Consider the following 56,900-nt stretch of genomic DNA (forward strand, 5'->3'; position numbering starts at 1 on the left):
GCGTATAGGTCAGGCACAGGATCTTGGACGGATCGGTGCCGCGCAGCAACAGCCGGATAACGCGCTGGGCGAGTACATGGGTCTTGCCCGATCCGGCATTGGCCGACACCCAGGCGGAATTGCGCGGGTCGGACGCGCTTGCCTGGCTCGCGGCAGTGTCGCTTGGAATGGGGTAGGCCTTTTTCATGCCTCCCCTCCCTCGTCATCGGCGTCGCCGCCGGCGGACCATTCGAGCACGCGGGCGAGATGGTCGTAGTCGCCGTCGGTCTCGCCCTCGCGGAACGGCAGCGCCCGCGACAGATAGCCGGTCGCCGGGTCGGCGTAGTGGATCAGCAGTTTTTCCAGCCGCGCCCACGCTTCTTCGGCGAGATCGGCGGCGGTTCGCGGCTTGCGGTTGTATTCGAGGATGGATTCCTCGAACACTTCGCCATTCGGCCTCAGCCGCACGAAGGCCAGTTGCGACGGCTCGCATGCGCCAAGCTCCTTGAAAGCGCCGCGCCTGAGCAGCGCGCCCTCGAGTGCCAGTTGCGGCGCGAGCAGCGTGTGCGCCTGTGCTTTGGATGGCGAGGAGCCGGTCTTGTAATCGAGGATGTCGGCCATGCCGCCGGCCAGCAGATCGATGCGATCGGCATAGCCGGACAGGGTCACACCGGATCGGCCCACACCGGTCTTTTCGGCGCGTTCCTCGGCGTACCGCCGTGCCACGGCTGCGGCCCGGCCGCGCTCCCATTCGATGATGCCGGCGGCAAGCTTTTCGAAGCGTGGCCACCACACCGCCTCGACATCGGCCGGCAGCGCCGCCTCGGCAAAGCAGGAGCGGCCGGCGGCGATGAGCCCGTCCAGCGCCTCCGGCGCGCGCGGGTCGGCCACCCTCGCCGAGAAGAGGTGCAGAATTGCGTGAAACAACGTGCCACGCTCGGCAGCGCCCGGATCGCGAATGACCGGATCGAGCGGCATCAGGCCGAGTATCCTTCTGGCATAGACCGCATAGGGATCGCGGCGCAGCGTTTCGATCTCGGTGACCGAGAAGTGGTGCGGCCGCGCGGCGAGCGGCGGTTTCGGCTGCGGCCGCGGCGCAAAGTCCTGCTTTTCGCCGGCATCGAGCACACGCGCCCAGGCAAGCAGTTCGTCGCCGCGCCGGCGAAGTGCAGCAGCGTGGTCCTCGCCGACGAATGTAAGGATGCGCTGCAGCCAGCGCGAAGGTACCGACGGTGCATCGCCGGAGCGGCCGGAGCGAGCCAGCACCACTTTTTTGGCGCCCATGGCCATCTGGAAATCATGGGCGGCAAGGCCGATGCGCCGCTCGGGCGGTTCAAGATCGATGCCGGTCTTCATCAGCCGCGACATGAAGCGGTCGCTCTCCGGCTTGCGCGGCCACACGCCTTCGTTGAGCCCGCCGACGACCAGCGTGTCGACATCCTGAAGCCGCGCTTCCAGCACACCCCAGATGGCGATGTTCCTGTCGGTGCCCTGCGCCGGCTTGACCGTCTCGGGCGCGATCAGCGCCTCCATCACGTCAGGCCATTCGTCAGCGGCGAAGGAGAACGACACCGAGGCCGCGACCAGCCCGCGCAAGAGCTCGGCGAGCTTTTCGCCGGCATCGCCCGCATAGAGTTCGCTCGGGCTGCCGTCAGCGGCGCGGCCGAGACTTTCGAGCGCAACGACGCTGGCGCGCACAAGGGTGGCAAGATCGGCATTCTCGTCGCCGCGAAAAGCAACCAGCGGCGCCAGCGCGGCCGTTAGCCGGATCAGCAGGTCGCGCGCCTGTTCGATGCGCCTGACCGAAAGCCGTGGCCACCAGAAGGGTGGGCGGCGATTGCCGCTGCCGTCGAATTCGAGGAGCCGGGTGTCGAAGAGCTGCGGCAGCGACGCCACGTCCGGACGCCCTGAGCCACCGCGCAGCGCCACAAGTTCGACGATTTCGGCCGCATGGCGCACGCTTGCCCGCTCCAGGCCGAGGCCAAGCAGGGGATGCTTGAGCAGCGACAGCAGGGCAACGGGGTCGCCCGGGCGGAAGGCTGCCTGAAGCGCCAGCCTGAGCAGGCTTGCGGCTGGTGTGTTGATCAGCGGCGTGCCGCCGGAATCGTCGGCGGCAACGCCGAAGCGCAGCAGCTCGACTGAGACGCGCCGCGCCAGAGCGCGGTCGCCGGTGACGAGTGCGGCGCGCTGGCCGGGCCGTTCGACAGCCTGTTTGAGCGCGACGGCGATCGCCACGGCTTCGTCGCGTTCGCTGGCGGCTTCGAGAAGCGTCACCTCGGCGAAGGCCTCGGCAATATCGCCGGCCCTAAAGCGGGCGCGCGTCTCGGCCCAGAGCTCGGTGGTCTCCGCCGGGCGTAGCGCTTCGCCGACAAGTGCGGCGCGCAGCGCAAGCGGTCGCGGCGCAACAGCAATCTCCTCGACATCGGCGCGCGGCACGCCGATCTTGCCGATCAACTTTGCCAGGCCGTATTGCGGGTGGCCAAGCACGGCTGGGCGCGCGCCCGGTGCGGTGATCGCGGCAAAGGACGGCTCATCCAACGCCAGGTCGAGCCCGGGCAGCACAACGGCGCCATTGGGCAGGCCGGCGATCACGGCAAGCAGCTCGGCCGTGGCGGGAATGGAGCCGGTGGAACCGGCGGCGATCACCGGTCCGGCCGGCGGATTGCGCTTCAGCCGCGCCGCCTCCAGCCTTATCAGGGCATTGCGATGCGCGGCCGGATTGGAACGATGGCGTTCCTCGAGCAGGTTCGGCCAGTTCTCCGTCACGATGGTCAGGAAGTCGAGTGTCACCTGCCACCAGCCTGCAAGATTGCCGGTTACAAGGTCGGCGAGCCTTGCCCAATCCGTGCCTTCGGTGTCGATCTCATCCATCAGGCGTGCAAGGTCGCGCGCCAGCCAGATGGCGTCGGCGGCGGAGGCCGGTATGACGATCTCCTCGTCGAACAATGCCGCGACATGTGCCGGCAGGCGGCGTTTCCACGCCCGCACCAGCGGCGCAAGCAGCAGAAGACGCTCGACCACGGCGATCGGCGGCGCAAGGTCGATGGCGACCGAACCTCCTGCCTCGAAGGCGGCTTCATCCTCATCGAACTCACCAAGCGGGCGGATGACCGGCAGGATCGCCGAGCGGCTTCCCGAGCGCGAGAGAGCATCGACGAAGACGCCGCGAAGCGCCCGCGCCGCACGGCGCGTCGGCACATAGATGGTGAGATCGGCCAGCGCCAGCGGATCGCCGTCATAGGCGAAGCCGGGAACCAAGCGCCCCGCAAGCAGCGCCTCGGCCAGCGTCGGCAGGAACGGCGCTCCGGGCGGGATCGAGAAAACGCGGCGGGAGCCGCTCATTTCGACTCGGGAAGAGCGCCGGGTGCCTCACCGACAGCATTGGGCGTGCCGGCAAGCGCGGCGGCGACCGCTGCTTCCGCCCGCGGGATCGCGTCAGGTGTGCCGACAGTAATCCAGTGACCCTGCATTTTCAGGCCGAACAGGCGCCCGGCGGCGATTGCCGCATCGAAATAGGCGTTGAGAGAGTGTGGACCGGCCGGCGCATCCTTGAAGATGCGCGGATGGACGATTGCGGCGCCGGCATAGATCAGGCCGGCCGGATCGTTGTTCGCACGCCGCAAGGCGCCGTCCGGCGCCATCAGGAAATCGGTGCCGCCGCTATGTCCGGTTGCCGACTGGAGATCCGCAAGCATCAGCAGAATGTCCATTGTCGCGCCCTCCCATGCAAGGGCAAGTCGCCTGAGATTGGAAACGCCGCTGTCGATCCAGAAGGTGTCGGCGTTGAGCACATAGAAGGGCGCCCCTAACCTGGGCAATGCCTTGACGATACCACCGGCGGAGTCAAGCAAGCCCCTACTCTCATCCGAGATGACGATTCTCGGCGCACTGCGGCGGGCTACATGGTCCACGATCTGTTGCGGGAGGTAATGGACGTTGACGACGGCCTTGGCGACGCCGGCTCCGGCTAGGCAGTCCAGCCCCCAGTCGAGCAATGTCTTGCCGGCGATCTTGACCAGCGGCTTCGGCATGGTGTCGGTGATCGGCCGCATGCGCTTGCCGAGCCCGGCGGCGAGCACCATGGCGGTCGTCGGCATCGGCTGCTCATCCGCCGCCTTCAGGCCCAAATCCTTAGCCGTCAAATCGAGCGTTCCTCCAGGAAGCCGTGGGCGATGTAGAAATCCTGCAGCCCGGCCAGCGCCGGATGCGCCAGTGCCCGGCGAAGATAGTCGCGGATGCGCGGCAGATGCTTCAGATAATAAGGCTTGCCGTCGCGTTTTTCGAGCCGCACGAAGATGCCGAGGATCTTGGAATTGCGCTGTGCGGCCATGATTGCATAGCTTTCGCGGAATTCGTTCTCATCGAAGGCACCGGCAGCACGTCGCGCGGCGATGTAGGCGGCGAGCGTGTGCTTTTCGATTTCAGGTGAGATGGTGACGCGCGCGTCCATGGCGAGCGAGGCGACGTCGTAGGCTGACGGACCGATCAGCGCATCCTGGACATCGACGACGCCGAGACGGTCGTGACCGAAACGGTCAGCGCGCCAGATCAGGTTGGGCGAATGAAAGTCGCGCAGCATCAGCGTGTATTCGCGCCCCTCGAGCCGATCGACCACCGCACTCCATTCGCTGCGATAACCGGCGCGCAACGCCTCGCTTGGCGAAGCGCCTGATATCGCCGGGACATACCAGTCGACCAGCAATTCGGCCTCGATCATCATGGCGTCGCGGTCGAAAGGCGGCACGTCGTGGAAGACGCCGGGGCCGGCCTGCATGCGGGCCGGCCATGTTTTGCCGTGCATCATGGCAAGCAGTTCGGCCGCCGCCGCATAACGCGCGGCCACCGGCTGGCCGCGCTTGTCGAGGAAGCCTTGGGAACCGAGATGCTCCAGCAGAAGAAAACCCTGGTCGAGATCCTGGGCATGAATTTCCGGGACGCTGACGCCGCCGGCCCGCAAGGCCCGGTCGATGGCGACGAACGCCGAAACGGATTGCGCGGTGTGAGCGATCTCGGCATAGGGTTTGCCGTCGCGGACTGGCGGTCCGAGCACCAGCCTTGGCGAGTTCATCAGCACGCGCGGCGGAAATCCGGCGAGCGTGACGATCTCGTAGGAGCGAGCCGAGGCATCACCGATGAAATATCGTCGCTGCGCTTCGCCCCAACCGGCCTGCCCGAGAAAATCGCGCATTGCCAGCGATCGCGCCGCGCGCTCGAAGGCGGCGCCCTCTCCCGATAGTCTCGCCAGTCGGCCGTCGCCCTGCTGGAGAAGTTCGACCAGCACCGAGGTTTTCGGCAGATATGCCTCTGCCCGCTCCGGCCATTCGACCAGCGCGGCGCCTTGCGTCAGCGCCTCGTCGAAGCCCAGCTCGTCCAGCTCGGATGCCGTGCCCAAGCGGTAGAGATCGAAATGATGAACCGGCACACGCGCGTCGTAGCTCTGGACCAGCGTGAAGGTCGGGCTCGGCACGTCGAGCCCGGCATCGTCGGCCAGTGCCCTGATCAGCGCCCGTGCCAAGGTCGATTTGCCGGCGCCGAGATCGCCCTTGAGGGCGAGCACGTCGCCGACGCGCAGCGACATGGCGAGATCCTCGCCGAACCTTGCCGTCGCAGCCTCGTCGGCGAGAAAACGCTCCAGCACCAATACCGCCATCGAACGCGCTACTCGGCCGCCGCGCGGATGCCGGACGGCGTGTCGGGAAAGGCGCAAACAACCGTGGTGCCCTTATCCCTGCCGGTCTCGATGCGGACGCTGCCGCCATGCAGTTCGACAAAGCTCTTGACGATCGACAGGCCGAGCCCGGCGCCACGGCGGCGGCCGCCATTGGTGCGCGGCTCGAAGCGCCGGAACACTGAGTCAAGCAGGTCCGGCGGCATGCCGGGGCCGTCATCGTGAACGGAAAATTCCACGCCGTCGGCAAGTTGGCGGCAGGCGAGCGTTATGGTGCTCGCCTCCGGCGCGTAATTGGCGGCATTGCTGAGCAGATTGAAGAGGATCTGGCGGACGCGGATCTCGTCGCCGTGGAAGGTTTTCGGCGCGGCCGCCGCGTCGATCCTGAGCTTGATCGCATGTTCCTCCAGCCGGTCGGCGACCAGTTCGGCGGCAGCCGTAATGGTTCGATCGATGTGAACTTCGGAAATGTCGAGTTCCATGATGCCGGCATCCACCGTCGCCAGGTCGAGGATGTCGTTGACGATGGTGAGCAGGACCGAGGAGGACGAGCCGACATGCCCGATATATTCGCGTTGCTTCTGGTTCAGCGGACCAGTCGACGGCAGTGAAAGAAGCTCGGTAAAGCCGATGATGTTAGTGAGTGGCGAGCGCAGCTCATAGGAGACGTGCTGCACGAATTCGTTCTTGATCTGGTCGGACTTTTGCAGCGCCTCATTCTTGTCCTTCAGCGCCCGCTCGACATTGACGCTGTCGGTAACGTCGACGAAGGTCATCATCACCTGGCCGTTGGGCAAAGGGATGACGGCGTAGCGCAAAACGGTGCCGTTGTTCAATTCGGTTTGGCCGTGGCGGTCGCGGCGCTCGTCGTCGAAGCCGGTGATGGCGGCAACGAACCCGCCCCACGGACTGTCGACGGCACGGCGGTCGCAAAGGTCGCGGATCGTCGAGACATGGACGTTGGGTTTTGAGGCATCGGCATCCAGCCCCCACAATGCCGCGAACGCCGGGTTCGACAGTCTCAGCCTGCCGTCGGGGCCGAACACAGCGACGCCTTCGGCGAGGTTGTCGAGCGTCTCGCCCTGGACCCGGACGGCGGTCTGGTAGCGGCTTTCAAGGTCCATCTTCTCGGTCAGGTTCTCGAACACCCAGGTGACGCCGCCCTTGGGCTGCGGATTGGCGACGACGCGAATGGTCTTGCCGTCCGGCAGATGCCACCAATGCTCCTGCGATTCAACCGCGCGGTAAGCGCCGAGCAGGCTCTCTTTCCAGCGCCGCCATTCGGGCTGCTCGGCGATCTTGCCTTCGCTGCGCAGGCGGTCGAGCAGCAAGGCGTTGTCCGGCGCGCTGTGCAGGAAGCCGCTGTCGAGGCCCCATAGTTTCTGGAACGCCTGATTGAAAAACCGCAATTTCTCGTCGGTGTCGAAAATCGCCACGGCGGTGTTGAGCTGATCGAGCGTGTCGGCGTGGCTCTGCATGGTCCGCTCATATTCGGCGCGAATGGCCTCGATAGCGCTGATGTCGCAGGCAAGACCAGCCGAACCATCCGCCCCGGCAAAATCGGTCACGGCAAACATACGGCGGTCGCCTTCGATGACCGTGGAGAGCGTCTGTTCAAAGACCGCGCGCGACCTGTGCTGCGCAGCGATCGTGTCGCGCGCCTGGCCGCCGAGGAATTCCTTGCCATCGCGGACCGCCGCTTCGGCATTCTCGGCCTCGACCGCTTCGGCATAGGCGCGGTTGACCCATTTCAGCCGCCCGTCGACAGTACGCAGCCATGACGGCATCTTGAGCGCATCCAGAAGACCGATCAGCGTCTCATGGTCGGCAGCTAAGCGCTGGTTCTCGATCTTCAGCCTGGCCTGGCTTCGCTGTGTCTCCGAAAGCGAGACGAAGCGAACCAGCACATGCGCCGCACTCTTGCGGCCGTGAACCTCGAGCGGCTGGCCGGCCTGCGATTCGATGACCAGATCGAACGGCTTTGCCTTGTCCCGCAGTGCCGCGACGGCATGTTCGAGTGCAGCCGCCGAACGCGGCATCAGCCAGCGGCCGAAAGCCAGGAAGGCCGCCCGGTCCTCCGGCGCGCCGCTCTCGATCGGCAATGTCCCGACAAGCTCGGGCTTCTTGTTCTCGGCCGCCCATACCACCACGCGCTGATCGCGGGAATGGAGCAGCGCCTCCGAGCGCTGCAGCGCGGCATTGACGTCGGCGATACGGGTCCTGAGCTCGGCATTTTCCGCCGCGGTGCGCGCCCGTTCGCGGATCAGAAAGATGGCCGACAGCAATGCCGCCCCCATGACGCCGACGAACATGGCGAGTTGCATGACCTCGACCGTGCTGACCGACAGCCCGGCCTTTTGCGCCACGCGGGTTTGGGCATGTGCAGTAAAGCCAAGCAGCGGACCAACCAGCGCGGAAGAAGCAAGCAGCACCCCGACACGGCTGCCGGCGCGCCATAGAAGGCTGCCGCCTCTGGCAGCGGAGCCCGTGATCGAATCGTTATGGCCGCCGGAAACGGCCTGTCCCGCGCAAGGCGGGTTATCCCCCGGCATGTCTTGGTCCTCTTCGCCGCCTGAATGCAAGACCGCCCTGATGCGTGCGCCCGGGCCTCGTCCCCGGACCGCGAATCAGCACCATAGCGCTTGCGCGAATCGGCGTGAAGAATCAATCAGCGCAAAAATAAAGCCGGGCGAAAAGTCAATCGCCCGGCTTCAATATCTAGTGGCAAGTTTCGCCGTGGTTAATAGCGGTAGTGTTCCGGCTTGAACGGTCCCTGCGGAGTGACGCCGATATAGGCGGCCTGTTCGCCGGACAGTTCGGTCAGGCGGGCACCGAGCTTGTCGAGATGCAGGCGCGCGACCTTTTCGTCGAGATGCTTCGGCAGGACATAGACCTGGTTCTCGTACTGGCCGGGCTTGGTGTACAGCTCGATCTGGGCCAACACCTGATTGGTGAAGGACGCCGACATGACGAAGCTCGGGTGGCCGGTAGCGTTGCCGAGGTTGAGCAGGCGGCCTTCCGACAAAAGGATCATCCGCTTGCCGTCCGGGAAGGTGATCATATCCACCTGAGGCTTGATGTTGGTCCATTTCAGGTTGCGCAGCGAGGCCACCTGGATCTCGTTGTCGAAGTGACCGATGTTGCCGACGATCACCATGTCCTTCATCAGGCGCATGTGGTCGAGGGTAACGACGTCCTTGTTGCCGGTGGTGGTGATGACGATGTCGGCCGTCGGCGCCGCGTCTTCGAGCGTGACCACCTCGAAACCGTCCATCGCCGCCTGCAGCGCGCAGATCGGATCGACCTCGGTGACCTTGACGCGGGCGCCGGCGCCCTTGAGCGAAGCCGACGAGCCCTTGCCGACGTCGCCATAGCCGCAGACAACCGCGACCTTGCCAGCCATCATCGTGTCGGTGCCCCGGCGAATGCCGTCGACAAGCGATTCCTTGCAGCCATATTTGTTGTCGAATTTCGACTTGGTGACGGAATCATTGACGTTGATCGCCGGGAACGGCAGCAGGCCTTTTTTCTGCAACTGATAGAGCCGGTTGACGCCGGTCGTCGTCTCTTCGGTGACGCCGCGGATCGCTTCCTTCTGCTTGGTGAAGAAGCCGGGCGATGCCTGCATGCGCTTCTTGATCTGGGCAAACAGGATCTCTTCCTCTTCGCTGCCCGGATTGGACAGCACATCCTCGCCGGCCTCGGCGCGGGCGCCGATCAGGATGTACATGGTGGCATCGCCACCGTCATCGAGGATCATGTTGGAGGTGCCGCCATCGGCCCACTGGAAGATCTTGTCGGTGTAGACCCAATAATCCTCCAGCGTCTCGCCCTTGACGGCAAACACCGGAATTCCGGCCTCGGCAATGGCCGCGGCAGCGTGGTCCTGGGTCGAGAAGATGTTGCAGGAAGCCCAGCGGATGTCGGCGCCGAGCGCTTTCAGCGTTTCGATCAGCACCGCCGTCTGGATGGTCATGTGCAGCGAACCGGTGATGCGCGCGCCCTTGAGCGGCTTCTTGTCGCCGAATTCCTCGCGGCAGGCCATCAGGCCGGGCATTTCGGTTTCGGCGATCTCGATCTCCTTGCGGCCCCAGCCGGCAAGCGCGATGTCAGCGACCACATAGTCCTTGCTACCCGTCATGGCAGTGCTCCGATGCGAATTGATTGCGGGACGCGCCCGCCCCGAAGGCATTTCGGAGGGCGCGAGTTGCCGGCCTGACTAGCAGATCGGGAGTGGGACGACAATGGGATATAAAGAAATCTTTATCCGTGCATGTCTTCAGCGGCGGCGGCCATGAGAGCGCGCAGAAGGGGTGCTGTCCAAGGTGGCCGTCCCTCAGACCTCAAATCGGCAACACTTTCAAAGCCGGAAACAAAAACCCGCCTCGGCGGGCGGGTCTTCGGGGCCAATTGGCACCATAGCGAAATTAGTAGCATAGCTGCCGGCACAAAGCAAGAACAAAATACGCGACGGTCGCGCAAAAATGCGATTTCCTTCACCGCCGCAAGGTTGCGCCCGAACATGCCGTAGCAGGTGCCGTCGGCGAAGCCGTCAGCACTCCTCGCCGAAACGGGAAGCAACCAGTTGCTCCAGCGCATCGATGACCTCTTCGGCCTCCGGGCCGGTGGCGGTGACGCGTATCGAATAACCGGGGCTCGCCGCCAGCATCATCAGGCCCATGATCGAGGTGCCGCCGACCTTGACGCCGTCCTTCTCGACCTGGACCGTGGCGTTGAAGCCGCTGGCGATTTGAACGAACTTGGCCGAGGCGCGCGCATGCAGGCCGCGCTGGTTGACGATTGGAAAGTCGCGAACGATCTTGTCCTTTTCCGGCAACAGCGCGCTCATTTGCTGCTCAGGAGTTGACTGGCGACATTGATGTATTTGCGGCCGGCAGCCTGCGCCTCATCCAGCGCGGCCGTCATGTTGTCGCCCTTGCGAACGCTGGACAGCTTGATCAGCATCGGCAGGTTCATGCCGGCAATGACCTCGATACGCCCGGATTCCATCACGGAAATGGCGAGGTTAGAGGGCGTGCCGCCGAACATGTCGGTCAAAACGATGACGCCTGATCCCGTATCGACGCGGCCGACTGCCTCGATAATGTCGCGGCGGCGCTGTTCCATATCGTCGTCGGCACCGATCGCCACGGTCTCGAAATTGTCTTGTGGCCCAACGACATGTTCCACGGCATTGCGGAACTCGGCGGCCAGTTGACCGTGCGTTACAAGCACGAGTCCGATCATTCTTTGGTGGCTCCCGTCATCGCCGCTTCACAGGCGCATTTTATGCTCGCCGACCGTTCCAGGTGGCGGGAGCGCTATCTTGTCGACGCAAGGCCCGTTGACAAGCCCAAAATTGCGCCGGCCCAAGCCAATTTGACGCATTGCAGCAAAAAATCGAAATCGGATCACAGGAAAGGCGCAATCGACAGGCGCGACATCACTGCCGGCAAGGCCGCCGCTACATTGCGCCCGGCAAGATCGATGCGCGGCACTGGTACGCCGACAACGAGTTCGCAGCAGTCTTCCTGGAAGCGGGCCATTTTGCCGGCTGGCACCAGCCGGATAATGAGGTCGATCACGCAGCTTGGCTCGAACCGTATCGGTTTGGGGCCGAATCCCGGGACCTCGACGAGGCCGGCTATGCTGGCTGGTGCGCGGCAGACCAGCCGCCCGTCGCAATCTGCAGCATAGAGCTGGTCATCGCCGATCAGCCGGGAAAACAGCCCACGCTGGCTGCAATGATCGATCAAGGCGAGCGCCAGCGTCGTCTTGCCCAAGCCGGACGGTCCGGTGATGAGAATGCCGCGATCACCTATCATGATCGCGGTGCCGTGAATATTTTCAGGCTGCACAATAGGACCAGGCGTGATTGGAATTCATCCGTCAGCCTTCCGCCGGCAGCGTCACCACGAAGCGCGCGCCCTTGATCTCGCCAGGCTTGGTGCCCGGGATGTTCTCGGCGCTCAGCGTGCCGCCATGGGCTTCAACGATCTGCCTGGATATCGACAGGCCAAGGCCCGAGTTCTGACCGAACGCCTCGCCGGCCGGCCGATCGGTATAGAACCGCTCGAAAATGCGGTCGATGTTATCGGCCCGGATACCGGGTCCATTGTCGTCGATGGTGACGATGTTGAACTTGCCGGCGCGCGCCAGCGATATGGTGATGTGGCCACGTTCCTCGGGAACGAACGAGCGGGCATTCTCGATCAGGTTGGTGATCACCTGGCCGATCCTCAGATCATGACCGACGACGAAGTAGCCTTTCACGCCCTGCGGCAGTTTGGCGACCTTGAATTCGATCTCGACCGCCTTCTTGTTGCGCGTGGCCTCGCGCGAGACGGCGACCAGATCGGTGATGAACTTCTTGAGGTCGACGGTTCCTGCATCTTCCCGCGCCAGCTCGGCATCGAGACGGGAGGCATCGGAAATATCGGTGATGAGACGGTCAAGCCGCCTCACATCGTGCTGGATGATATCCATCAGCCGGCTGCGCGAATTGTCGTTCCTGGCCAGCGGCAATGTCTCCACCGCGCTGCGCAGCGAGGTAAGCGGGTTCTTCAACTCGTGCGAGACATCCGCGGCAAAACTTTCGATCGCCTCGATGCGGGCGTAGAGCGCGTTGGTCATGTCGCGCACGGCGATCGACAGATTGCCGATCTCGTCCTGGCGGTCGGAGAAGTCGGGGATTTCCTCGCGGTTCTTGACGCCGCGGCGAACCCTGACCGCCGCCGCGGAAAGCCGGCGCAGCGGGTTGGCGATGGTGGAGGCCAGCAGCATCGACAGGATGGCGGTAACCAGGGCGGCAATGCCGAACACGCGCAGGATCGCCTTGCGCTCGGCCGCGACGATCTTGTCGATGTCGCCGCCTTCGGTCGACAGCATCAGCACGCCGAGAACGGCACGGAAGCGCTGGATCGGCACCGCCACAGAAACGATCTGCTCGCCCTGCTCCGAGATCCGCACGATCGTCGACGGGCTGCCGGTAAGCGCCTTGACCACTTCGGGAAACGCGGCGCCGTTGCCACCCGGCTGCTCGCGATAGACAGGCAGCTGCTTGTTGCGGAAGAAATCGAAGACGAATTTCTGGATGCGCTCCAGAAGGTCCGGCTGTTCCTCTTCGACCGGCGGCAAATCGTAGCGAAGGATCTGGCCGCGCGAATAGAGATGGCGGGAATCGAGCAGCAGGTTGGCGTCGCGGTCGTAAATGCGGGCGCGTGTGCGCGTCGGCGAGATCAACCGCCTGAGCACCGGCGCCACGCGCTCCGGATTGATCGGGAAATCGAGATTGTCGAGCTGATCGGAACCCGGGCCGAGGCTTTCGCCGGCCTGCAACTCGAGCAGCTTCTCCGGATCGATGCTGATCGAATCGGTCTCGACCGTCGCCGAGGCGGCGATCGCGCCGGCGATGATCTCGCCTTGAGTCATCAGGCTCTCGACACGGGCGTCGATCAGCCCGTCGCGAAAGGTATTGAGATAGAGAATGCCGGTGACCAGGACGGCAAGGCCGGCAAGGTTGAGAAAGAGGATACGCCGCGTCAGGCTGGAAAAGATGTGATGGCCGAGAAACCGGCGCATCGGCACCGTAATTTTCGACACGAAGGCGGGCAGAATCCGCGGCGGGCGCCTGGCGGCGCCCGACCGTCTCACTCGCTCTACTTGCACTGCCATCGAATAGCAGCTCCCGCTCGACTCAAGCTTCGCGGAACCGATATCCGACTCCGTAAAGGGTTTCGATCATTTCGAAGTCATCATCGACGGCCTTGAACTTTTTGCGCAGCCGCTTGATGTGACTGTCGATGGTGCGGTCATCGACATAGACCTGCTCATCATAAGCCGAATCCATCAGCGCATCACGGCTTTTTACGACCCCCGGACGCTGTGCCAGCGAATGCAGGATGAGGAACTCGGTGACGGTAAGCGTCACCGGCTCGCCCTTCCAGGTGCAGGTGTGGCGCTCCTGGTCCATGACAAGCTGGCCGCGCTCAAGCGACCGGGCCTGCTGGTTGGGCGCCTTGGCCGCCGCCTCGCGGGTGCTGGCGCGGCGCAGCACGGCGCGGACGCGCTCCACCAGAAGACGCTGCGAGAAGGGTTTGCGGATGAAGTCGTCGGCGCCCATCTTGAGGCCGAACAGTTCATCGATCTCATCGTCCTTGGAGGTCAGGAAGATTACTGGCAGGTCGGATTTCTGACGCATCCGGCGCAGCAACTCCATGCCGTCCATGCGCGGCATCTTGATGTCGAGGATGGCGAGGTTCGGCGGGCGCGCCGCCAGTCCCTCCAGCGCCGATGCCCCATCCGTGTAGGTTTCGACCCGATAACCCTCGGATTCGAGGGCGATCGAAACCGAAGTCAGAATGTTGCGATCGTCGTCGACAAGCGCGATTGTTGCCATTTCAAGCGGCTCCCTCATGAGCTGTCCCTTCTTTCGTCGAGAAGGGGCTTTTGCAGGACAAATTAGGTACAAAATGTGGCACAGGCTGTATCCGCTGTCACGCGCGGCATGTCGACGGCCACAATTGTACCTCGATATGGATTGGACGAATGAACATCGCCAATCCTTTGGGCAACCATCAGTGTTTTTGCACATATAAACGATTTAAACAACTTTCAAAATATTTAAATCGATTAATGATTTGATATCATTCGCCTTTTCTGGTTTTGACGTTTTTAGCTCCTGCAATGGGGGTTCCGGAATTCGCCGGTAAAGACGCGGTAAATCGAAGAAGGGACACCCATGTCGGAAGCCGGCAAACGCAATCCTGCATGTGCAATCGATCGCATCGGCCTGAGAACCACGGGCGTGGTACGCTATAATTTCGGCGCGGCCGCGCTCTACGAGGAGGCAATCCGCCGTGGCGAGGCCCGACTCACCGCGCATGGCGCGCTTGCCGCCGAGACCGGGCAGCACACCGGCCGCTCGCCCAGGGACAAATTCGTGGTGCGCGACGAAAGCACCGCGCCGCATATATGGTGGGACAACAACAAAGCGATTTCGCCGATCCAGTTCGATACGCTGCTTGCCGATTTTCGCGCCCACGCGGCTGGAAAGGACCTTTATGTGCAGGACCTGGTCGGCGGCGCCGACGAGGAACTGAAGCTGCCGACCAGGGTGATCACGGAGCTTGCCTGGCACTCCTTGTTCATCCGCAATCTGCTCATCCGACCGGCCGCCGCCGAACTCGAGCATTTCATGCCCGATTTGACGATCATCGACCTGCCGTCGTTCCGCGCCGATCCCGCCCGCCACGGCACGCGCGGCGAAACGGTGATTGCCGTCGATCTTTCGCACATGATCGTGTTGATCGGCGGTACCTCGTATGCCGGCGAGATGAAGAAGTCGGTGTTCACCGTGCTCAACTATCTGCTCCCGGCAAAGGGTGTGATGCCGATGCACTGCTCGGCCAATGAAGGGCCCGTCGGCGACGCGGCCGTTTTCTTCGGCCTTTCCGGGACCGGCAAGACGACGTTGTCGGCCGACCCGTCGCGCACGCTGGTCGGCGACGACGAGCATGGCTGGGGACCGCACGGCATCTTCAATTTCGAGGGCGGCTGCTATGCCAAGACGATCAAGCTTTCGGCCGAAGCCGAGCCGGAGATCTTCGCCACCACCCAGCGCTTCGGCACGGTGCTGGAGAATGTGGCGCTCGACGCAGGCCGCGTGCCGGATTTCGACGATGGCGGGCTGACCGAAAACACACGCTGCGCCTACCCGCTCCACTTCATCCCCAATGCCAGCAAGACGGGGCGCGCCAGCCACCCGAAGAACATCATCATGCTGACCGCCGACGCATTCGGTGTGATGCCGCCGATCGCGCGGTTGACCCCGGCGCAGGCCATGTACCATTTCCTCTCCGGCTATACCGCCAAGGTGGCGGGGACCGAGAAGGGCGTTACGGAACCCGAAGCGACATTTTCGACATGCTTCGGCGCACCGTTCATGCCGCGGCATCCGTCGGAATACGGCAATCTGCTGCGCGAGCTCATCGCCCGCCACGGCGTCGATTGCTGGCTGGTCAACACCGGCTGGACCGGCGGCGCCTACGGCACCGGCAAGCGAATGCCGATCAAAGCAACGCGGGCGCTGCTTGCGGCGGCGCTCGACGGCTCGCTGAAAGCGGCCGACTTCCGCACCGACGCCAATTTCGGTTTCGACGTACCGGTGACGGTTGCCGGCGTCGACCGCGCCATTCTCGACCCTAGATCGACCTGGATCGACAAGCCCGCCTACGACCGGCAGGCGGCAAGGCTGGTCGGCATGTTCGTCGACAATTTCGAAAAGTTCGAAGCCCATGTCGACGCCACCGTGCTCGGCGCCGCACCACGCATGCAGGTAGCGGCTGAATAGCCGTCGCCCCTGGTGATGCTTCAAGGCCCGGCTTCAATCGGGCCTTTTCTTTTTTCGCCTGCCGCGCCATGAGTGCGGCATGAACGCCGACGACAAGATCATCATTACCGACGATGCGGTGATTAATCCGGGCGACCTGCACGAGGACTTCATCCGTTCGTCCGGCCCGGGCGGCCAGAACGTCAACAAGGTGGCGACGGCAGTGCAATTGCGCTTCGATGCCGCCAATGCGGCTGGCCTGTCGGAGCGGGTGCGCGAACGGACCATCAAGCTTGCCGGCCAGCGCGCCACCAAGGACGGCGTCATCGTCATTGAAGCCGGACGCTTCCGCACCCAGGAGCAGAACCGGGCGGACGCCCGGGCGCGGCTGACGGCACTGGTCGCCAAGGCCGCCGAACCACCACCACCGCCGCGCAAGAAGACCAGGCCGTCCAAAGGCGCGGTCGAAAGACGGCTCAAGAGCAAGGCCGGGCGCGGCTCGATCAAGAAACTGCGCGGCCGGGTCGGGGATGAGTGACAGCCGAAGCGGCTTCGGATCTCAGATCGCCGGTTAAAGCGCGCAGCCACCGTCGGAGGCGGCTTTCGGGTCGCCGTTTTCATTTGACGGTGGCATTCTGATTTCTCCAGACCAACGGATTAACCGACGCGATGCTCGTACTGCCCAAAGGCGTCCGCCATATGCCCGGCTACCTGTCGCGCGCCATGCAGGAAGTGCTGGTGGAAGATATCAGGCAGGTCGTGCAGAAGGCGCCGCTGTTCGTGCCGGCGATGCCGCGTACCGGCAAGGAGATGAGCGTGCGCATGACCAATTGCGGTCCGCTGGGCTGGGTCACCGACAAGGAGCACGGCTATCGCTACCAGCCGACCCACCCGGTGACCGGAAGGCCTTGGCCGCCGATCCCGGAGATGCTGCTCGAACTGTGGCGGGATGTATCTGCCTATGCGCACCTGCCGGAAGCCTGCCTGGTCAATTTCTATTCGCAGGATGCCAAGATGGGTCTTCACCAGGACCGCGACGAGAGCGATTTCTCCGCGCCTGTCGTCTCGGTGTCGCTCGGCGACGATTGCCTGTTCCGGGTCGGCCAGACGACGCGCGACGGCGCCACCAAATCGTTAAGGCTGAGGAGCGGCGACGTCGTCGTGCTTGGCGGCGAAGGGCGGCTCTGCTTTCACGGCGTCGATCGTATCTACCCGTCGACCTCGGCATTGCTCAGGAGTGGCGGCCGCATCAATCTGACGCTGCGACGGGTGACGATGCCGAAATAGGCTGTTCGGGTGGCCGGTGGCCCGGGCGGACATAATCGTCGCGCAGATAGATGCGCTCGGTCTCGTCCTCGATAAGAATGCGGTAGTGCGCCAGGATGGCGTCAAAGCCAAAACGCCCCATCAGTTGGCTTGTCCACATCGTGTTGTTTTTCTTGAAGACGACGATATCCGGGCGCAGACGCACGAACTCTTCGCGTTTGCTTTCGACGTAGCGCGCCATGATGGCTCGGTAACGCATGGCTTCGGCGGTGTCACCCGAGAGAGATGCCTGCCGGGACAGGGAAAGTGCGAACGCTCCAAGCCAATCGCTGACGTGGGTCGAAACGAACTGCCCATCGATCATACGGTTCAACGGATGTCCCGAGGAAATATCCGAACTGACCAACGCTACGGTCGGCCGATCGGTGGCGGCGCGAATTGCGGCAACCAGCGCCGGCCCTGGTTTCTGGGTGCTCCAGTACGGCAAGAAAGCGATTGCCACCGCCGCCAATGCCCAAGCTCGCGAAGGAGCCGTCACGAACGTCAACAGCTTCGACGGCTGCTGCACGATCCTGGGCAGTGCCAACAGGCAGAAAATGGCTGCCACAGCGCAAAAGATCGCGGGATAGGCATGATAAGACCAGCCTTTGGCCTGGTAGAACAGGGGAAACATGCCAGCGATCGATGCCGCCAACGCTACCGCCGCCAGCTCTGGAAATCGCTTGGCAGGCCACAGCCACCAGATCAGGAAGACAAGGAAACACCACGAGAAACCGTAGCCGATCACAATCGGCCAAAAGATGCCGATCTTTGCATAAACGTCCGCCAAGAGGGGATAGATGTCGCGCACGAATTCCGGATGGATCAGCGTGACGGTGCCGAGATAGACAACGCAGATGCCGCCAATGACCCAGTGTTCCAGGGCGAAGATCGATTTCAGACTGCGCCGGCGCACTGCAACGACCAGCGCCGGCGCCAACACCATGATCGCATAGTAGGGCTTGACCAGCAGCAGAATGCTGCCCGACAGGCCGGCGAGTACGGCGAGCCCGGGGTCTGGTTGGGCAGCTGCATCTCTGCGCGCGCGCCAGGCATGAAGCGCAAGCAGCGGCATGAAAAGTGCCATGCCGATATGCTCCCGCTCGCTGAAGGCATTTCCGGGGAAGACCACCAACATTGCGCAAAACGCTGGCCCCAGTGCAAACAATGATGCAGTTTCGGTGAAACCCGCACGCTTGACGATCACGCCCGAGAGCGAAAGTCCGATAAGCACGGCAAGGTATGTCCAGGCTTCAACCAGGATTTCCGGCGCGGTGCCCAGCCATCTGGCCGCAGCCACTGGCGGCAGATAGAGCCAGACGCTGAATGGGGGATTGGTCTCGTAGATTTGCGAGTAGAGCCGCTCACCGGACAGCATACGCTCGCAGACCGTGATCAGCCAGCTAGTGTCGGGAACAGTCCCCCAACGTCGCTGCCAGAAAATCGAGAAGACGGTGACTGCGGCAATGGCCAGGACATTGCGGCTAGGAAGCAGCGGCGCCGCAATATCCCGTTCGCGCCAGCGGCTCAAGCCGCCAATGTCGTTCGAGACGCTCATGCTGTTGCACCGAGGCTCTCGAGATCGAGCCATATGTCGTCCAGCGGAGCGATTGGATCCAGCCGTGTCATGGGTTTCCGGGGGCTCCTGCTCTATCGGTTTGGAGCGGCGCAGGCGCCGTGTAACGCAGATAGACAGTGATTTCCGGCTCGGCGTGCAGCAGACGATAGTCGGCCAAGGCGACCTGGATCCGCTTGTCCTGCAGCATCAGGGCAGTCCACGCCGGCGAGCCTGACAGCACGATATCGGGCTTCTTCGCTGATATCTCGGCGGCGTTTTCGCCGATCACCCGATCGCGGATGCTTTCAAGTTCCGGTCTCCGTTCGAGATCGCCGGTGACGCGGGCGAGCGTGTCCGCGTTGGAGACCGCCCAGGCGCTCGGATGGCGTGATATAAACCTGCCGCCGACCAGCCTGGCGAGGGGATGGGCAACCTGCATCTGGTCGGCAATCGACATGATGGTCGGGGTTTCGACCGTTGCGCGGATCGCGGCGACAGACCGGGCGGTCGGGCCGTTATCCGTCGTCAGCGCCGCGTACTGTGCCCTGACCGCTATTTGCAGCACCAGCACGCAGCCGAAGATCAGGGCGGCCTTGCGAACGAAGCCTGCACTGCCGAATGTGCCGAACCGCACAAGCTGGATGCCAAATGCAAGTGTCGCAACAACGACCATCGGCAGCGCGTGATTGGGCCAACCCTTGCCCATGACAATGAAGGCCGGAATGAACCCCAGGGCGGTCAGGAGCGGAATCCTGACGTCCCAGTTCGTGTTTCTCAGGCCGCCGGCCGCAAGCACGGTGGCGGCGGCCAGAAGCAGCACCACTTTCGGCCAGTTTGCCAGCATATCGGCGGCAGAGGCCCTCAACGGAAGATAGACCTCCCTGACCAAGGGCAGGACGTCGCTGACGTAGGCGCGGTCGAAGAGCGCGATGGACGCGATATAGGCGGCCACGATCGCAGCGCCCATCAGGTTCTCTGCGACGAAGAGCGGTCTCAGCGACCGCCTTTCAAGCGCAAGACAGAGCGACGGCAACATGAAGGCCAGCACAAAATAGGGCGGCTTGACCATGACCACGACCGCCGCGCAGAGGCCCGCGACCATGTGCTCCAGGCGCGAGCCCGCGCTGAAATCCAGGTTCCGCTGACGTGTGCATTGCAACGCCACCCAAGGCAGAATGGCAATCAATGCGAAGTGCTCGCGTTGGCCGAATTGATCCGGCATGAAACACAGGATCAAAAACAGGGCCGCGGCTGCCGCCCACAGCGCATGGGGCTGCCGGTAGACCGGTTCATCGCGCGCGAGAATGCGGACGGAAACGAAAAGACTGGCCAGGCTCAGGCAAACGACGCCAAGCGTCAGCCAGAATTCCGCACGCATGCCAGTGAGCTTTTCCAGGAGCATGAACGGCATGTAGAGCCAGATCGAGAAAGGGGGGTTGGTCTCCACGATGTCGGTGTTGAGCCGCTCTCCGCCAAGCAGGCGGTCGCAGACGACCAGAAGCCATGACACGTCAACATTGGTCGGAATTGCAACGGTCGATAGCCAGACGGCGTATGTGACGACCAGACTGGCCAGCAGCAATGGAGCACCCGCTACGCCCACGAAGGGCGAGAAGCGGTTGGCGCCGGGCAGCAGTTCACTAAGGGATCGCGCGCTAGAGACCACGAAACACCCACCGCCCAAGTACGACATAGTTGATGACCGGCACGGCAATGCAGGTGAGCAGGATCGGGATTGCAGCAGGGATGCCGAGCATCTGGGTCAAAAGCCCCGGCAGGGCGATCGCGACGGCGAGGCCGGAAGCGGTGAGCAGGAGGAAGCGGGGCAATTCCATAGCGTGGCTGCCGCCCGAGGTGAACGTGAAATATTTATGCCCGGTGTAGGAGAACAGCGCGGCGACGGCGTAGGCCGCAAACGATGTGAGCGCCGCCGGCAGGGCCGCCGTTGCCTGTCCACGCGACAGCAGAAAAGCGCAAACGGCGTAGATCAGCGTCGACGCGATGCCAATCAGCGCAAAGCGCGATAGTCGACGATACGAGCCAGTGCCCATGACGCGGTCAAGCTGCCAATTTCTCGTCGGGGCGAGCGGTTTCGACGGCGCTGTCCTTGCGGAATACCGCCAGCAGCGAAACCCCGAAGGGCAAGCTTGCATTTGGTATGATGCGGCCTTCCGCCGAAAACACTGCCTTCATCGCCGCATTCAGTGGTTTTGGCGGCGTGGCATGGCCAGCTGGCAAGGCCGACTTGCGCAACCTGTCCACCAGTCGTGCCAGCACCGCTACCGGGAAGAGCGCGGCATTTGTGTAGCTCAGCCGGTCGATCGCGAAACCAGCCCTTTCGATTCGTTCACGCAGCAGATTGCGTGAATAGCGCCGCATATGATGCAGCCCAACATCATGCGTGCTCCACAGCCATTGGTGTGCGGGCACAGTGAGGACGACGCTGCCGCCCGGTTTCAGCACTTGGCGGATCGCGGCAAGCGACGCCTCGTCTTCGGCGACATGCTCCAGCACGTCGAACAGGCAGACGAGGTCGCAGCTTTGCGGCGCGACAGGAATGTTGTCCGGCAGATGGCCGGCGAGGAAGTCGCGGCCGGTCTTTTCCCAGGCAATCCTGCGCGCGAGATCGCTCATCTCGACTGCCGTCACTGCGCCGAACTGCTCCAGCATCCGGATGTTGCCGCCGGTACCGGCGCCGATCTCTACGATGCGCGCGTTTTCAGGCAGGCCGATGCTGCGAATGACCGCCTCGGCGATGGCGCGACGCCCGCAGAACCACCAATGCTCGTCTTCGGTGGCGGCCATCTGTCGGTAAGCGTCGATCTCCATCAGCTCATTCCCTCATATTTGCGGCGCACGATATAGATCGGACGCTGCTTGATCTCGGCGTAGACCCTGCCGAGGTATTGTCCGATGATGCCGATGCCGAGTAACTGGATGCCGCCAAGGAAAAGAACACTGACCAGCAGGGAGGCGTAGCCGGGCACATCAACGCCAAAGATCATTGTCTTGGCGACGATCAGCAGGCCGTAGAGGAACGACAGCGCGGAAATCGTCGCGCCGACATAGGTCCAGATTTCAAGCGGAGCGGTGGAGAAGCTGGTGATGCCTTCGAGCGCGAAGTTCCACAGCTTCCAGCCGGAGAATTTCGACTGGCCGGCGATGCGCTGATCGCGGACATATTCGACGCTTGCGGTGCGGAACCCGACCCAGGCGAACAGGCCCTTCATGAAACGACGGCGTTCGGGCAAAGACCGCAGCGCCTGGATGACCTGGCGGTCGATCAAACGGAAGTCGCCGACATCGTGCGGGATCTTCTGCTGCGCGATCCAGTTGTGAACGCGGTAGAACATCGAGGCGGAGCGCTGCTTGAGAAAGCTGTCGCTCGACCGATTGGCTCGCTTGGCCAGAACAACCTCAAAACCCTCGCGCCACTTTTCCACAAGCAGCGGAATGACATGCGGCGGATCCTGCATATCGACATCCATCGGGATCGCTGCATCGGCATCGCAGCTGTCGAGCCCCGCGGTCATCGCGGCTTCCTTGCCGAAATTGCGTGAAAGGTCGATTACGTGGATGCGTGGATCGGTTTGTTGGGCTTCGATCAGCTTTTCGAGCGTCGTATCGCTGCTGCCGTCGTTGACGAAGATGAACTCGAGGGCAACGCCTTTGTCCTTCAGCAGCGCGGTGCTTTCGCATACCGCCTTCAGGAATGGAGCAATTGCGCCTTCCTCATTGTGGACAGGCACGATCAAGGCAATCGTTGCGCCGCCGCTGCCCGGACGTGCGATGCGGTCAGATGCCGGCCGATCGATGTTTAGGAATGGCGCATTCATTTGTTTGCCGAGCCCGCAGATCAGGCCCGACAATAGAAAGACTGGGTTAAGATGACTTTAAGGAATGTCCCGGGATTTCACAGTTTCCTGAGCGCCACTTCCTCGACCAGATGGTTGGCGCCCTTGCGCAGGATGAGATCGGCTCGGGCGCGGGTCGGCAATATATTCTCGCGCAGATTCTTCAGGTTGATGTTGGTCCACAGGCCCTCGGCGATGGCGCGGGCCGCATCTTCGGAAAGTTGCGAATAGCGGTGAAAGAAGGAGGCCGGGTCGCGGAAGGCGGTTTCGCGCAACCGCATGAAGCGGGCGATATACCAGTGATGGATCAGCGCCTCCTCGGCATCGATGTAGATGGCAAAGTCGAAGAAATCCGACAGGAAAGGCACGATCTTGCCATCCTTCGGCAGCTTGCCCGGCTGCAGGACGTTGATGCCCTCGAAGATCAGGATGTCCGGCCGGTCGATGGTCTGGAACTCGCCCGGGATGACGTCATAGGTCAGGTGCGAATAGACCGGCGCGCGGACGTTGCGCTGCGCCGATTTGATGCCGGACAGGAAGCGCAGAAGGGCGCCGACGTCGTAGCTGTCGGGAAAGCCCTTGCGCTCCATCAGGTTGTTGCGGCGCAGGACTTCGTTCGGCAGCAGGAAACCATCGGTGGTGACCAGGTCGACCTTGGGACTCGACGGCCAGCGCGCCAGCAGCTCCTTCAGCACGCGCGCCGTGGTCGATTTGCCGACCGCGACGGAACCGGCAATGCCGATGATGAACGGTGTCTTGGCCGCGTCCAGCGCGTTGAAGAAGGCCTGGCGCTGCCTGAACAGGAGTTGACTGGCTTCGACATGAGCCGACAACAGCCGCGACATCGAAAGATAGATGCGCTCGACCTCGTGGAGATCGACCGGATCGTTCAGCGACCGCAGACGACGGACCTCGTCCTCGGTGAGCGTCATCGGCGTATCGGCGCGGAACCGCGACCATTGCTCGGCCGAGAAGAAACGATAGGGTGAATACTTCTCGGTAGGAGCGAGCTGGTCCATCGAGTTCCTCCGCAGCGATCAGCCCCGGTCCAGCCGAGACGCCTTTTCGGCGATGCCCGAACGACCGGTGCGGCGTTCAAGCTCGTTGAGCACATCGCTCAGCGGAATGCCCGCTACGCCAAGAACGACAAGCCAATGATAGATGAGATCGGCGCTTTCCGAAACAAGCGCGTCCCGGTCGGCGCTGACGGCTGCGATCACCGTTTCGACTGCCTCTTCGCCGAGTTTCTGCGCTGCCTTGCTCATGCCACGCTGAAAGAGCTTGGCCGTCCACGAATCCGGATCGCCGGAACGTGCGCGTTCGCCAATAATCTTCTCCAGATCGGAGAGCGAGAACTCGGTCATGACGGCGTTTACAGCCTCTTCTTAGCCGGAAAGGCTCTAGGACCGATTACCCGGCGAGTCCAGCCGCATCGGCAGTCCGGCCTGAGCCATGTGCAGCTTGGCTTCGGCGATGCTGTAGGTGCCGAAATGGAAGATCGACGCCGCCAGCACCGCGCCGGCGTGGCCGTCGCGAATGCCTTCGACAAGGTGGTCGAGCGTGCCGACGCCACCGGAAGCGATGACCGGCACGCGTACGGCATCCGCGACCGCGCGGGTAAGGGCTATATCATAGCCGGCCTTGGTTCCGTCGCGGTCCATCGATGTCAGCAGGATCTCGCCGGCGCCGAGGTCGACCACTCGCCGAGCGAACTCGACGGCGTCGATGCCGGTCTTCTCGCGGCCGCCATGGGTGAATATCTCCCAGCGATCAGCCTCGCTCGCAGCGGACACTTTCTTGGCATCGATGGCGACGACGATGCACTGGTTGCCGAATTTGTCGGCAGCCTCGGCGACAAAATTTGGGGTCTTCACCGCTGCCGTGTTGATCGACACCTTGTCGGCGCCGGCCAGTAGCAGCTTCCTGATGTCGGCGACCTGACGGACGCCACCGCCAACGGTCAGCGGCATGAAACATTGTTCGGCGGTGCGGGCGATGACATCGAAAATGGTCTCGCGGTTTTCCGACGAGGCGGTGATGTCGAGAAAGCAGAGCTCGTCGGCGCCGGCCGCGTCATAGGCTTTTGCCGCTTCGACGGGATCGCCGGCATCGACCAGGTCGACGAAATTGACGCCCTTGACGACACGGCCGTTCTTGACGTCGAGACAGGGGATGACGCGGGCTTTCAGCATCAGATCCTCTCGATCGCCGCAAGAAAGTCGACAAGCAGCTGGCCAACGACGGGCGGAACTTCGGACTGGGAATCAAAGGCCGGGTCGTAGGCCGAGAGCGTCACACCGACAATCGGGATTGACCTGGCCAGTCCGCAGGCAAGCTGCCGCAGCTGTTCCGGACTCGGGCCGCCCGGGTGCGCGTAGCGGTTCACCTGCAGCACATCCGGATCGAGGACATCCAGGTCGAGATGCAGATGCGCCCGCACAGTCCCTGTCGCCGTGAGCTTTCCGATCATATCGAGTGCACCGGCACATTCGGTGCGCACGATCGGCAAAGTTTCCAGCAGTCGCTTTTCGTCGGGATCGAGGTCGCGGGCATCGACCAGCATGCAGCGCGCCGGGTCTATCGGCCAGAACCCCGGAATTGCTGCCGCCATCGGATGCCAGCAGAGCCCGAGCGTCGCCGCCAGCGCCATGCCGTCGAGAAAGCCGTAGGCCGACGTCTCCGGCGTGTTGAGATCGCCATGCTGGTCGATCCAGATGATCGAATCCGCCGCTTCGCCGGCAACCGCACCGGCGGCGGTCAGGCAATTTCCAGCAAGGATAATGGGGAAGCGTCCTCCATCGCGGGCGAGGTTAACCTTGGTCGCGACGGCGTTGCAGACGGCGAAGCCGGTTGCAATTTCGCGCCCCTGCTCGTCTCCGACCTTGCCGATATCTTCGACGGCGACGTCATGGCCAGCCACGGTCAGGGCTTCGACCAGCCCACCGCCGACGATGGCGTCCGGCCCCTGGCCGCACCCTTCGTGATAGTGCCCGCTGTCGTAGGGAGCAACGATAATCGAGACCTTCACGTTTCACACCCTGCCATCGGTTTGCCACGCAGGATCGCCAATGCCTCGGCCGGGTCGATGCGGCCGTCGTAGAGGGCGCGGCCGGAGATCGCGCCTTCGAGCTTGCGGGCATCGGGCATGGTCATGCGCACGATGTCGGCGATCGAGGCGAGCCCGCCCGAGGCGATAACCGGGATCGACACCGCGTCGGCGAGATCGATGGTGGCGTCCCAGTTGATGCCAGTCAGCACACCGTCGCGGTCGATATCGGTGTAGATGATAGCGGCGACGCCGGCACCCTCGAATTTCCTCGCCAGTTCAATGACGCCGAGGCTCGAAGCCTCAGCCCAGCCTTCGACCGCGACCTTACCGCCCTTGGCGTCGATGCCGACAGCGATCTTGCCCGGGAATGCCTTGCAGGCCTGCCTGACCAGATCCGGATCGCGGACCGCCACGGTGCCAAGAATGACGCGGGCCAGCCCACGGTCGAGCCAGTCCTCGATCTGCGCCAGGGTGCGGATGCCGCCGCCGAGCTGCACCGGATTGCTCGTCGCCTTCAGGATGGCGCCGACCGCGGCGCTGTTGACGCTCTGGCCCTTGAAGGCGCCGTTGAGGTCGACGACGTGCAACCATTCGAAGCCCTGCTCTTCGAAGACGCGCGCCTGAGCGGCGGGATCGTCATTGTAGATGGTGGCGGTCGCCATGTCGCCATGCCTGAGGCGCACGCATTTGCCGTCCTTGAGGTCTATCGCCGGAAACAGAAACACCTTCAGGCGCCTTCGACGATGACAAAGTGGCCGGTCGAGCCGGCGAGCCTGTACTTCAACGCCTCCTGGTATTCAGGCGAGCCGTAGCATTCCAGCGCCTTTTCATAGGATTCGAATTCCACCAGCACGTGGCGATTGCCTGCCGGTCCTTCCGGGCTGGTGTACCGCCCGGCGCGCACCGGGAACTTCGCGCCGTATTTCTCGAAAGCCGCGGCATTGGCCTCGATATATCGCTTGTAGATCTCGGGATCGCGGACATCGACCATTGCCATCCAATAGCCCTTCTTGCTCATGGTTCAGGGCCTCCAGCCTAGGAAATTGGTGATCAGCGCCAGGCCCAGCGCCTGGCTCTTCTCGGGGTGGAATTGCGTTCCGGCGAGGTTGTCGCGAGTGACAGCGGCCGTTACCGGGCCGCCATAGTCGGCAACCGCCAGCACCTCATCCTCCTTCCGTGCATCGAGATGGTAGGAGTGGACGAAATAGGCGTGCAGTCCCTTGCCACCCGTCGCAATGCCGGAAAACAGCGGATGCTTGCGCTTCAGGTCAATCGTGTTCCAGCCGATCTGCGGGATCTTCAGTGTCGGATCGGCCGGCGTGATCTCCTTGACGTCGCCGGCGACCCAGCCAAAGCCCTTTGTGACGGTCTTTTCCAGGCCTCGCTCCGACATCAGCTGCATGCCGACGCAGATGCCGAGGAACGGCCGAGCCTTGGCGATCGCCACCTCCTCGACCGCTTCCCACATGCCGGCGACCGCACGCAGTCCAGCGGCGCAATCGGCATAGGCACCGACGCCGGGCAGGACGATGCGGTCGGCGGTCCTGACCCGCTCGGCATCGGCGGTGAGTTCGATCGCGGCGGCAATACCGGCTTCATGCGCGGCACGCTCGAAGGCCTTGGTGGCCGAGCGCAGATTGCCCGACCCGTAATCGATGATCGCTACCCTCATCTCAGGGCTTTCCCGGAATATGGTTCAGCCCCAGCGCCAGGCCCATCTGCGCCGACCGGGCATGTGCTGCGTCTGGGACGATGCGTTGCACCGTCGGTTGTTCATCCGACTGAGCATCGGCTTCCAATGCATAGCGGAGGTCTGCGTCGTCGAGCCTGTCGGCCTCGACCACGCCCCATTCATGCCAGCCGCGACGGCGCAGGGCTGCGATCCGCAAGCCCTGCCCTTCCAGTCCGACAAAGAGCATGACAAGCAGGGATAAAAGCGAGCCGGTTGTTTCCAGGTCCAGCCTTTCGCCTAGCATCGAGAGCAGGCCCATTGCGACAAACGCCAATGCCGCCTCGACCCACAGCCGGTGCCAGGCCAGCCACAGCGGCGGCACCAGGAAGCCGAGCCAGGCAAAGGCGTCACGGATAAAGGTAGTGTCCACGCTTTCGCTGCGGCCTGGCGGCTTCATCACGACATAGATGGCCATGACGCTATCCTTTCAGGGATCCCTTGGTGGAGGGAACCGCGTCCGGCTGGCGCGGGTCGCGCTCAAGCGCCGAACGCAACACACGCGCCACGGCCTTGAAGCAGGTCTCGGCGATGTGGTGGTTGTTGGCGCCGTAATGATTGGTGACATGAAGCGTGATGCCGGCATTCTGCGCCAGCGCGTGGAAGAATTCGCGCACCAGCTCGGTATCGAACGTACCGATCTTCGGCGACGAGAACGAAACATTCCAGACCAGAAAAGGCCGGCCGGAGACATCGATTGCCGCCCGCGTCAGTGTCTCGTCCATGGCGAGATCGATCGAGGCGTAGCGCATGATGCCGCGCCGCTCGCCCAACGCCTTGGCCAGCGCCTGGCCGAGCGCGATGCCCGTATCCTCGACCGAGTGGTGGTCGTCTATGTGCAGGTCGCCCTTGGCCTTCACGGTCATGTCGATCAGCGAATGGCGCGACAACTGGTCCAGCATATGGTCGAAGAAGCCGACGCCCGTCGAAATGTCGGATTTGCCCGAGCCGTCGACCTGAACCGACACGGCGATGTCGGTTTCCCTGGTCTTGCGGCTTATCTCGGCGGAACGGGGCGCCATGACCTCATCCTTGTCTCAGATTTGCACGGTTCAGGCGTTCACATGCCTGAAAACGAAAGCCTTCTAGCAGCATGATCCGGCGATTGCCAGTTACCGCTGCGGAGCACAGTCCGGCCCGGCGGATGGCCGGTTTGCAATCATCCGGCCTATGCATACATATGGCCGATCAAGTCACTCGTAACGCGCCGATCGCCTCGATGGGATCGGTGCTGATCGGAGCAGAAAATGTCGAATGAACTGACCATGCATGCCACGACCATCCTGACCGTGCGCAAGGGCGGCAAGGTGGTGATCGCCGGCGACGGCCAGGTCAGCCTCGGCCAGACCATCATGAAGGGCAACGCCAAGAAGGTGCGCCGCATCGGCAAAAGCGGCAACGTCATTGCCGGCTTCGCCGGGGCCACCGCCGACGCCTTCACGCTGCTGGAGCGGCTCGAAGCCAAGCTCGAACAATATCCCGACCAGCTAACACGTGCCTGCGTCGAGCTCGCCAAGGACTGGCGCACCGACCGTTATTTGCGCCGGCTGGAAGCAATGATGCTGGTGGCCGACAAGTCGGTGTCGCTGGCGCTGACCGGCACCGGCGACGTGCTGGAGCCCGAATTTGGCGTCATGGCCATCGGCTCCGGCGGCAATTACGCGCTGGCAGCGGCACGCGCTTTGATGGACAGCGACAAGGGCGCAGAGGACATCGCCCGCAAGGCGATGCAGATCGCGTCAGACATTTGCGTCTACACAAACAACAACTTCGTCGTCGAAACCCTCGATGCCGCCTGAGCGGAGCCTCCGCTATGGTTTTCGGCCGGTGATCCAGAGGGACCTGCCGATGATCGCCGGCTGGCTTGCCGAGCCGCATGTCGCCGAATGGTGGAACGACCCAGAGACCGAGATTGCGGAGATCCGCGAGCATATCGACAGCATTTCGGTCGAGCCGCTGATTATCGAGCTCGACGGAAAGCCCATCGGCTATTTGCAGAGCTACGATCCGCATCTGGAGGACGGCCATCCCTATAGCGACCAGCCGTTCGGCACGCTCGGCATCGATCTGTCGATCGGCGTGCCGGGGCTTGTCGGGGTCGGCCACGGCTCGGCGATCGTCCGGCAGTTCGTCGAGCAGCTTTTCGAGGAAGGTACGCCGCGCGTCATCATCGACCCGGACCCCGCCAATGCACGGGCTATCCGTGCCTATGAAAAGGCCGGTTTCAGGGCTATCGATCGCAGGAAGTCGGAATATGGCGATGCCGTGCTGATGGCGATTGATGCCCCAGAGGGCGACGCCGGACAGGGTGAGGCAAAAGAGGGGCAATAGCAGCATGAGCGTATCCAGCGACAAAACCGTCTCGGCCTACGAAGACAGCTGGCGAATGGGGCTTCTGTTGGTTCTCGGCCTGGTCATCTTCCAGGCCGGGGTCCTCTACGGCATGGGGCGGACGCCGATCTGTACCTGCGGCTATGTCAAGCTGTGGCACGGCATTGTGCAGAGCTCCGAGAATTCCCAGCATATTTCCGACTGGTACAGCTTCTCGCACATCATTCACGGCTTCTTGTTCTATGCGCTGGCGTGGTTCCTTTTCCCGCGCTCGCCGATCGGGCTCAGGCTGGCCTTTGCGGTGGTTATAGAGGGCGGCTGGGAGTTGCTCGAGAACAGCCCTTTCATCATCGACCGCTACCGCGCCGGCACAATCTCGCTCGACTATTATGGCGACAGCATCATCAATTCGGTGTCCGACACGCTGGCCATGGTGCTGGGGTTTGTCATGGCGCGAAGGCTTCCTATATGGGTGATCGTGACCCTCGCCCTCATCTTCGAATTCGGTGTCGGCTATCTCATCCGGGACAATCTGACACTCAACGTGATCATGCTGCTGCATCCGTTCGAGTCCATTCGGCAGTGGCAAAGTGGAATTTAGTGACATGAGCACCTTCTCTCCCCGCGAAATCGTTTCGGAACTCGACCGCTTCATCATCGGCCAGAAAGACGCCAAGCGTGCCGTGGCGATTGCCTTGCGCAACCGTTGGCGCCGCCAGCAGCTCGAGGGCCAGATGCGCGAAGAGGTGATGCCGAAGAACATCCTGATGATCGGCCCGACCGGTGTCGGCAAGACCGAGATTTCACGCCGCCTGGCACGCCTTGCCGGTGCGCCTTTCGTCAAGGTCGAAGCCACCAAGTTCACCGAGGTCGGCTATGTCGGCCGCGATGTCGAGCAGATCATCCGCGATCTGGTCGAGATCGCCATCGGGCTGGTGCGCGAGAAGATGCGCGAGGACGTCAAGGCGCGTGCCCACATCAACGCCGAGGAACGGGTGCTCGAAGCGCTCGTCGGCAAGACGGCGAGCCCGGCCACCCGCGACAGTTTCCGCAAGAAGCTGCGCGACGGCGAACTCGACGACAAGGAGATCGAGATCGAAGTGGCCGATACCGGCAATGGCGGCATGCCTGGCTTCGAGATTCCCGGCATGCCGGGCGCCAATATCGGCGTGCTCAACATCAACGACATGCTGTCGAAGGCGATGGGCGGCAAGAAGACCAAGTTGCGCAAGACGACCGTCAAGGAATCCTACGGGCTGTTGATCAGCGACGAGTCCGACAAGCTGCTCGATCAGGACGAAGTGGTGCGCAGGGCACTCGAATCGACCGAGAATGACGGCATCGTCTTCCTTGACGAGATTGACAAGATCGCCTCGCGCGAAGGCGGCATCGGTGCCGGTGTTTCGCGTGAAGGTGTGCAGCGCGACCTGCTGCCGCTGGTCGAAGGCACCACGGTTGCGACCAAATATGGACCGGTGAAGACCGACCACATCCTGTTCATCGCCTCGGGTGCGTTCCACGTCGCCAAGCCCTCCGACCTGCTGCCGGAATTGCAGGGCCGCCTGCCGATCCGCGTCGAGCTGCGGGCGCTGGAGAAGGACGATTTCGTCCGCATCCTCACCGAGACCGAAGCCAGCCTGATCAAGCAGTATATCGCGCTGATGAAGACCGAAGGCGTCGACCTGGTCTTCACCGATGATGCGATCGATTCGTTGGCCGGCATCGCCGTGGACCTTAACGCCAGCGTCGAGAATATCGGCGCCAGGCGGCTGCAGACGGTGATGGAACGGGTGCTGGACGATATCTCCTATGACGCGCCGGACCGCAACGGCACCTCGGTGACCATCGATGCCGCCTATGTCGAGAAGCATGTCGGCGACCTCTCCAGAAACACGGACTTGTCGCGTTTCATCTTGTAGGAGACGCTCCATTCTCGAAGAGGGTCGGGGAATTGCTCCCGGCCTCCCCAATTTGGCCCAGCATTCCCGATGTGTGGCCAAATGGAAGCATCCGGCAAGCTTTCGTCCCGTCGGGTGCAGGCGTCTCTCGACTCCCGGTGGAGCATTACCTAGTTTGCCGGCGACTATTTGGGCGGCGGCGCATGAAAAAACTGATCCTCGTCATTTTGGGGCTGACGCTGGCGGCAGCCATGTTCGCCGCGCAAGCGGCAACGATGGTGCCGCCGGGCAACCGCAACACCGAGCAGCCCGACATACCGGGCGCTTCGAGCCGGCGCACCCAGGCGACCAACACCACCTTCCAGGCGAAATACCGCAAAGTCTTTGCGCTGCTCCAGAACGATGCCGAGTTGCGCGGCAAGATCAAGCAGGCAGCCGCGGCCTATGGCATCGACCCAATGCATATCGTCGGCGCCATCGTCGGCGAGCACACCTACAATGTCGATGCCTACGACCGGCTGCAGACCTACTACGTCAAGGCGATTTCGTATCTGTCGAGCAAGCTCTCCTTTGCCTATGATGGCGAGGATATCTCCGATTTCGTGCAGCGGCCGCAATTTGCGAAATGCGCAGGGAAGTCCGACAGCTACGATCTGTGGGAGTGCCGCGAACAGGTGTGGAACCGGTCGTTCCGCGGCAAGACCGTCGACGGCGAGAGCTTTCCCAACGACCGCTTAGGCGCCACTTTCTTCCAGCCTTATTATGCCGGCCAGACTTTTGGCCTTGGCCAGCTCAATCCGCTGACGGCACTGCAAATGAGCGACCTCGTGCACAAGGTTTCCGGCCTGCCGGAACTCGACGTCGGCGATCCCAACGCGGTCTACAAGACCATCATGGATCCTGACCTGACACTGCCTTATGTCGCAGCAACAATCCGGAAATCGATCGACGCCTATAGAAGCATTGCCGGCTTTGACATCTCAGGCAATCCCGGCATCACGTCGACGCTCTACAATGTCGGCAATCCCGAACAGCGCGCCTATGCGCTGAAGGCCGAGAACGACAAGCGCCGCGCTGCGGGCGAGTCGGAAAAGCTGCCCGAGGAAAATTACTATGGCTGGCTGGTCAACGACAAGCTGCCGGAGCTGAAAGCGCTGTTTTAAGGCGAGCGTCGAGATTCAGGTTTCACCCACTTTTGGGCGTTGGCGCCGCCCCTCATTGCCCTGCCGGGCATTTCTCCCCGTTTAGTGACGGGGAGAAAGAAGCCTGCGCCGATGGTTTCGCCAATCTCGAATGCCGCAGAAAGGGCGCCAACGCTCGTGACAGCCCCTTCTCCCCGTCACTATACGGGGAGAAGATGCCGGCAGGCAAATGAGGGGCGGCGCCAACCTCGACATTTGGCGCGGCGTTCATGCCGCCAGCAGCGACTTCAGCTTGATCGCCTGCGAGCCCAGCGCTTCCGGCGCCGGCCTTGCCTGCTTCGCAATCAGCATCTCGGCCAGCCTTATGTCGCGGGCGACCGCGTTGCCGGCGCCGATGCCGCTTGCCGCAACCAGCCTGCCGTCCTCGGCGAGGTGGAACAGGATGAAGGCGCCGTCGCCGAGGTCGCGGCGCACGATGCTGCGGCCTTCGTCCGACAGGCCGGCGATCTGCAAGGTCAGGCCGTACTGATCCGACCAGAACCACGGCACTGCGGCGTGGGCCTCGCCGGCGCCAAGCATATTCCTTGCGGCGAGCGCGCCCTGCTCCTGTGCGTTGCGCCAGGCTTCGAGCCGCACGCGCCGGCCGCCATAGATGGCGAGCGGAAACGAACAGCAATCGCCGGCGGCAAAGATATCCGGGTCGCTGGTGCGAAGCTCGGCGTCGACGGCAACACCATTGTCGACGGTCAGCCCCGCCTCCGCGGCAAGTCCGGTCACCGGCACGGCGCCGATGCCGATCACGGCAAGATCGGCGACAATGTCGTGTCCACCGGCGAGCGCGATGCGCACTTCGGCGCCATCATCGGCAATGGCGGCGATGCCCTCGCCGCACAGGATTTTCACGCCTTCCGCTTCATGCGCCTGATGGATAACCCCAGCGATCTCGGCGGGCACGCCGCGCATCAAGATGCGCGGCTGCGCCTCGATGATGGTGACCGCGGCACCCAGTCTGCGTGCCGCCGCGGCAAGCTCAAGCCCGATGAAGCCGCCGCCGACTATGGCGATGCGATTTCCGGCGCTGAGATGGGCGCGAATGGCCAGCGCGTCGTTGAAGGTCCGGAGGTAGACGCAGCGCCCGCCAAGGCCCGGCATAGGCAGCTTGCGCGGCACCGAACCGGTCGCCAGCAGGAGCTTGTCGTAGGCCAGGGCGGAACCGTCCGAGAGGCGCACGACATGCGCCTCTCGGACGATCGCCACCGCCTGGACCGAATGGATATGCCTGATCGATCTTTCGGCCAGAACCGCCTCACTGGCGATCGCCTTGATCAGGGGCGCGTCGGCAACCATCGCGTCTTTCGACAGCGGCGGGCGCTCATAGGGCAGATGCGGCTCGTCGCCGACCAGCGTCACCGGGCCATCATAGCCGAGCTCGCGCAGCGCAAGGGCGGCGCGCCCGCCGCATTCGCCGGCGCCGATGATGACCATTCCCTTCGTCATCATCAACCGATCCGGACAAGGACTTTGCCGGCGTCGACTTTGACCGGATAAGTTCTTAGATCGACGCAGACCGGCGCGCCCCTGGCAGCCCCTGTCTTGTAGTTGAAGCGGCCATTATGCTTCGGGCACTCGATGACGTCGTCCATGACCAGCCCGTCCGCCAGATGCACCTTCTCATGCGTGCAAAGCCCGTCGGTGGCGAAATACCCGTCGTCGGGGCTGCGATAGATGGCAAAGGTGCGGCCGCCATGGTCGAAGCGCATCACGTCTTCTTCGTCGATGTCCTCGGCGTCACAGGCCTCGACCCAGTCGCTCATTTACGGTCCCTCGATGTTTGGTGCGTTGGCATGGGCTTGTCATTCAGCAGCCACCGCAACAGCAGCGTTATCGCTGTGGAAATCCTCGCGATAGGGCCGCGCCGTCGGCGGCAGTTCGCGCTTGATGAAATAATCCTCATTGCGCAGCTGGCGCAGGAAAGCCGGTATCATCTCGCGGTAGCCGGCCAGGATGGACGGCGTCGGCGCCGGCAGATCGTGCTTGATCAGTTCGTGCAGCCTGGGCAGCGCGTGATAGGGCACCATGGGAAACATGTGATGCTCGACGTGGTAGTTCATGTTCCAGTAGATGAAGCGGCTTATCGGGTTCATGTAGACGGTGCGGCTGTTGAGCCGGTGATCGGTGACGTTTTCAGCCAGGCCGCCATGCTGCAGCAGGCCGACCATGACATGGTGCCACGCGCCGTAAAGCCTGGGCAGCCCGACCAGCATCAGCGGCAGGAACGAGCCCGTGTAGAGCGCCAGCGCAATGGTAACGGCATAGATTGTCGTCCAGATGCGGGCAATGCGAATTGCCTTCGGCTGCTCCTGGTCGGGAATGAAGGTTCTTTCGGCCGGACTGACGATACCGGCTGCATTGCGCAGCATGTCGCTCATCGCATGCCAGGCGTCGAGAATGCCGACGAAGTTGAGCACCACGCGCAGCAGATCGGGCGGACGCATCACCGAGATCTCCGGATCGCGACCGACTATGATGGTATCGGTATGATGTCGCGTGTGGCTCCAGCGCCAGGTCACCGGGTTGCGCATGATCATGAAGCAGGCGACCTGATAGACCACGTTGTTCATCCACTGCGTCCTGAAAGCGGTGCCGTGGCCGCATTCGTGCCAGCGTGAGTCGGTGGAGGAACCGTAGAGGACGCCGTAGACGAAGAAGAACGGCACGCACCACCAGCTGCCCCAGAACCAGGCGGCGCCGGCGCCGCTGAGGATCATGGTGCCGAGCCAGATGATGGTGTCGCGGATCGCCGGGCCGTCGGAGCGCTGCATCAGCTCCTTCATCTGCTTGCGCGGCACGTCGGTGTGATACCACTCGGCCGCCGCCAGCCCGCTCTCGACGGCAAGCTTCGCGTCGCGGCCGATCAGGCTGTAGTCGCGTCGGGACGCTGCTGCGGAGCTCGTATTCCCGGTTCGGAGTCCAATATCCACCATAGCGGAGGCCTCGATCATATTCGGTCAGCGTTCAAAATAACGCCGACCCCTGATAGGCTCAATATCACAAAGATAGTTTCTATCATTTTCCCTCAGAATGGTGTAAAAGGGCCAAACAGTGGAATGAGGCAGCGATGGCGAAACGGCCGACGATCACCGACCTGGCGCGCATTTCGGGGGTCAGCGTTGCCACCGTCGATCGAGTGCTGAACAACCGCTTGCCGGTGCGCGAGGAAACCGCGCGCCGCGTCTATGAGGCCGCGACCAGCATCGGCTATCACGCAGCCGGATTGATCAAGCAGCGGATGCGCCATGAATTGCCCGAATACCGGCTCGGGTTCCTGCTGTTGAGGCGGGAGGACGTCTTCTACAGCGAATTTGCCCGCGAGCTTGAACTGGCGGTATCGCAGTCGCCGCGCTTTCGCGGCGTGGCGACCATCGACTTCGCCGCTTCGCTGGCGCCGGACGAGATCGTCGAGCGGATGCGCAAGCTGGCCGCCAAATCCAGGGCCGTCGCCCTGGTCGGGCCTGATCACCCGACGCTGACGGTCGCCGTCGAGGCTCTGAAAGCCAATGGCGTACCGGTGTTCTCCCTGCTTTCCGACTTTGCATCCGGTATTCGCGAGGGCTATGTTGGCCTGGACAATCGCAAGGTCGGCCGCACCGCTGCCTGGATGATCTCGAAGGCCGCGAAGAGACCTGGCAAGGTTGCCCTCTTCGTCGGCAGCCATCGCTTCCATGGCCATGAGCTTCGCGAGATCGGTTTTCGCTCCTTCTTTCGCGAGCAGGCGCCGGAATTCACTCTCCTCGAGACGTTGGTCAATCTGGAAGCGAACCAGATCACGCATGATGCAATGATCGAGCTTCTGGCCCGCCACCCTGATCTCGCCGGTTGCTATGTCGCCGGTGGCGGCATGGAAGGCGCGATCTCGGCGCTGAGGGAGGCAAAGCCGGCTGAGATGCCGGCGGTCGTCTGCAACGAGATCACGCCCGACTCCCGCGCGGCGCTGGCAGATAATTTCCTGACCATGGTGATCTCGACGCCACTGGCGGCGCTTTGCCGCGAGCTTGTCGGGCTGATGGCGCATGCCATCGAGACCGGCGCTGCGAATGCGCCGGGCCAGACCTTTCTGCCCTTCGACATTTATCTGCCAGAAAACATCTGACGTCGCGGTCATCGGCGGCAGACATGATGTAATCTATCAGAATGCTTTCAGGCCTCGCTTGCCTGAGCGTCCGTCCAAAAGCGCTCGAAATGCCGAAAATCCATTCCTCATGGCGAAATCTCGCTTGACGCCCACGCGAAATGGAATAAATATTTCACCATCTGAGCATTTTGGTTCTTTCGTTCCGGAAGATCTGTTTCAGGCAAATGCCTCCGGAACCAAAAATGGCAATCGGGAGAGAATTCCCTGCGAGATCGGGGATTCCGGGTAGATCGGTGCAGCCGGACACCAATGTGGAGGAGAAATAAAATGAAAAAACTGCTTTTGGGCGTCGCGTTCGCGGCGCTGATGAGTTCGTCCGCCTTTGCCGCCAAGATCGGCGTGTCGATGGCGTTGTTCGACGACAATTTTCTCACCGTGCTGCGCAACGGCATGATTGAACAGGCCAAGGGCATGGACGGCGTCGAGCTGCAGGTGGAGGATGCGCAGAACGACGTCGCCAAGCAACTCGACCAGATCAAGAACTTCGCCGCCTCAGGCGTCGACGCCATCATCGTCAACCCGGTCGACACCTCGGCGACCCAGGCAATGTCGGACGCAGCCGCCGCTGCCAAGATTCCACTGGTCTATGTCAATCGCGAGCCGGTCAACGTCGACAAGCTGCCCGAAAACCAGGCCTTCGTCGCCTCGAACGAAGCCGATTCCGGCACGCTCGAGACCAAGGAGGTCTGCCGCCTGTTCAAGGAGGCCGGCAAGACTGAAGCCAATGTCTATGTGATCATGGGCGAGCTGTCGAACCAGGCAGCGGTGCAGCGCACCAAGGACATTGATGACGTGATCGCCACACCGGAGTGCAGCTTCATCAAGATCATCGACAAGCAGACGTCGAACTGGAAGCGCGAAGAAGCGCAGAACCTGATGACCAACTGGCTGTCGACCGGCAAGCCGTTCGACGGCGTCATCGCCAATAATGACGAAAGCGCCATCGGCGCCATCCAGGCGATGAAGGCCGCCAACATCGACATGAAGTCGGTTGTCGTCGGCGGGGTCGACGCTACCCAGGATGCGCTTGCCGCGATGCAGGCGGGCGACCTCGATGCGACGGTGTTCCAGGACGCGGCCGGCCAGGGTGCCGGCGCGCTTGACGCGGCGCTCAAGCTGGCGAAGGGCGAGAAGGTCGAGCACAAGGTCTACATCCCGTTCCAGCTGGTCACGCCGGCAAATATCGACAAGTTCCTGAAGAAGAACTGAGGCGGACCTGTCCGATACGGAGCGGCGCGCCAAAGTAAGACAGCGCCGCTCCGCTTTTTCCCTCTCGGCCTGAACAGCGCCGAGTGGAGACCGTGGCTGACGGAGGAAGCACGATTGGCACAGACATCTCACGGCGTCGGCGGGCTCAGCTATGATGCGAAACGGCGCGCATGGCCGGCCGAATTCAACGTCTTCCTGGCGCTCGTCATCCTGGTCGGCGCTTTCGAGCTGATCGGCCGGGTTTTCCTGGGCGACAGCTTCCTTTTCAATACCCGCGACAATATCGATGCGATCTTCAACGAAGCGCGCCTGCAGATCATCATCCTGCAGGTGTCGATCGTCGGCATTATTGCCATCGGCGTGACGCAGGTGATCATTACCGGCGGCATCGACCTGTCCTCAGGTTCGATCGTCGGCGCCACGGCGATGATAGCCATGAGCTTCGCCCAGGTAGCGACGGTCAACGGCAACCCGAACCCCAAGGCGATGTTCATCGCCCAGGGCTGGACCGACCTGCCGGTGATCGTGCCCGTGCTGGTCGCGATCGGCTGCGGCCTGCTGGCCGGCCTGGTCAACGGCGCTTTGATCGCCTACACGCGCATCCCACCGTTCATCGCCACGCTCGGCATGATGGTCACCGCGCGCGGCATCGCCAAATGGTGGTCAAAGGGGCAGCCGATCTCGTTTCCGACCGAGAGTTTCGCCGCCATCGGCAAGGGGCTGATGCCGGTCATCATTTTCATATCGCTCGCAGTGCTGTTCCAGCTGATCCTGAGTTACACCAAATATGGCAAGCACTGCTATGCGATCGGCTCCAATGAGGACGCCGCGCGCATGTCCGGCATCAACATCGCCAACCACAAGATCCTCGTCTACGTCATTGCCGGCGTCCTCGCCGCGCTCGCCGCCGTGGTGCTGAGCTCCAAGAATCTCACCGCCCAAGCCGGCATGGGTGTAATGTACGAGCTCGATGCGATCGCCATGGCGGTTATCGGCGGTGTCTCGTTGTCGGGCGGCCGCGGCTCGATCATCGGAACGGTGATCGGCTCGCTGATCTTCGGCGTGATCATCTCCGGCTTCACCTTTCTGCGCCTCGACGCCTATTATCAGGAGATGGTCAAAGGCGTGATCATCGTCGGCGCAGTCGTTCTCGACCAGTGGCGCCAACGCCTGCGGGCAATGAGGGCTTGATCATGTCGGACATCGTCCTGAAGACCGAAAACCTGACCAAGTATTATGGCGGCGTCCATGCGCTGGAGGGTGCCGACTTCGAGCTGCGCAAGGGCGAGCATGTCGCTATCATGGGCGACAACGGCGCGGGGAAATCGACCTTCGTACGCCAGATCACCGGCGTCGAGCAGCGCACCAGTGGCAGGATGTGGTTCGACGGCAAGGAAGTGAATTTTGCCGGCCCCATCGAAGCCCGCGAGGCAGGCATCGAGACGGTGTTCCAGAACCTGGCGCTCGCCGACGACCTCGACGTGCCGTCGAACCTGTTCCTCGGCCGCGAGCGGGTGCTGTTCAATCTCGGGCCCTTCTCGATCCTCGATCGCAAGTTCATGCGCAAGGCGACCGAGGCAGCCTTGGTCCGCACAGCGGTCAAGATCCCCAATCTTTCCAACACTATCCGCCACATGTCGGGCGGCCAGCGCCAGTGCGTAGCAATTGCCAGAACCGCGACCTTTGCTTCCAAGCTCATCATCATGGATGAGCCGACGGCGGCACTCGGCGTGCAGGAGACGATGCAGGTCGAAAACATCATCCGCACGCTGAAGGAGAATGGCGAACCGCTGATCCTGATCTCTCACAACATGCGCCAGGTGTTCGACCTGGTCGACCGCATCGTCGTTTTCCGGCGCGGCCGCATCGTCGCCAATTTGCGCAAGCAGGACACCGACGGCAACGATATCGTCTCCTACATCACCGGCGCCAAGACCGGGCAGGCGGAACTTGCGGCGTAACGGCCAACGCCGAGCCACAGGCGCTGACACGCCCTCCCTTCCGAACCATCCTCAAAGGAAAACTCTTCATGCCTCTTCGCTTTGCTCTTCTCGGTGCCGGCCGTATCGGCAAGGTCCATGCTCGCGCCGTCGGTTCCAATCCTGAGGCCAGGCTGGTCGCAGTTGCCGACGCCTTCGAGAAGGCGGCGACCGATCTGGCCTCTGCCTACGGCGCCGAAGTGCGCAGCATCGATGCCATCGAGAAGGCCGGCGATATCGATGCGGTCGTCATCTGCACGCCGACCGATACCCATGCCGATCTGATCGAACGCTTCGCCAAAGCGGGCAAGGCGATTTTCTGCGAAAAGCCGATCGATCTCGACGCCGGCAGAGTGGAAGAATGCCTGGCCATCGTCGACAAGGCCGGCGCCACCCTGATGGTCGGCTTCAACCGCCGCTTCGATCCGCATTTTGCCGCCGTGCGCAAGGCGATCGACGACGGCGCCATCGGCACTGTCGAAATGGTGACAATCACCTCGCGCGATCCCGGCCCGCCGCCGCTCGACTATATCGGCCGCTCGGGCGGCATCTTCCGCGACATGACCATTCATGATTTCGACATGGCGCGCTTCCTGCTCGGCGAGGAGCCGGTGGCGGTCAGCGCGCATGCTTCGGTGCTGGTCGACAAGAAGATCGGCGAGGCCGGCGACTTCGACAGCGTCAGCGTCATCCTCGAAACTGCTTCCGGCAAGCAATGCGTCATTTCCAACTCACGCCGCGCCACCTACGGTTACGACCAGCGCATCGAGGTGCATGGCTCGAAAGGCATGATTGCGGCCGAGAACCAGCGGCCGGTGTCGATCGAACTGGCCAATGAGAAGGGCTATACGCGGCCGCCGCTGCACGATTTCTTCATGACCCGTTATCTCGACGCTTATGCCAACGAGATCGCTGCCTTCATCGCGGCAGCGACGTCAGGCAAGAAGGCGACGCCGAGCGGCAAGGACGGGCTGGTGGCGCTCAGGCTGGCGGATGCGGCGCTGAAATCGGCCAAGGAAGGCAAGACCGTCCGCCTCGACAAAACAATCTGACTATCAAGCACAGGAGCAAGGCGATGAACGGTTCAGCCGGTCGCAATTCCGAAACACGCGCCATCGTCACCGGCGGCGCACAAGGCATCGGCTTTGCCGTCGCCGAAGCGCTGGCCGATGAGGGCTGCCGGGCGCTGGCGCTGATCGGCCGCTCGCAGGAGAAGGGCGACAAGGCTGTCGCCATCCTCAAGGGGGCAGGCGTCGATGCCATCTTCATCAGCGCCGACGTCTCAAAAGTGGCCGACTGCAAGCGTGCGGTCGAAACGGCGATTGGCCATTTTGGTACCGTCAACGCGCTGGTCAACGCCGCTGCCACCTCGGCCCGCGGCTCGCTGGTCGAGACCTCCGAGGATCTATTCGACCAGATATTCCAGACCAATGTGCGGGGCCCGTTTTTCCTGATGCAGGGCGTGGTGGCGCATTTGCTGGCGCGCCAGGCACCGGGCTCGATCGTCAACGTGCTGTCGATGTCGGCGCATTGCGGCCAGTCGTTCCTGGCGCCTTATTCGTCAAGCAAGGGAGCGCTGGCGACACTCACCAAGAATGTCGCCAATGCCTATCGCGGCAATCGCATCCGCTGCAACGCGGTGCTGCCCGGCTGGATGGACACCGAGGGCGAGGCGATCGTGCAGAAGAAATGGCACGACGCGCCGGACGACTGGCTGGAAAGGGCCGAGGCCGCGCAGCCGATGGGTCAATTGGTGAAGCCGGCACAGCTTGCCCGGTTGATCAGCTATATGATCAGCCCGCAGTCCGGCGTCATGACCGGGTCGCTGGTCGATTACGACCAGAGCGTCGCCGGGTCGTCGCCGGAATAACGCCGGCAAGTCTAGCGGAACGCTTCGTCATCCACGGGCGGAGCAAGGAGCGCAGCGACGCGGCGCAGACCCGAGGATGACGAAGTTCGGGGGGCTTCAGCCAATCGCGAATGGGCTGGAGTAAACCTCCTCCTCACCAGGCACGTGACAAGCGCATCCGCATCGACTATATCAGCCCTCATGATCAACCTGACCGCCACATATTGGTACTTTATGAGCTCGCTGGCGGCGGGAGGATTGCGCTCGATCTGAAGATTGCAGCAACAATATCCGAACAGCCGCCAGACCTGGCGGCTTTTTTGTTTCAGCCGGCAGGTCTCCCAATCAGGAGCATAAGCCGTGTTGACGACCACAGACGATCTTCGGGTCAAAGAAATAAGGGAATTGAGCACGCCGGACGAGGTGATGCGGGAAATACCGCGCACGCTGACGGCGACGCGCACCGTTGCCGCGTCACGCAATGCGATCCACGCGGTGCTGACCGGCACCGACGATCGGCTGGTGGTCGTCGTCGGCCCCTGTTCAATCCACGACCCGGCCGCCGCCGTAGACTATGCCAGCCGTTTGGCATCGCTGCGTGAAAACCTGTCGGACCGGCTGGAGATCGTGATGCGGGTTTATTTCGAGAAGCCGCGCACGACGATCGGCTGGAAGGGCCTGATCAACGATCCCGACCTCGACGGCAGCTTCAACATCGACAAGGGTCTGCGGATGGCCCGCAACGTGCTCTCGGCGGTCAACAATCTCGGCCTTCCCTCAGCGACCGAGTTCCTCGACATGACAACTCCGCAATACATTGCCGACCTCGTCGCCTGGGGCGCGATCGGCGCGCGCACGACCGAGAGCCAGATCCACCGCGAACTCGCATCAGGCCTGTCCTGCCCGGTCGGCTTCAAGAACGGCACCGACGGCAATTTGCGGATCGCGGCCGAGGCGGTGAAATCCGCCGCCCAGCCGCACCATTTCATGGCGGTGACGAAAGGTGGGCGCAGCGCCATCGCGACGACCACCGGCAACGAGGACTGCCACGTCATCCTGCGCGGCGGCATTGTGCCCAACTACGACGCGGCAAGCATGGCTGCTGCCTCCGCTGAGCTCGGCCGGATCAGCGTGGCACCTCGGCTGATGATCGATGTCAGTCATGCCAACAGCAACAAGAAGCCGGAAAACCAGCCGCTGGTGGCGGCTGACGTGGCGGGCCAGATCGCGGCAGGCGACGAGCGCATCATCGGCGTCATGATCGAGAGCAACCTTGTCGCCGGCCGGCAGGATGTCGTGCCCGGCAAGCCGCTCCTCTATGGCCAGAGCATCACCGATGGCTGCATCGACTGGGCGACCACCGAGACCGTGCTGCACGGCCTTGCCGACGCCGTCGAGCAGCGCCGGTCGGTGCGCCGCGCCATGATCGCCGGCCGGCCAGGAGCCGCCTGAGCACTTCACCTTCTCCCCTTGTGGGAGAATGTGGATCGGCGCGCAGCGCCGAGCCGGATGAGGGGTGCTGGAAGAAACTCGGCGCAAAAATATTGAGGGATTTTAAGCGTTTATTTCTTCGCTGTAGCGATCCGTCCAACACCCCTCATCCGACCGAGCTTCGCTCGGTCTCCCCTTCTCCCACAAGGGGAGAAGGGGAGACCAGCGCGGGCTTACTACCGCACCTCCATCCAGCGCTGTTCCGCGAACGAGCGCGCCATCGCGTGCACCGTGCGCTCGATCTCCAGGCCTTCGTCGAAATCGATGATCCGCGCCGGCTTGCCGGCAACTCGCGTCAACAGTTCCCGGCATTCGATAATCTTGAGGTCATTAAAGCCAAGGCCGTGGCCGGGCGCCGGCAGGAAGGCGTCATAAGGCTTATGATGCGGCGCCACCAGGATGGTGCGATAGCCTTGCTCGGTCGGCCGGTCGGCCGTCAGATAGAGTTGGAACTCGTTCATCCGCTCCTGGTCGTACAGGATCGAACCCTTCGAGCCAAAAATCTGGATGGCGATCCGGCCCTTGCGGCCCCAGGCCGAACGGTTGACCAGCAAGGTGCCGGCGATACCGTTTTCGAGATGCATCAGGATGCTGGCGATGTCGTAGGTCTCGACCGCGCGGCGCCCGCCCGAGGCGACGCGGCGATCGGCATAGGGTTTGGCCATGTCGCACATAACGCGGGCAACGCGGCCGAACAAGACCGCAATGAGCGACAGCGGGTGCACGGCGAAATCGTCGAGCGCGCCAAAGCCCGACGCCGCCTCGTGCTTCCAGAAGAACAGCGCCTCCGGATCGGCCATGAAGTCCTCGTCCATCTCGATACGCAGATGGTTGACCTCGCCGATGATCTTCTCGTCGAGCAGCGCGCCGATATGGCGGATTGCGGGGTTCTGGATGTAGTTATAGCCGAGCGCGGCGACTTTGCCCGACTTTTGGGCCGCCGTGGCCATTGCTTGCGCCTCCGCAAAGTTCGGCGCCATCGGTTTTTCACACCACAGATGCTTGCCGGCTTCGAGGATGGCGATGGCCATTTCCGGGTGGAACTGGTTCGGCGTGGTCAGCGAGATGACATCGACATCCGGGTCGTCGACGACAGCGCGCCAGTCACCGGACGCCTTGGCGAAGCCGAATTCGCTGGCACGGCGTTTGGCAAGATCCTCGTTGACCTCGCCCAGATGGACCAGCCTTGGCTTGGCCACATCGGGAAAGACGGTGCCGACCGCGTTCCAGGCAATGGCGTGGCACTTGCCCATGAAACCCGTGCCGATAAGACCTACCCCGACCATCCGCTTGCCTCCCTGTGCGCAAAATTTGTGTGGATGAATTAGTCCATTTTGTCTGCAGATGGAACGCTTGTCTCATTTTTTATGGTGTTCTTGCACAGGCCCGCTATGATGGGCCACAGAGGGAACCAGACGATGAGCCTGGGCGGAGCGACGATGGACGAACGGGTGCCGCGCGATTTCGAGACGCTGCGGGCGACGATACTGGAGCGGCGTCAGAGCCTGCCGAAACGTATCGCCCAGATCGCCGCCTATGCGCTCGACAACCCAGACGATATCGCCTTCGGCACCGCTGCCAGCATCGCCGCTTCCGCCGGTGTCCAGCCTTCGACCCTGATCCGCTTTGCCCAGCAGCTTGGTTTTGATGGTTTCACCAGCCTGCAGTTGGTGTTTCGCGAGCGCCTGCGCGAGCGCAACTCATCCTATGATGAAAGGCTGGCGGCATTGCGCGCCAAGGCCGAGGAAGGCGCCGGCCACCGCGCGATTTTCGACGGTTTTGTTGCCGCAGCCAGTACCTCGCTCAACGACATTTCGCGCACGCTGAATGAAGACCATTTCGAAGATGCGATCACTGTGCTGGCCAAGGCCGAAACCATTTACGTGCTGGCCAAGCGGCGCTCCTACCCGGTCGCCTCCTATATCGCCTATGCATTGGGCAAGCTCAAGATCCGCAACCAGCTGATCGAATCGGCCGCCGGCCTCAATGCAGAGATGATCGGCTTTGCCTCTCCAAGGGACGCCGTGATCGCCATCAGCTTTTCGCCCTATGCCCCGGCCACCATCGAGGAGGCGCGCGTCATTTCGGAGCAAGGCGTGCCGATCGTGGCGATTACCGACAGCTCCTTTTCGCCACTCGCTCAATTCGCCAGGGTCTGGTTCGAGGTCGCCGAGGCCGATTTCGCCGGCTTCCGCTCGCTGTCGGCGACGATGGCTTTGGCTATGGCGCTGACCGTCGCGGTCGGCGAGAAGCGGCGCGATAGCGGCCGCAAGCGCAAGCCTTAGATCACCTCTATTGCCGTTTCGCCTTCTGCCGAAAGCCGCGCTGCGTCGCGGGCAGGCGGCGACCCGAACTGGCGGGCATACTCCCGGCTGAACTGGGAAGCACTCACATAGCCGACGGCGAAGGCGACACGTGCGACGTTGCCCGGCTGGGCAATCAGCAGATGGCGGGCTTCCAGCAAGCGGATTTGCTTTTGATACTGGATTGGGCTCATGGCCGTCGCCGCCTTGAAGTGACGATAAAACGCAGCACTGCTCATACGGGCAATCTCGGCCAGATCGCCGACCCGGACCGGCTGATGGGGATGCGAACGGATCCAGGCGATCGCCCGGCCAATCCGGGACAGATGGCCATCGGCGCGCGCAAGTTCACGAAGCTTTCCGCCTTGCGGGCCTTGCAGGAGCCGAAACAGCATCTCTCGCTCGATCATGGTCGCGAGCACGGGAATCTGCGATGGCCGGTCAAGCAGCCGCATCATTCGACGCAACGCGTCGAGCAGATCGTCATCAGCGGGAGAGGTGGAGAAACTGTCGCCCCTGAGGGCCGGCGCGTGCTCGACGAGGAGCGCGGCGACGGCCTGCAGGTCAAGGGTCAGGCCAATGGCCAGGTAAGGACGCGCCGCGCTCGCTTCGATTATCTGGCTGATGGTGGGCGTCTCGACAGTATAGATGAAATAGCTGGCCGGATTGTAACGAAGAGCCCGGTCGCCGATCAGAACCGTCTTCGCGCCCTGCAGTACGAATAAGATCCCCGACCCCCACACCCCTGGCATTGGCGCCGTGGCGACTTCGCTGCGGCCGATCGAAACGCGGGGAATCGCCGTTCTTGTTCTTCGCCCGCGCGCATGGCGGCCGGCGATCTCGATCAACTCCTGCAGCGCTTCGCTCATTGCGCCAGCATCGCGCATTCGCACCAGCTGCGCAACAGCGTGAGAGGATTAGGCAAGAACCGGAGAATTTCCGGCGCGCGGCGCCCGCTGTCTCGCGCCATTTGTGGGTCTTCCACAAGAAAAATGGAGACACCGATTATGAGAACATCGAAAAGCGCGCTGGTGACCGGCGCCAACAAGGGTATAGGCCGTGAAATCGCCCGGCGACTGGCGACCATGGGCTTCAAGGTCTGGCTCGGCGCCAGGAGCGCCGAACGCGGCATGGCGGCGGCGCAGGCATTGCGCGCCGAAGGCCTCGACGTGGAGTGGCTTGAGCTGGACGTCACGCGGGATGACAGTGTGAAGGCGGCAGCCGAGGCATTCAGGCAGGCCAGCCCCTGCCTCGACGTGCTGGTGAACAACGCCGGCGTCGCCATCAATTACGACCTGCCGCCGAGCCAGCAGCGGATCGCCGACATCCAGGCCACCTACGACGTCAATGTCTTCGGCCCGATCCGCGTGACCCAGGCATTCCTGTCGCTGCTGCTAGCAGCACCTGCTGCCCGGATCGTGATGGTGAGCAGCTCCACCGGGTCCATCGGCCGGGCGCTCGATCCCGCCACTGCGAACCACGCCGTTAACATGATGGGCTACGGCAGCTCCAAGACAGCCTTGAACGCCATCACGGTGGCATTCGCCAGGGAGCTCGCGCCGCAAGGCATCAAGGTCAACGCCGCGGCGCCCGGCTACACTGCCACCGATCTCAACGGGTATAAAGGTCACCGCACGGTGCAGCAGGCGGCCGAGATCGTCATTCACCTGGCGACCTTGGACGCCGATGGCCCGACCGCCGGGTACTTCAACGATGATGGCCCGCTTCCTTGGTAAATCAGCTGGTTTCAGTGGTAGACACTTGACGTTCGTCTGACTTCAAAGTTTCTGAACGCGCGAGCCTTGCACAGCACTTTTCAGCCTTGGGAATGCTCGTTCCATATTGACTATGGATTGGAATTATTATTTCATATTGCCGGCGCCACGCTGCCGCTCGCGCGTGTTACCCAATACAACAAGCCGATGGGAGGTTCGAATGGGCGAAGCCGTGGAAGCGAGACATGCGCCGCTCGACATCATCACCATCGGCCGCGCTTCCGTCGATCTCTACGGCCAGCAGATCGGCTCGCGCCTCGAGGACATTACTTCCTTTGCCAAGTCGGTCGGCGGCTGTCCGGCCAATATCGCGGTCGGTACTGCCAGGCTCGGCCTGCGCTCGGCGCTGCTCACCCGCGTCGGCAATGAGCAGATGGGCCGCTTCATCCGCGAGCAGCTGACCCGCGAGGGCGTTTCGGTCCAAGGTCTCAAGACCGATCCAGAGCGGCTGACCGCCCTGGTGCTGCTGTCGGTCGAGGATGAAGGCGTCTCGCCGATGATCTTCTATCGCAGCGATTGCGCCGACATGGCGCTTTCGAAAGACGATATCGATGAGGCGTTTATCGCTTCGGCACGCGCGGTCGTCGTCACCGGCACGCATTTTTCACGGCCCAACAGCGACGCCGCCCAGCGCAAGGCGATCCGTGTCATGAAAGCCAAGGGCGGCAAGGTGGTGTTCGACATCGACTACCGCCCCAACCTCTGGGGTCTCGCCGGCCACGCCGAAGGCTTCGAGCGCTATGTGAAATCCGACCGCGTCTCGGCGCAGTTGAAGACGGTGCTGCCCGATTGCGATCTCATCGTCGGCACCGAAGAGGAAATCATGATCGCCTCGGGCGCAGACGATTGCCTGAGCGCGCTGAAAACCATCCGCTCGCTGTCGGCGGCAACCATCGTGCTGAAACGCGGCGCCATGGGCTGCATCGTCTATGACGGGCCGATCAGCGACGACCTCGAGGACGGTATCGTCGGCAAGGGATTTCCAATCGAAGTCTACAATGTGCTCGGCGCCGGCGACGCCTTCATGTCGGGCTTCCTGCGCGGCTGGCTCGGCGAGGAAGGCTTGGCGACGGCGGCGACCTGGGCCAATGCCTGCGGCGCCTTTGCCGTGTCGCGGCTCCTCTGCGCACCGGAATACCCGACTTTCGAGGAATTGCAGTTCTTCCTGAAAAACGGCAGCAAGCATCTGGCGCTGCGCAAGGACGAGGCGATCAATCACATCCATTGGGCGACCACGCGCCGGCGCGACATCCCCTCGCTGATGGCGTTCGCCTGCGACCACCGCGTCCAGCTGGAGGATGTCGCGGCAAAAGCCGGCGCCGATCCGTCGCGAATCCCGGCTTTCAAGGTGCTGACGGTCAAGGCTGCGGCCAAGGTCGCGGCTGGCCGCGCCGGCTACGGCATGCTGCTCGACGAAAAATACGGACGCGAGGCGATGTTCGAATTCGCCCACCATTCCTTCGCCTGGCTCGGCCGGCCGGTCGAGTTGCCGGGTTCGCGGCCGCTTCGCTTCGAGTTCTCGCAAGACATAGGTTCGCAACTGACCGAATGGCCGGTCGACCACTGCATCAAGTGCCTGTGCTTCTATCATCCAGACGATCCTGCGGCGCTGAAGATCGAGCAGCAGCAGAAGCTCAAAAGCCTGTTCGAGGCCGCGCGGAAAGTGGGTAGAGAACTTCTCATCGAGATCATCGCCGGCAAGCACGGCAAGCTCGACGACATGACGATCCCGCGGGCGCTGGAGGAACTCTATGCGCTCGGCATCAAGCCCGATTGGTGGAAGCTCGAACCGCAGGCATCGGCCGGCGCATGGGCAAAGATCGAAGCGGTGATCCTGAAGCACGATCCGTGGTGCCGTGGAATTGTGCTGCTTGGCCTGGAAGCGCCGCAGGACGAGCTGGAAGCGGCCTTCGCCGCCACCGCCAAGGCGCCTATCGTCAAAGGCTTCGCTGTCGGCCGCACCATCTTCATTAACGCGGCCGAACAATGGCTTGCCGGCAAGATGTCGGACGAGGAGGCGGTGGCCGACATGGCATCGCGTTTCGAAAAACTGACCGAGGCATGGCTTGCCGCGCGCGGTCGCAAAGCAGCATAAGAAGGCGCGACATAAGCACTGCGGAGGAACCGACATGACCAAGACAATCCGCCTGACGATGGCGCAGGCGCTGACCCGCTTTCTTGCCCGACAGATGACCGAGATGCACGGCAAGAAAGTGCCGATCTTCGGCGGAGTCTGGGCGATCTTCGGCCACGGCAATGTCGCCGGCGTCGGCGAGGCGCTCTACCAGGTTCGCGACGAACTGCCGACCTTCCGTGCCCATAACGAGCAGGCAATGGCGCATGCGGCGATCGCCTACGCCAAGGCCAATTTCCGCCGCCGCTTCATGGCCGCGACCAGTTCGATCGGCCCCGGCGCGCTCAACATGGTGACCGCTGCGGCACTTGCGCATGTAAACAGGTTGCCTGTCCTGTTTCTGCCTGGCGACGTCTTCGCCAATCGCATTCCCGATCCCGTCCTGCAGCAGGCCGAGGATTTTTCCGATGGCACGGCGACGGTCAATGACTGCCTCCGCCCGGTGTCGCGCTATTTCGACCGCATCACGCGGCCGGAGCAGATCATGCCGGCGCTCAACCGCGCCATGCAGGTGCTGACCGATCCCGCCGAATGCGGCCCGGTGACGCTGGCGCTGTGCCAGGACGTGCAGGCCGAGGCCTATGACTACCCCGAGAGTTTCTTTGCCGAGCGACTCTGGACGCCGCGACGGCAGCGCCCGGACCGCAACGAACTGGCGGCCGCAGTCGCGGTACTCAAAGCAGCGAAAAAGCCGCTGATCATCGCCGGCGGCGGCGTACTCTATTCGCAGGCGTCCGAGGAGCTGGCAAAACTGGTGCAAGGCGCCGGCATTCCAGTTTGTGAGACGCAAGGCGGCAAATCCTCGCTCCCGGACGATCATCCGTTGAACATGGGCGCGGTCGGCGTTACCGGCACTTCGGCGGCCAACAGGCTGGCCGAAGAGGCCGACGTCGTGCTTGCCGTCGGCACCAGACTGCAGGATTTCACCACCGGCTCCTGGGCATTGTTCAAGCATGCCGGCAGGACCATCATCGGGCTCAACGTGCAGCCTTTTGACGCCGGAAAGCACCAGGCGCTGCCGCTGGTCGCCGATGCGGCGGAAGGGCTCGCCGAACTCGCTGCGGCGCTGAAAGGCTGGAAAGCCCCTTCAGGCTGGACCGACAATGCGATCGCGGGCAAGAAGAACTGGCAAGCGGATGCCGACAAGGTGACGGCGTCGACCAATGCCGCCTATCCGTCCGACGCGCAAGTGATCGGCGCAGTACAGCGCGCCATGGGCTCCGGCGTGGTACTGCTTCATGCCGCCGGCGGCTTGCCCGGCGAATTGCACAAGCTATGGCAGGCGGGTGCCCCCGGCTCCTACCACGCAGAATACGGCTTCTCGACAATGGGCTATGAAATCGCCGGCGGGCTTGGCGTCAAGATGGCCAAGCCGGACGAAGAGGTCGTGGTGATGATCGGCGACGGCTCTTACCTGATGCTCAATTCCGAGATCGCGACCTCGGTGATGCTCGGCCTCAAGCTGACCATCGTGCTGCTCGACAACCGCGGCTATGGCTGCATCAACCGGTTGCAGATGGCGACCGGCGGCGCCAACTTCAACAATCTGCTGAAGGACGCCCGTCACGAAACCTTGCCCGAGATCGACTTCGCCGCGCACGCTGCGAGCATGGGTGCGATTGCCGAAAAAGTGCCGTCGGTCGCCGGGCTGGAAACGGCGCTGGCGCAAGCGAAGAAGAACACGCGAACGACGGTGCTGGTCATCGACACCGACCCGCTGGTTTCGACCGAGGCCGGTGGAAGCTGGTGGGATGTCGCAGTGCCGGAAGTCTCGGCACGGCCGCAAGTGAATGCCGCGCGCAAGAAATACGAGGAAGCGCTGGGCGGGCGGGTTCTTTAGCCATCCGCGAACGCGCCTCGAATGTCTGAAACTGGAGTGACGACTTGAAAGCCAAACTGGGCATGTCCCCCATTGCATGGTGGAACGACGATCTTGCCGAACTCAGCGATGATGTGTCGCTGGAGGAGTGCCTGCGCCAGTCGCGCTCGGCTGGCTTTACCGGAATGGAAATGGGCCGCCGCTTTCCCAACGATCCGCAAATCATGCTGCCGATCCTGAAAGAGGCCGACGTGACGCTTTGCGGCGGCTGGTTCTCGGGGACGCTGGTCGACGAAGACATGGCGAAGAACAAGGATCGTATCCAGCCGATGATCGACCTGTTCAAGGCGGTGAACGCGCCATGCATCGTCTATGGTGAAGTCGGCCGCTCCATCCAGGGCGACCGCTCGAAGCCGCTCGCCAGCAAGCCCAGGCTTTCGGACGAGGAAATGAAAGCCTACGCCCGGCGGCTCACGCAGTTCGGCGAATGGTGTGCAGAGCAAGGCATGCCGCTCTCCTACCATCATCATATGGCGGCAGTAGTTGAGACCGAGCCAGAGCTAGATGCCTTCATGCGCTATTCGGGAGAAGGCATTCCATTGCTGCTCGACGCGGGTCACCTGGCCTTTGCCGGCGGCGATGTGCTGCGCGCTATTGATAACCACCACCGGCGCATCAACCACGTGCATGTGAAAGACGTACGCATGGAGGTGATCAACAAGCTGGATCGTAGCAGGCAATCCTTTCTCGATGCGGTGGCGCTTGGTGCCTTCACCGTGCCGGGAGATGGCTCCTTGGACTTTGGCGCCATCGTCCAGAGGCTCGCCGACCATGGCTATGAGGGCTGGTTCGTGGTCGAGGCCGAGCAGGATCCGAAGAAGAACCCGCCGCTCAAGATGGCGCAGGTCGGCTACAAGGAATTGATGCGGGTGATGACAGCGGCCGGCTATACGGTGGAGACAAAAGGCTTTCCCAATGCTTGAGGCTCGCGAGGAAGGGCTGATCCGATGCCGGGGGTGATCCGATGAAAGACTCCGAGCACCCGTTTTTCCGGCCGCTGTGGCGGCGCGTTGCCGTTGTCGCGGTCTGCCTGGTCTGGTCGGTGATCGAATTCGCCACCGGCACGCCGTTCTGGGGCGTGATCGCGCTCGGCTTCGCCGGCTATGCCGTCTGGCAATTCTTCTATCTCTACAAGCCGGCTGACGAGGACAAGTCATCGGCGGACGCCGAACCGAAGGAATGACCATGTCGAAGCTGCTCGTCAAAGCCAATAAGGGCCACGGCCGCGTCGCTCATGTGACGCCGCAAAACGCCGGCTGGACCTATGTCGGCTTCGATCTGCATCGGCTCAGGCCCGGCGAGAGCGCTTCCGGGCAAACCGCGGATCGTGAGGTCTGCCTGGTGTTCGTCACCGGCAAGGGCAAGGCCAAGGCCGGCGGCAAGGATCTCGGCTTGCTGGGCGAACGCATGTCGCCGTTCGAAGGCAAGCCTTGGTCGGTCTATGTGCCGCAGGGGTCGGAGTGGTCGGTGAGCGCCGATACCGATCTCGAACTTGCCGTCTGTTCGGCGCCAGGACTGGGCGGCGGTCTGCCGGTCCGTGTCATCGGGCCCGACGATCTCGGCCAGGAGGTTCGCGGCAAAGGCACCAACACGCGCTATGTCACCAACATCCTGCCGGAGGCCAAGCCGGCCGATTCCTTGCTGGTGGTTGAAGTCATCACACCCGGCGGCCACACATCGAGCTATCCGCCGCACAAGCACGACCAGGACAATCTGCCGGCCGAATCCTATCTCGAGGAGACCTATTACCACCGTCTCAACCCGCCACAGGGCTTTGCTTTCCAGCGCGTCTACACCGATGCCGACCAGAACGGTGCTCGTTCGCTCGACGAGGCGATGGCGATCGAGGACGGCGACGTCGTGCTGGTCCCCAAGGGTTATCACCCCTGCGCCGCCTGCCACGGCTATGATCTCTATTATCTCAACGTCATGGCCGGACCGAAGCGGACGTGGAAATTCCACAACGCGCCCGAGCACGAATGGCTGATGAAGGCCTAACCACTTCCCCTTCGCCCCAACCGCTGGTCCAAGCGAAAAATCGTCGGCTAACGACCCGGCTGTGTGGTTTTGTTGCCGAAAACGCCGCAAAGCTTCGTCAATTCGTCATGGAAATCACCTATGGCAGCGGGGCTGACGAGGACTTTCGATGCGCTACGCGATCTATTTCACCCCCCGACAGGACGAACCGCTGGCACGGATCGCTGCCGACTGGCTCGCCCGCGACCCATTCGGTGCCGCCACAAAGCCGGTCGAGGCTGCGGGCGAGTTGTCGGCGGCAGAAGTTGCCTTCCATACCGCCTCGGCGCGCCGCTATGGCTTTCATGCGACACTGAAGGCGCCCTTCAGACTGGCCTCCAACGAGACGGAAACGTCGCTTCGTGCAGCACTCGACGATTTTGCCGAGGCGACGCCGCTGGTTACGATCCCGCGCCTCGTCGTCAGCCAGATCGACGGCTTCTTCGCGCTGGTGCCGGAAGCACCGCTGCCGGCGCTCAACCGCTTCGCCGACGACGTTGTGCGCGACTTCGACCGCTTCCGCGCGCCGTTGACGGAAGCCGAGATCGAACGGCGCAGCCCCGATTCGCTGAAGCCCGACGAGTTCCGCAATCTCTGCCAGTGGGGCTATCCCTATGTCTTCGAGACGTTTCGCTTCCATATGACGCTGTCCGGCCGGGTGTCGTCACAGGAAAGCCCTCGTCTTCGCCTAGCAATCGACAGCCTGTTTACGGACGTGCTGCAACGGCCGGTGGCGGTGGACGCGCTGACGCTGTTTGTGGAAACTGAACCGGGTGCGCCGTTCATGGTGCTGTCGCATCACGCGCTCGGGCGCCACCCGGCCAGAAGAACTGCCTAAATGGCTATTTGCTTTAACCGGATAGTGCGACGCCAATTCATTTTCAATTGGCTGCAAAATGCTGCAAGGACTGCCTGAAATGACTGCCGAGACCGTTCTTGACAATGCCCGTATCGTGCTGGCCGACCAGATCGTCGAAGGGTCGATCGTGCTGCGCGACGGGGTGATCGCCGCCATCGATCCCGGCGCTGCCCGCAGCGGCGAGGACATGGGCGGCGACTTCATCATCCCTGGCCTGGTCGAGCTCCATACCGACCATCTCGAAGGCCATTACGCGCCGCGGCCGAAAGTGCGCTGGAACCCGATCGCAGCCGTGCTCGCGCATGACGCCCAGGTGGCGACCGCCGGCATTACCACCGTGCTCGACGCCTTGCGTGTCGGCATGGACGAGGATGCCGACCTGATGGCCGCCGACATACGCAAGCTGGCCGACGCGATCGAGGACAGCGTACAGCAGGACCGGCTCAGGGCCGACCATTTCCTCCATCTGCGTTGCGAGGTTTCGGCGCCGGACTGCCTCACGGCCTTCGCCAATTTCGACGGCGACGAGCGGGTCAGGCTGGCGTCGCTGATGGACCATGCGCCCGGACAGCGCCAGTTCGTCAATTTGGAAACCTACGCCTATTACTACCAGCGCAAGCTGAAGCTGACCGATCGCGATTTCCAGAAATTCTGCGAAAAGCGGATGGCGGAATCGGCGAGGAATTCGAGCCCGAACCGCAGCTTCATCGCCGCGGCTTGTCATGAGCGCAGCATCGTGCTCGCCAGCCATGACGACGCGACCGTCGGCCATGTCGACGAAGCGATCGAGCAAGGTGTGCGCGTCGCCGAGTTCCCGACCACCGAGGAGGCGGCGCGGGCTTCAAAAGAGGCAGGGCTCGGCGTATTGATGGGCGCGCCGAACGTCATGCGCGGCGCGTCGCATTCGGGCAATGTCTCGGCCCGCACGCTGGCCGGCGATGGCCTGCTCGATATCCTGTCGTCGGACTACATTCCCTTCAGTCTGATCCAGTCAGCCTTCTTCCTCGGCGACGTGGTCGAGGGCATTTCCTTGCCACAGGCGGTGGCGATGGTCTCGAAGAACCCGGCCGAGGCGGTCGGCCTCACCGATCGCGGTGTCATCGAGCCCGGCCGGCGCGCCGATCTGGTTCGCGTGCGCGTCGACGACCATGTCCCGGTCGTCCGCACGGTCTGGCGGCAGGGACGCCGGGTCGCATGATGGTGTCGGCATCGGTCGAGCGTGAATTGTCCGCCGCGAGATTTCCGATCCGCGACGGTGTCTTCGTCGCCGTCGTCGGGCCGAGCGGTGCCGGCAAGGACACGGTGATCGGCTATGCGCGCGCCGTGTTTGCCGACGAGAGCCGGCTGGAGTTCGTGCGCCGGGTGATCACCCGGCCGAGCGATGCGGCCACCGAGGATCACGATACGCTCGCCGATGCTGCCTTCGTCGAGGCCGAAGCGGATGGTGCCTTCGCCATTTCCTGGGAGGCGCATGGCCTGCGCTATGGCATCCCGGCCGAAGTCGACTGGTCGGTCTCAAACGGCCGTGTCGCGATCGCCAACGTCTCGCGCGCGATCATCCCGGCGCTGCGGGAGCGCTACGCCAATCTGGCGGTCGTCGAGATCACGGCTACACCGGATATCCTGGCCGAGCGGCTGGCATTGCGGGGTCGCGAATCGCGCGGCGAAGTGCTGGCACGGCTGGCGCGCAGTGCCAATGTGGCGCTGTCCGGACCGGGTGTCACCTCGATCGACAATAGCGGCCCTCGTGAAGCCGCCGGCGAGCGCTTCGCCGAGGTGCTGCGCAAGGCCATGGCCTTCTCCGACATGTCGGGCCTTATCTGAAGTAGAGCCCATCCGATGCATTCGGTATGGGCGCTACTTGTCTAACCGATATCTTTTTGGAAATCGGTATCCAGTTTTCGGGATTATGGCCTCATGCGGCGTGCCGGTCCCGACCAGCGTGACGAGTATCCGTGGCAGTGGTTGTCGAAGGCTTCGCTGGCGCATCCGCTGGTGTATCCAGAACTGCAACGTGGTGCCGATACACCATCTCCCAGCCCTTCCAGCCGGTGAACAGCAGTATGCAGACCACTATGAACGACAAGAGCGCACCCCATGGGCGGACCGCGGCTTCGGCGCCTTGCGCATAGCGAAGGTAGAAATTGATCAGTGCCACAACGACCGCGGTCAAGTTGCCCAGCATGTGATACCAGGCGTCGGACAAGGCGCGAATGCGCTGCTCGTTGAGGAAGTCGATAAAACCGGCTGTCGCAGCGAGAAGGGCCATTACTATGGCTGCCCCGATCAGCCACATCGATGCTCGTGCCCAGAAGGCATCGGCAGTCCCCCAGAAAACCAGGTCGGTGACAAACGCACCGACAAGAAACGC

55 protein-coding genes and 1 pseudogene (2 of these 56 running past the window's edge) are annotated in these 56,900 nt (G+C 62.8%); 25 read left to right on the forward strand and 31 right to left on the reverse strand.

Features of this window, described 5'->3' with window-relative positions; translation table 11 throughout:
* From addA to NKH67_RS16380, 11 genes and pseudogenes are all read right to left on the reverse strand, one after another.
* Positions 1-187, reverse strand: a pseudogene (addA, locus tag NKH67_RS16330) (double-strand break repair helicase AddA) (it extends 3,325 nt beyond the left edge of the window).
* Positions 184-3,321: a double-strand break repair protein AddB gene (addB, locus tag NKH67_RS16335; protein ID WP_352871940.1), complete on the reverse strand. Its 3,138-nt coding sequence runs from the start codon at positions 3,319-3,321 to the stop codon at positions 184-186. The pseudogene addA and the gene addB overlap by 4 nt, the downstream one beginning before the upstream one ends.
* Entirely contained in the window at positions 3,318-4,061 is a 744-nt protein-coding gene (locus NKH67_RS16340; RefSeq protein ID WP_353031402.1) for a nucleotidyltransferase family protein, read from the reverse strand. Before NKH67_RS16340 ends, addB begins: the two co-directional genes overlap by 4 nt.
* 56 nt (positions 4,062-4,117) lie before the next feature.
* Complete coding sequence (tsaE, locus tag NKH67_RS16345) at positions 4,118-5,629, reverse strand: tRNA (adenosine(37)-N6)-threonylcarbamoyltransferase complex ATPase subunit type 1 TsaE (RefSeq protein WP_352871944.1); 1,512 nt, start codon at positions 5,627-5,629, stop codon at positions 4,118-4,120.
* A gap of 8 nt (positions 5,630-5,637) precedes the next feature.
* On the reverse strand, positions 5,638-8,199 hold the full coding sequence (locus tag NKH67_RS16350; RefSeq protein ID WP_352539990.1) for a sensor histidine kinase: 2,562 nt from the start codon (positions 8,197-8,199) through the stop codon (positions 5,638-5,640).
* 188 nt (positions 8,200-8,387) lie between these two features.
* Entirely contained in the window at positions 8,388-9,788 is a 1,401-nt protein-coding gene (gene ahcY / locus NKH67_RS16355) for an adenosylhomocysteinase (RefSeq protein WP_023677552.1), read from the reverse strand.
* A gap of 411 nt (positions 9,789-10,199) precedes the next feature.
* Positions 10,200-10,496 carry an HPr family phosphocarrier protein gene (locus NKH67_RS16360; protein ID WP_023677551.1) on the reverse strand — a complete coding sequence of 99 codons (297 nt, stop codon included), beginning with the start codon at positions 10,494-10,496 and terminating at the stop codon, positions 10,200-10,202.
* Entirely contained in the window at positions 10,493-10,894 is a 402-nt protein-coding gene (locus NKH67_RS16365; protein ID WP_023677550.1) for a PTS sugar transporter subunit IIA, read from the reverse strand. The genes NKH67_RS16360 and NKH67_RS16365 overlap by 4 nt, the downstream gene beginning before the upstream one ends.
* Before the next feature lie 164 nt (positions 10,895-11,058).
* Positions 11,059-11,505 carry an HPr kinase/phosphorylase gene (locus NKH67_RS16370; protein WP_353031297.1) on the reverse strand — a complete coding sequence of 149 codons (447 nt, stop codon included), beginning with the start codon at positions 11,503-11,505 and terminating at the stop codon, positions 11,059-11,061.
* Between the two features lie 31 nt (positions 11,506-11,536).
* On the reverse strand, positions 11,537-13,321 hold the full coding sequence (locus NKH67_RS16375; protein ID WP_023677548.1) for a sensor histidine kinase: 1,785 nt from the start codon (positions 13,319-13,321) through the stop codon (positions 11,537-11,539).
* 22 nt (positions 13,322-13,343) lie between these two features.
* Entirely contained in the window at positions 13,344-14,045 is a 702-nt protein-coding gene (locus NKH67_RS16380; RefSeq protein ID WP_023677547.1) for a response regulator transcription factor, read from the reverse strand.
* Between the two features lie 342 nt (positions 14,046-14,387).
* Between NKH67_RS16380 and NKH67_RS16385 the strand changes: the two genes are divergently transcribed.
* The 3 genes from NKH67_RS16385 to NKH67_RS16395 all read left to right on the forward strand — a co-directional run bounded on the left by NKH67_RS16385 (position 14,388) and on the right by NKH67_RS16395 (position 17,264).
* A complete protein-coding gene (locus NKH67_RS16385; RefSeq protein ID WP_352451655.1) occupies positions 14,388-15,998 on the forward strand; it encodes a phosphoenolpyruvate carboxykinase in 1,611 nt (536 codons plus the stop codon).
* A 79-nt stretch (positions 15,999-16,077) separates the two neighbouring features.
* A complete protein-coding gene (arfB, locus tag NKH67_RS16390; RefSeq protein WP_023677545.1) occupies positions 16,078-16,515 on the forward strand; it encodes an alternative ribosome rescue aminoacyl-tRNA hydrolase ArfB in 438 nt (145 codons plus the stop codon).
* 131 nt (positions 16,516-16,646) lie between these two features.
* Complete coding sequence (locus tag NKH67_RS16395; RefSeq protein WP_353031299.1) at positions 16,647-17,264, forward strand: alpha-ketoglutarate-dependent dioxygenase AlkB family protein; 618 nt, start codon at positions 16,647-16,649, stop codon at positions 17,262-17,264.
* On the opposite strand, the gene NKH67_RS16400 is transcribed toward NKH67_RS16395, so the two are convergent.
* From NKH67_RS16400 to hisB, 14 genes are all read right to left on the reverse strand, one after another.
* A complete protein-coding gene (locus NKH67_RS16400; protein ID WP_353031300.1) occupies positions 17,227-18,489 on the reverse strand; it encodes a hypothetical protein in 1,263 nt (420 codons plus the stop codon). The two genes, NKH67_RS16395 and NKH67_RS16400, sit on opposite strands and share 38 nt — an antisense overlap.
* 418 nt (positions 18,490-18,907) lie before the next feature.
* Positions 18,908-20,422 carry a hypothetical protein gene (locus NKH67_RS16405; protein ID WP_353031302.1) on the reverse strand — a complete coding sequence of 505 codons (1,515 nt, stop codon included), beginning with the start codon at positions 20,420-20,422 and terminating at the stop codon, positions 18,908-18,910.
* A gap of 73 nt (positions 20,423-20,495) precedes the next feature.
* Positions 20,496-20,891, reverse strand: coding sequence for a GtrA family protein (locus NKH67_RS16410; RefSeq protein ID WP_352682232.1), 396 nt, complete (start codon positions 20,889-20,891; stop codon positions 20,496-20,498).
* A gap of 7 nt (positions 20,892-20,898) precedes the next feature.
* Positions 20,899-21,669 carry a class I SAM-dependent methyltransferase gene (locus NKH67_RS16415; protein ID WP_353031304.1) on the reverse strand — a complete coding sequence of 257 codons (771 nt, stop codon included), beginning with the start codon at positions 21,667-21,669 and terminating at the stop codon, positions 20,899-20,901.
* Positions 21,669-22,676 (reverse strand): glycosyltransferase family 2 protein, encoded by a 1,008-nt coding sequence (locus NKH67_RS16420; protein WP_352769595.1) that lies wholly within the window; start codon positions 22,674-22,676, stop codon positions 21,669-21,671. The genes NKH67_RS16415 and NKH67_RS16420 overlap by 1 nt, the downstream gene beginning before the upstream one ends.
* A gap of 77 nt (positions 22,677-22,753) precedes the next feature.
* A complete protein-coding gene (coaA, locus tag NKH67_RS16425; RefSeq protein WP_352451662.1) occupies positions 22,754-23,713 on the reverse strand; it encodes a type I pantothenate kinase in 960 nt (319 codons plus the stop codon).
* Between the two features lie 18 nt (positions 23,714-23,731).
* Entirely contained in the window at positions 23,732-24,058 is a 327-nt protein-coding gene (locus NKH67_RS16430) for a phosphoribosyl-ATP diphosphatase (RefSeq protein WP_352451663.1), read from the reverse strand.
* 36 nt (positions 24,059-24,094) lie between these two features.
* Positions 24,095-24,889, reverse strand: coding sequence for an imidazole glycerol phosphate synthase subunit HisF (hisF, locus tag NKH67_RS16435; RefSeq protein WP_023677537.1), 795 nt, complete (start codon positions 24,887-24,889; stop codon positions 24,095-24,097).
* Entirely contained in the window at positions 24,886-25,722 is an 837-nt protein-coding gene (locus NKH67_RS16440) for an arginase family protein (protein WP_352472579.1), read from the reverse strand. Before NKH67_RS16440 ends, hisF begins: the two co-directional genes overlap by 4 nt.
* Entirely contained in the window at positions 25,719-26,468 is a 750-nt protein-coding gene (gene hisA / locus NKH67_RS16445; protein ID WP_352472580.1) for a 1-(5-phosphoribosyl)-5-[(5-phosphoribosylamino)methylideneamino]imidazole-4-carboxamide isomerase, read from the reverse strand. The genes NKH67_RS16440 and hisA overlap by 4 nt, the downstream gene beginning before the upstream one ends.
* Positions 26,469-26,470: 2 nt before the next feature.
* Entirely contained in the window at positions 26,471-26,761 is a 291-nt protein-coding gene (locus NKH67_RS16450; RefSeq protein ID WP_353031306.1) for a DUF1330 domain-containing protein, read from the reverse strand.
* Between the two features lie 3 nt (positions 26,762-26,764).
* Entirely contained in the window at positions 26,765-27,415 is a 651-nt protein-coding gene (gene hisH / locus NKH67_RS16455; protein ID WP_352977519.1) for an imidazole glycerol phosphate synthase subunit HisH, read from the reverse strand.
* A gap of 1 nt (position 27,416) precedes the next feature.
* A complete protein-coding gene (locus tag NKH67_RS16460) occupies positions 27,417-27,890 on the reverse strand; it encodes a DUF2628 domain-containing protein (protein WP_352682244.1) in 474 nt (157 codons plus the stop codon).
* Positions 27,891-27,894: 4 nt separating this feature from the next.
* Complete coding sequence (gene hisB / locus NKH67_RS16465; protein WP_352472583.1) at positions 27,895-28,494, reverse strand: imidazoleglycerol-phosphate dehydratase HisB; 600 nt, start codon at positions 28,492-28,494, stop codon at positions 27,895-27,897.
* Positions 28,495-28,719: 225 nt separating this feature from the next.
* On the opposite strand from hisB, the gene hslV reads away from it, so the two are divergent.
* From hslV to NKH67_RS16490, 5 genes are all read left to right on the forward strand, one after another.
* Positions 28,720-29,271: an ATP-dependent protease subunit HslV gene (gene hslV, locus NKH67_RS16470; protein ID WP_352616829.1), complete on the forward strand. Its 552-nt coding sequence runs from the start codon at positions 28,720-28,722 to the stop codon at positions 29,269-29,271.
* Positions 29,261-29,803, forward strand: coding sequence for a GNAT family N-acetyltransferase (locus tag NKH67_RS16475; RefSeq protein ID WP_352472585.1), 543 nt, complete (start codon positions 29,261-29,263; stop codon positions 29,801-29,803). Before hslV ends, NKH67_RS16475 begins: the two co-directional genes overlap by 11 nt.
* Positions 29,804-29,807: 4 nt before the next feature.
* Positions 29,808-30,404 (forward strand): DUF2585 domain-containing protein, encoded by a 597-nt coding sequence (locus tag NKH67_RS16480; RefSeq protein WP_254815925.1) that lies wholly within the window; start codon positions 29,808-29,810, stop codon positions 30,402-30,404.
* A gap of 4 nt (positions 30,405-30,408) precedes the next feature.
* Positions 30,409-31,722, forward strand: a complete 1,314-nt coding sequence (hslU, locus tag NKH67_RS16485) for an ATP-dependent protease ATPase subunit HslU (RefSeq protein WP_254815924.1) — start codon at positions 30,409-30,411, stop codon at positions 31,720-31,722.
* 182 nt (positions 31,723-31,904) lie between these two features.
* On the forward strand, positions 31,905-32,864 hold the full coding sequence (locus NKH67_RS16490) for a DUF1402 family protein (RefSeq protein ID WP_353031308.1): 960 nt from the start codon (positions 31,905-31,907) through the stop codon (positions 32,862-32,864).
* Between the two features lie 246 nt (positions 32,865-33,110).
* On the opposite strand, the gene NKH67_RS16495 is transcribed toward NKH67_RS16490, so the two are convergent.
* The 3 genes from NKH67_RS16495 to NKH67_RS16505 are packed head-to-tail and all read right to left on the reverse strand — an operon-like array spanning position 33,111 to position 35,827.
* Entirely contained in the window at positions 33,111-34,340 is a 1,230-nt protein-coding gene (locus NKH67_RS16495; RefSeq protein WP_353031404.1) for an NAD(P)/FAD-dependent oxidoreductase, read from the reverse strand.
* A 2-nt stretch (positions 34,341-34,342) separates the two neighbouring features.
* Entirely contained in the window at positions 34,343-34,657 is a 315-nt protein-coding gene (locus NKH67_RS16500) for a MocE family 2Fe-2S type ferredoxin (RefSeq protein WP_352472320.1), read from the reverse strand.
* 39 nt (positions 34,658-34,696) lie between these two features.
* Positions 34,697-35,827 (reverse strand): fatty acid desaturase family protein, encoded by a 1,131-nt coding sequence (locus tag NKH67_RS16505; RefSeq protein WP_353031310.1) that lies wholly within the window; start codon positions 35,825-35,827, stop codon positions 34,697-34,699.
* Between the two features lie 134 nt (positions 35,828-35,961).
* Here NKH67_RS16505 and NKH67_RS16510 point away from each other — a divergent pair, with 134 nt between their 5' ends.
* From NKH67_RS16510 to NKH67_RS16540, 7 genes are all read left to right on the forward strand, one after another.
* Entirely contained in the window at positions 35,962-36,993 is a 1,032-nt protein-coding gene (locus NKH67_RS16510; protein WP_023677522.1) for a LacI family DNA-binding transcriptional regulator, read from the forward strand.
* A 309-nt stretch (positions 36,994-37,302) separates the two neighbouring features.
* Complete coding sequence (locus tag NKH67_RS16515; protein ID WP_352614967.1) at positions 37,303-38,244, forward strand: sugar ABC transporter substrate-binding protein; 942 nt, start codon at positions 37,303-37,305, stop codon at positions 38,242-38,244.
* Between the two features lie 114 nt (positions 38,245-38,358).
* On the forward strand, positions 38,359-39,435 hold the full coding sequence (locus tag NKH67_RS16520) for an ABC transporter permease (protein WP_292655972.1): 1,077 nt from the start codon (positions 38,359-38,361) through the stop codon (positions 39,433-39,435).
* Positions 39,436-39,437: 2 nt separating this feature from the next.
* On the forward strand, positions 39,438-40,205 hold the full coding sequence (locus tag NKH67_RS16525) for an ATP-binding cassette domain-containing protein (RefSeq protein WP_023677519.1): 768 nt from the start codon (positions 39,438-39,440) through the stop codon (positions 40,203-40,205).
* 68 nt (positions 40,206-40,273) lie between these two features.
* Positions 40,274-41,275, forward strand: coding sequence for an inositol 2-dehydrogenase (iolG, locus tag NKH67_RS16530; RefSeq protein WP_353012327.1), 1,002 nt, complete (start codon positions 40,274-40,276; stop codon positions 41,273-41,275).
* A gap of 23 nt (positions 41,276-41,298) precedes the next feature.
* Positions 41,299-42,093 carry an SDR family oxidoreductase gene (locus NKH67_RS16535; protein WP_352769683.1) on the forward strand — a complete coding sequence of 265 codons (795 nt, stop codon included), beginning with the start codon at positions 41,299-41,301 and terminating at the stop codon, positions 42,091-42,093.
* 339 nt (positions 42,094-42,432) lie between these two features.
* Entirely contained in the window at positions 42,433-43,524 is a 1,092-nt protein-coding gene (locus tag NKH67_RS16540) for a 3-deoxy-7-phosphoheptulonate synthase (RefSeq protein WP_353031312.1), read from the forward strand.
* A gap of 215 nt (positions 43,525-43,739) precedes the next feature.
* On the opposite strand, the gene NKH67_RS16545 is transcribed toward NKH67_RS16540, so the two are convergent.
* Positions 43,740-44,849: a Gfo/Idh/MocA family protein gene (locus NKH67_RS16545; RefSeq protein WP_353031314.1), complete on the reverse strand. Its 1,110-nt coding sequence runs from the start codon at positions 44,847-44,849 to the stop codon at positions 43,740-43,742.
* A 153-nt stretch (positions 44,850-45,002) separates the two neighbouring features.
* On the opposite strand from NKH67_RS16545, the gene NKH67_RS16550 reads away from it, so the two are divergent.
* Positions 45,003-45,848 carry a MurR/RpiR family transcriptional regulator gene (locus tag NKH67_RS16550; protein ID WP_352540037.1) on the forward strand — a complete coding sequence of 282 codons (846 nt, stop codon included), beginning with the start codon at positions 45,003-45,005 and terminating at the stop codon, positions 45,846-45,848.
* Here the strand turns inward: NKH67_RS16550 and NKH67_RS16555 are convergent.
* A complete protein-coding gene (locus tag NKH67_RS16555; RefSeq protein ID WP_353031316.1) occupies positions 45,845-46,735 on the reverse strand; it encodes an AraC family transcriptional regulator in 891 nt (296 codons plus the stop codon). The genes NKH67_RS16550 and NKH67_RS16555 overlap by 4 nt on opposite strands.
* Before the next feature lie 138 nt (positions 46,736-46,873).
* On the opposite strand from NKH67_RS16555, the gene NKH67_RS16560 reads away from it, so the two are divergent.
* From NKH67_RS16560 to phnN, 9 genes are all read left to right on the forward strand, one after another.
* Positions 46,874-47,602 carry an SDR family oxidoreductase gene (locus tag NKH67_RS16560; RefSeq protein WP_352970141.1) on the forward strand — a complete coding sequence of 243 codons (729 nt, stop codon included), beginning with the start codon at positions 46,874-46,876 and terminating at the stop codon, positions 47,600-47,602.
* A gap of 199 nt (positions 47,603-47,801) precedes the next feature.
* Complete coding sequence (locus NKH67_RS16565) at positions 47,802-49,736, forward strand: bifunctional 5-dehydro-2-deoxygluconokinase/5-dehydro-2-deoxyphosphogluconate aldolase (protein WP_353031318.1); 1,935 nt, start codon at positions 47,802-47,804, stop codon at positions 49,734-49,736.
* A gap of 34 nt (positions 49,737-49,770) precedes the next feature.
* The gene (gene iolD / locus NKH67_RS16570) at positions 49,771-51,615 is read left to right on the forward strand and encodes a 3D-(3,5/4)-trihydroxycyclohexane-1,2-dione acylhydrolase (decyclizing) (protein WP_352819563.1); all 1,845 of its coding nucleotides are present in this window, start codon (positions 49,771-49,773) and stop codon (positions 51,613-51,615) included.
* A 44-nt stretch (positions 51,616-51,659) separates the two neighbouring features.
* Positions 51,660-52,577 carry a myo-inosose-2 dehydratase gene (gene iolE, locus NKH67_RS16575; RefSeq protein WP_352472331.1) on the forward strand — a complete coding sequence of 306 codons (918 nt, stop codon included), beginning with the start codon at positions 51,660-51,662 and terminating at the stop codon, positions 52,575-52,577.
* 41 nt (positions 52,578-52,618) lie between these two features.
* Entirely contained in the window at positions 52,619-52,837 is a 219-nt protein-coding gene (locus NKH67_RS16580; RefSeq protein ID WP_352453009.1) for a DUF3329 domain-containing protein, read from the forward strand.
* A 2-nt stretch (positions 52,838-52,839) separates the two neighbouring features.
* Complete coding sequence (iolB, locus tag NKH67_RS16585; protein WP_353031321.1) at positions 52,840-53,652, forward strand: 5-deoxy-glucuronate isomerase; 813 nt, start codon at positions 52,840-52,842, stop codon at positions 53,650-53,652.
* 148 nt (positions 53,653-53,800) lie between these two features.
* Positions 53,801-54,508 (forward strand): DUF1045 domain-containing protein, encoded by a 708-nt coding sequence (locus NKH67_RS16590; protein ID WP_352614987.1) that lies wholly within the window; start codon positions 53,801-53,803, stop codon positions 54,506-54,508.
* Positions 54,509-54,587: 79 nt separating this feature from the next.
* Entirely contained in the window at positions 54,588-55,727 is a 1,140-nt protein-coding gene (locus NKH67_RS16595; RefSeq protein WP_353031323.1) for an alpha-D-ribose 1-methylphosphonate 5-triphosphate diphosphatase, read from the forward strand.
* Complete coding sequence (gene phnN, locus NKH67_RS16600; RefSeq protein WP_352614989.1) at positions 55,724-56,353, forward strand: phosphonate metabolism protein/1,5-bisphosphokinase (PRPP-forming) PhnN; 630 nt, start codon at positions 55,724-55,726, stop codon at positions 56,351-56,353. Before NKH67_RS16595 ends, phnN begins: the two co-directional genes overlap by 4 nt.
* Before the next feature lie 91 nt (positions 56,354-56,444).
* Here the strand turns inward: phnN and NKH67_RS16605 are convergent, their stop codons facing one another.
* Positions 56,445-56,900, reverse strand: partial view of a DUF2231 domain-containing protein gene (locus NKH67_RS16605; protein ID WP_353031325.1) — the 3' portion only. It continues 75 nt past the right edge of the window; 456 of the gene's 531 nt are visible here — the last part of the coding sequence; its start codon lies off the right edge, out of view; its stop codon occupies positions 56,445-56,447.

Source organism: Mesorhizobium sp. M0968 (genome assembly GCF_040319065.1).
Classification (GTDB): Bacteria; Pseudomonadota; Alphaproteobacteria; order Rhizobiales; family Rhizobiaceae; genus Mesorhizobium.

Bases quoted from the DNA above. Each gene is read 5' to 3' on its own strand.
- NKH67_RS16410 (WP_352682232.1), bottom strand. From the start codon at position 20,891: ATGGGCACTGGCTCGTATCGTCGACTATCGCGCTTTGCGCTGATTGGC.
- NKH67_RS16505 (WP_353031310.1), bottom strand. From the start codon at position 35,827: ATGGTGGATATTGGACTCCGAACCGGGAATACGAGCTCCGCAGCAGCG.
- NKH67_RS16375 (WP_023677548.1), bottom strand. From the start codon at position 13,321: ATGGCAGTGCAAGTAGAGCGAGTGAGACGGTCGGGCGCCGCCAGGCGC.
- NKH67_RS16560 (WP_352970141.1), top strand. From the start codon at position 46,874: ATGAGAACATCGAAAAGCGCGCTGGTGACCGGCGCCAACAAGGGTATA.
- NKH67_RS16595 (WP_353031323.1), top strand. From the start codon at position 54,588: ATGACTGCCGAGACCGTTCTTGACAATGCCCGTATCGTGCTGGCCGAC.
- iolG (WP_353012327.1), top strand. From the start codon at position 40,274: ATGCCTCTTCGCTTTGCTCTTCTCGGTGCCGGCCGTATCGGCAAGGTC.
- NKH67_RS16550 (WP_352540037.1), top strand. From the start codon at position 45,003: ATGGACGAACGGGTGCCGCGCGATTTCGAGACGCTGCGGGCGACGATA.
- NKH67_RS16475 (WP_352472585.1), top strand. From the start codon at position 29,261: ATGCCGCCTGAGCGGAGCCTCCGCTATGGTTTTCGGCCGGTGATCCAG.
- arfB (WP_023677545.1), top strand. From the start codon at position 16,078: ATGAACGCCGACGACAAGATCATCATTACCGACGATGCGGTGATTAAT.
- NKH67_RS16500 (WP_352472320.1), bottom strand. From the start codon at position 34,657: ATGAGCGACTGGGTCGAGGCCTGTGACGCCGAGGACATCGACGAAGAA.
- tsaE (WP_352871944.1), bottom strand. From the start codon at position 5,629: ATGGCGGTATTGGTGCTGGAGCGTTTTCTCGCCGACGAGGCTGCGACG.
- NKH67_RS16430 (WP_352451663.1), bottom strand. From the start codon at position 24,058: ATGACCGAGTTCTCGCTCTCCGATCTGGAGAAGATTATTGGCGAACGC.
- NKH67_RS16360 (WP_023677551.1), bottom strand. From the start codon at position 10,496: ATGAGCGCGCTGTTGCCGGAAAAGGACAAGATCGTTCGCGACTTTCCA.
- NKH67_RS16535 (WP_352769683.1), top strand. From the start codon at position 41,299: ATGAACGGTTCAGCCGGTCGCAATTCCGAAACACGCGCCATCGTCACC.
- NKH67_RS16525 (WP_023677519.1), top strand. From the start codon at position 39,438: ATGTCGGACATCGTCCTGAAGACCGAAAACCTGACCAAGTATTATGGC.
- ahcY (WP_023677552.1), bottom strand. From the start codon at position 9,788: ATGACGGGTAGCAAGGACTATGTGGTCGCTGACATCGCGCTTGCCGGC.
- NKH67_RS16460 (WP_352682244.1), bottom strand. From the start codon at position 27,890: ATGGCCATCTATGTCGTGATGAAGCCGCCAGGCCGCAGCGAAAGCGTG.
- NKH67_RS16365 (WP_023677550.1), bottom strand. From the start codon at position 10,894: ATGATCGGACTCGTGCTTGTAACGCACGGTCAACTGGCCGCCGAGTTC.
- NKH67_RS16340 (WP_353031402.1), bottom strand. From the start codon at position 4,061: ATGGTGCTCGCCGCCGGGCTCGGCAAGCGCATGCGGCCGATCACCGAC.
- hslU (WP_254815924.1), top strand. From the start codon at position 30,409: ATGAGCACCTTCTCTCCCCGCGAAATCGTTTCGGAACTCGACCGCTTC.
- NKH67_RS16515 (WP_352614967.1), top strand. From the start codon at position 37,303: ATGAAAAAACTGCTTTTGGGCGTCGCGTTCGCGGCGCTGATGAGTTCG.
- NKH67_RS16395 (WP_353031299.1), top strand. From the start codon at position 16,647: ATGCTCGTACTGCCCAAAGGCGTCCGCCATATGCCCGGCTACCTGTCG.
- NKH67_RS16590 (WP_352614987.1), top strand. From the start codon at position 53,801: ATGCGCTACGCGATCTATTTCACCCCCCGACAGGACGAACCGCTGGCA.
- hslV (WP_352616829.1), top strand. From the start codon at position 28,720: ATGTCGAATGAACTGACCATGCATGCCACGACCATCCTGACCGTGCGC.
- NKH67_RS16450 (WP_353031306.1), bottom strand. From the start codon at position 26,761: ATGAGCAAGAAGGGCTATTGGATGGCAATGGTCGATGTCCGCGATCCC.
- iolB (WP_353031321.1), top strand. From the start codon at position 52,840: ATGTCGAAGCTGCTCGTCAAAGCCAATAAGGGCCACGGCCGCGTCGCT.
- phnN (WP_352614989.1), top strand. From the start codon at position 55,724: ATGATGGTGTCGGCATCGGTCGAGCGTGAATTGTCCGCCGCGAGATTT.
- NKH67_RS16580 (WP_352453009.1), top strand. From the start codon at position 52,619: ATGAAAGACTCCGAGCACCCGTTTTTCCGGCCGCTGTGGCGGCGCGTT.
- NKH67_RS16510 (WP_023677522.1), top strand. From the start codon at position 35,962: ATGGCGAAACGGCCGACGATCACCGACCTGGCGCGCATTTCGGGGGTC.
- NKH67_RS16350 (WP_352539990.1), bottom strand. From the start codon at position 8,199: ATGCCGGGGGATAACCCGCCTTGCGCGGGACAGGCCGTTTCCGGCGGC.
- NKH67_RS16490 (WP_353031308.1), top strand. From the start codon at position 31,905: ATGAAAAAACTGATCCTCGTCATTTTGGGGCTGACGCTGGCGGCAGCC.
- NKH67_RS16420 (WP_352769595.1), bottom strand. From the start codon at position 22,676: ATGAATGCGCCATTCCTAAACATCGATCGGCCGGCATCTGACCGCATC.
- NKH67_RS16385 (WP_352451655.1), top strand. From the start codon at position 14,388: ATGTCGGAAGCCGGCAAACGCAATCCTGCATGTGCAATCGATCGCATC.
- addB (WP_352871940.1), bottom strand. From the start codon at position 3,321: ATGAGCGGCTCCCGCCGCGTTTTCTCGATCCCGCCCGGAGCGCCGTTC.
- hisH (WP_352977519.1), bottom strand. From the start codon at position 27,415: ATGAGGGTAGCGATCATCGATTACGGGTCGGGCAATCTGCGCTCGGCC.
- hisB (WP_352472583.1), bottom strand. From the start codon at position 28,494: ATGGCGCCCCGTTCCGCCGAGATAAGCCGCAAGACCAGGGAAACCGAC.
- NKH67_RS16480 (WP_254815925.1), top strand. From the start codon at position 29,808: ATGAGCGTATCCAGCGACAAAACCGTCTCGGCCTACGAAGACAGCTGG.
- NKH67_RS16380 (WP_023677547.1), bottom strand. From the start codon at position 14,045: ATGGCAACAATCGCGCTTGTCGACGACGATCGCAACATTCTGACTTCG.
- iolD (WP_352819563.1), top strand. From the start codon at position 49,771: ATGACCAAGACAATCCGCCTGACGATGGCGCAGGCGCTGACCCGCTTT.
- NKH67_RS16415 (WP_353031304.1), bottom strand. From the start codon at position 21,669: ATGGAGATCGACGCTTACCGACAGATGGCCGCCACCGAAGACGAGCAT.
- NKH67_RS16555 (WP_353031316.1), bottom strand. From the start codon at position 46,735: ATGAGCGAAGCGCTGCAGGAGTTGATCGAGATCGCCGGCCGCCATGCG.
- NKH67_RS16495 (WP_353031404.1), bottom strand. From the start codon at position 34,340: ATGACGAAGGGAATGGTCATCATCGGCGCCGGCGAATGCGGCGGGCGC.
- NKH67_RS16545 (WP_353031314.1), bottom strand. From the start codon at position 44,849: ATGGTCGGGGTAGGTCTTATCGGCACGGGTTTCATGGGCAAGTGCCAC.
- coaA (WP_352451662.1), bottom strand. From the start codon at position 23,713: ATGGACCAGCTCGCTCCTACCGAGAAGTATTCACCCTATCGTTTCTTC.
- NKH67_RS16565 (WP_353031318.1), top strand. From the start codon at position 47,802: ATGGGCGAAGCCGTGGAAGCGAGACATGCGCCGCTCGACATCATCACC.